Origin of the sequence: Variovorax paradoxus (assembly GCF_030811855.1) — a bacterium.
In the GTDB taxonomy this organism is placed as follows: Bacteria; Pseudomonadota; Gammaproteobacteria; order Burkholderiales; family Burkholderiaceae_C; genus Variovorax; species Variovorax paradoxus_L.
This window is the reverse complement of sequence record NZ_JAUSRN010000002.1, coordinates 54,571-110,303: the sequence shown is the minus strand read 5'-3', so window position 1 is coordinate 110,303 and position 55,733 is coordinate 54,571. Positions and strand designations below refer to the sequence as shown.

General features: G+C 66.0%; 52 protein-coding genes, 2 tRNA genes and 1 other RNA gene (2 of these 55 only partly in view). 34 read left to right on the top strand and 21 right to left on the bottom strand.

Going from position 1 to position 55,733, the window contains the following annotated elements; translation table 11 throughout:
• Window positions 1-466: the 5' portion of a CoA transferase gene (locus tag J2X92_RS05380; protein WP_307574032.1), read on the bottom strand. It extends 413 nt beyond the left edge of the window; 466 of the gene's 879 nt are visible here — the first part of the coding sequence; its start codon is at window positions 464-466; the stop codon falls past the left edge of the window.
• Between the two features lie 147 nt (window positions 467-613).
• On the opposite strand from J2X92_RS05380, the gene J2X92_RS05375 reads away from it, so the two are divergent.
• Together J2X92_RS05375 and J2X92_RS05370 are read left to right on the top strand one after the other, a co-directional pair.
• Window positions 614-1,516 (top strand): SDR family oxidoreductase, encoded by a 903-nt coding sequence (locus tag J2X92_RS05375; RefSeq protein ID WP_307574031.1) that lies wholly within the window; start codon window positions 614-616, stop codon window positions 1,514-1,516.
• 60 nt (window positions 1,517-1,576) lie between these two features.
• The gene (locus tag J2X92_RS05370; RefSeq protein ID WP_307574029.1) at window positions 1,577-2,185 is read left to right on the top strand and encodes a glutathione S-transferase family protein; all 609 of its coding nucleotides are present in this window, start codon (window positions 1,577-1,579) and stop codon (window positions 2,183-2,185) included.
• Between the two features lies 1 nt (window position 2,186).
• On the opposite strand, the gene J2X92_RS05365 is transcribed toward J2X92_RS05370, so the two are convergent.
• Window positions 2,187-2,576: a DUF488 domain-containing protein gene (locus J2X92_RS05365; RefSeq protein WP_307574028.1), complete on the bottom strand. Its 390-nt coding sequence runs from the start codon at window positions 2,574-2,576 to the stop codon at window positions 2,187-2,189.
• Window positions 2,577-2,607: 31 nt separating this feature from the next.
• Complete coding sequence (locus tag J2X92_RS05360; protein ID WP_307574026.1) at window positions 2,608-4,461, bottom strand: PhoX family protein; 1,854 nt, start codon at window positions 4,459-4,461, stop codon at window positions 2,608-2,610.
• A 91-nt stretch (window positions 4,462-4,552) separates the two neighbouring features.
• On the opposite strand from J2X92_RS05360, the gene J2X92_RS05355 reads away from it, so the two are divergent.
• Both J2X92_RS05355 and J2X92_RS05350 read left to right on the top strand, forming a co-directional pair.
• The gene (locus J2X92_RS05355) at window positions 4,553-5,380 is read left to right on the top strand and encodes a crotonase/enoyl-CoA hydratase family protein (RefSeq protein ID WP_307574025.1); all 828 of its coding nucleotides are present in this window, start codon (window positions 4,553-4,555) and stop codon (window positions 5,378-5,380) included.
• Between the two features lie 173 nt (window positions 5,381-5,553).
• Window positions 5,554-5,865 carry a hypothetical protein gene (locus tag J2X92_RS05350; protein WP_307574024.1) on the top strand — a complete coding sequence of 104 codons (312 nt, stop codon included), beginning with the start codon at window positions 5,554-5,556 and terminating at the stop codon, window positions 5,863-5,865.
• A 29-nt stretch (window positions 5,866-5,894) separates the two neighbouring features.
• Here the strand turns inward: J2X92_RS05350 and J2X92_RS05345 are convergent, their stop codons facing one another.
• Window positions 5,895-7,037, bottom strand: coding sequence for a DSD1 family PLP-dependent enzyme (locus J2X92_RS05345; protein ID WP_307574022.1), 1,143 nt, complete (start codon window positions 7,035-7,037; stop codon window positions 5,895-5,897).
• Between the two features lie 130 nt (window positions 7,038-7,167).
• On the bottom strand, window positions 7,168-7,548 hold the full coding sequence (locus tag J2X92_RS05340) for a hypothetical protein (protein ID WP_307574020.1): 381 nt from the start codon (window positions 7,546-7,548) through the stop codon (window positions 7,168-7,170).
• Between the two features lie 70 nt (window positions 7,549-7,618).
• Between J2X92_RS05340 and J2X92_RS05335 the strand changes: the two genes are divergently transcribed.
• A tRNA-Arg gene (locus J2X92_RS05335) sits at window positions 7,619-7,695 on the top strand.
• Between the two features lie 58 nt (window positions 7,696-7,753).
• Here the strand turns inward: J2X92_RS05335 and J2X92_RS05330 are convergent.
• The 4 genes from J2X92_RS05330 to J2X92_RS05315 form a co-directional block, all read right to left on the bottom strand.
• A complete protein-coding gene (locus tag J2X92_RS05330) occupies window positions 7,754-8,284 on the bottom strand; it encodes a cytochrome c precursor (RefSeq protein WP_307574019.1) in 531 nt (176 codons plus the stop codon).
• 173 nt (window positions 8,285-8,457) lie between these two features.
• A tRNA-Pro gene (locus tag J2X92_RS05325) sits at window positions 8,458-8,534 on the bottom strand.
• 35 nt (window positions 8,535-8,569) lie between these two features.
• Entirely contained in the window at window positions 8,570-9,274 is a 705-nt protein-coding gene (locus J2X92_RS05320; RefSeq protein ID WP_307574017.1) for a glutathione binding-like protein, read from the bottom strand.
• Window positions 9,275-9,387: 113 nt separating this feature from the next.
• Window positions 9,388-11,067, bottom strand: coding sequence for an FAD-dependent oxidoreductase (locus tag J2X92_RS05315; protein WP_307574015.1), 1,680 nt, complete (start codon window positions 11,065-11,067; stop codon window positions 9,388-9,390).
• A 164-nt stretch (window positions 11,068-11,231) separates the two neighbouring features.
• On the opposite strand from J2X92_RS05315, the gene J2X92_RS05310 reads away from it, so the two are divergent.
• The 5 genes from J2X92_RS05310 (at window position 11,232) to J2X92_RS05290 (ending at window position 16,985) form a co-directional block, all read left to right on the top strand.
• Window positions 11,232-12,101 carry a GNAT family N-acetyltransferase gene (locus tag J2X92_RS05310; RefSeq protein WP_307574013.1) on the top strand — a complete coding sequence of 290 codons (870 nt, stop codon included), beginning with the start codon at window positions 11,232-11,234 and terminating at the stop codon, window positions 12,099-12,101.
• Between the two features lie 176 nt (window positions 12,102-12,277).
• Window positions 12,278-14,416, top strand: a complete 2,139-nt coding sequence (ppk1, locus tag J2X92_RS05305) for a polyphosphate kinase 1 (protein ID WP_307574012.1) — start codon at window positions 12,278-12,280, stop codon at window positions 14,414-14,416.
• Window positions 14,417-14,435: 19 nt separating this feature from the next.
• Window positions 14,436-14,897 (top strand): SixA phosphatase family protein, encoded by a 462-nt coding sequence (locus J2X92_RS05300; RefSeq protein WP_093019016.1) that lies wholly within the window; start codon window positions 14,436-14,438, stop codon window positions 14,895-14,897.
• A gap of 224 nt (window positions 14,898-15,121) precedes the next feature.
• Complete coding sequence (locus J2X92_RS05295) at window positions 15,122-15,988, top strand: hypothetical protein (RefSeq protein ID WP_307574011.1); 867 nt, start codon at window positions 15,122-15,124, stop codon at window positions 15,986-15,988.
• Between the two features lie 193 nt (window positions 15,989-16,181).
• On the top strand, window positions 16,182-16,985 hold the full coding sequence (locus J2X92_RS05290; protein WP_307574010.1) for a hypothetical protein: 804 nt from the start codon (window positions 16,182-16,184) through the stop codon (window positions 16,983-16,985).
• 6 nt (window positions 16,986-16,991) lie between these two features.
• On the opposite strand, the gene J2X92_RS05285 is transcribed toward J2X92_RS05290, so the two are convergent.
• On the bottom strand, window positions 16,992-18,512 hold the full coding sequence (locus tag J2X92_RS05285) for a Ppx/GppA phosphatase family protein (RefSeq protein ID WP_307574009.1): 1,521 nt from the start codon (window positions 18,510-18,512) through the stop codon (window positions 16,992-16,994).
• Between the two features lie 252 nt (window positions 18,513-18,764).
• On the opposite strand from J2X92_RS05285, the gene pstS reads away from it, so the two are divergent.
• The 7 genes from pstS to phoR are packed head-to-tail and all read left to right on the top strand — an operon-like array spanning window position 18,765 to window position 25,416.
• The gene (gene pstS / locus J2X92_RS05280) at window positions 18,765-19,802 is read left to right on the top strand and encodes a phosphate ABC transporter substrate-binding protein PstS (RefSeq protein ID WP_307574006.1); all 1,038 of its coding nucleotides are present in this window, start codon (window positions 18,765-18,767) and stop codon (window positions 19,800-19,802) included.
• Between the two features lie 33 nt (window positions 19,803-19,835).
• Window positions 19,836-20,915, top strand: coding sequence for a phosphate ABC transporter permease subunit PstC (pstC, locus tag J2X92_RS05275; RefSeq protein WP_307574004.1), 1,080 nt, complete (start codon window positions 19,836-19,838; stop codon window positions 20,913-20,915).
• Entirely contained in the window at window positions 20,912-21,796 is an 885-nt protein-coding gene (gene pstA, locus J2X92_RS05270; RefSeq protein ID WP_307574003.1) for a phosphate ABC transporter permease PstA, read from the top strand. Before pstC ends, pstA begins: the two co-directional genes overlap by 4 nt.
• A 20-nt stretch (window positions 21,797-21,816) precedes the next feature.
• Complete coding sequence (gene pstB / locus J2X92_RS05265; protein WP_307574002.1) at window positions 21,817-22,596, top strand: phosphate ABC transporter ATP-binding protein PstB; 780 nt, start codon at window positions 21,817-21,819, stop codon at window positions 22,594-22,596.
• 16 nt (window positions 22,597-22,612) lie between these two features.
• A complete protein-coding gene (gene phoU, locus J2X92_RS05260; RefSeq protein WP_307574001.1) occupies window positions 22,613-23,314 on the top strand; it encodes a phosphate signaling complex protein PhoU in 702 nt (233 codons plus the stop codon).
• Window positions 23,315-23,341: 27 nt separating this feature from the next.
• Window positions 23,342-24,034: a phosphate regulon transcriptional regulator PhoB gene (phoB, locus tag J2X92_RS05255; RefSeq protein ID WP_055800201.1), complete on the top strand. Its 693-nt coding sequence runs from the start codon at window positions 23,342-23,344 to the stop codon at window positions 24,032-24,034.
• A 44-nt stretch (window positions 24,035-24,078) separates the two neighbouring features.
• The gene (phoR, locus tag J2X92_RS05250; RefSeq protein WP_307573997.1) at window positions 24,079-25,416 is read left to right on the top strand and encodes a phosphate regulon sensor histidine kinase PhoR; all 1,338 of its coding nucleotides are present in this window, start codon (window positions 24,079-24,081) and stop codon (window positions 25,414-25,416) included.
• Here the strand turns inward: phoR and J2X92_RS05245 are convergent.
• The 3 genes from J2X92_RS05245 to J2X92_RS05235 form a co-directional block, all read right to left on the bottom strand.
• Window positions 25,405-26,748: an MATE family efflux transporter gene (locus J2X92_RS05245; protein ID WP_307573995.1), complete on the bottom strand. Its 1,344-nt coding sequence runs from the start codon at window positions 26,746-26,748 to the stop codon at window positions 25,405-25,407. The genes phoR and J2X92_RS05245 overlap by 12 nt on opposite strands.
• A 3-nt stretch (window positions 26,749-26,751) precedes the next feature.
• A complete protein-coding gene (locus J2X92_RS05240) occupies window positions 26,752-28,491 on the bottom strand; it encodes a hypothetical protein (RefSeq protein ID WP_307573994.1) in 1,740 nt (579 codons plus the stop codon).
• An 81-nt stretch (window positions 28,492-28,572) separates the two neighbouring features.
• On the bottom strand, window positions 28,573-28,842 hold the full coding sequence (locus J2X92_RS05235; protein WP_019653042.1) for a type B 50S ribosomal protein L31: 270 nt from the start codon (window positions 28,840-28,842) through the stop codon (window positions 28,573-28,575).
• Window positions 28,843-29,001: 159 nt separating this feature from the next.
• Between J2X92_RS05235 and J2X92_RS05230 the strand changes: the two genes are divergently transcribed.
• A complete protein-coding gene (locus J2X92_RS05230; RefSeq protein ID WP_307573990.1) occupies window positions 29,002-30,060 on the top strand; it encodes an oxidoreductase in 1,059 nt (352 codons plus the stop codon).
• 58 nt (window positions 30,061-30,118) lie between these two features.
• Here the strand turns inward: J2X92_RS05230 and rho are convergent, their stop codons facing one another.
• Entirely contained in the window at window positions 30,119-31,384 is a 1,266-nt protein-coding gene (rho, locus tag J2X92_RS05225) for a transcription termination factor Rho (protein ID WP_021007063.1), read from the bottom strand.
• 182 nt (window positions 31,385-31,566) lie between these two features.
• Window positions 31,567-31,899, bottom strand: a complete 333-nt coding sequence (gene trxA / locus J2X92_RS05220; RefSeq protein WP_012747433.1) for a thioredoxin TrxA — start codon at window positions 31,897-31,899, stop codon at window positions 31,567-31,569.
• A gap of 157 nt (window positions 31,900-32,056) precedes the next feature.
• Here trxA and J2X92_RS05215 point away from each other — a divergent pair, with 157 nt between their 5' ends.
• The 6 genes from J2X92_RS05215 (at window position 32,057) to J2X92_RS05190 (ending at window position 42,223) form a co-directional block, all read left to right on the top strand.
• Window positions 32,057-34,648, top strand: a complete 2,592-nt coding sequence (locus tag J2X92_RS05215) for a PD-(D/E)XK nuclease family protein (protein ID WP_307573989.1) — start codon at window positions 32,057-32,059, stop codon at window positions 34,646-34,648.
• The gene (locus tag J2X92_RS05210) at window positions 34,645-37,908 is read left to right on the top strand and encodes a UvrD-helicase domain-containing protein (RefSeq protein WP_307573987.1); all 3,264 of its coding nucleotides are present in this window, start codon (window positions 34,645-34,647) and stop codon (window positions 37,906-37,908) included. The genes J2X92_RS05215 and J2X92_RS05210 overlap by 4 nt, the downstream gene beginning before the upstream one ends.
• Entirely contained in the window at window positions 37,905-39,143 is a 1,239-nt protein-coding gene (locus J2X92_RS05205) for a TIGR03862 family flavoprotein (protein WP_307573984.1), read from the top strand. Before J2X92_RS05210 ends, J2X92_RS05205 begins: the two co-directional genes overlap by 4 nt.
• 80 nt (window positions 39,144-39,223) lie before the next feature.
• Complete coding sequence (locus tag J2X92_RS05200) at window positions 39,224-41,137, top strand: galactose oxidase-like domain-containing protein (RefSeq protein ID WP_307573983.1); 1,914 nt, start codon at window positions 39,224-39,226, stop codon at window positions 41,135-41,137.
• 34 nt (window positions 41,138-41,171) lie between these two features.
• Window positions 41,172-41,618 (top strand): hypothetical protein, encoded by a 447-nt coding sequence (locus tag J2X92_RS05195; RefSeq protein WP_307573982.1) that lies wholly within the window; start codon window positions 41,172-41,174, stop codon window positions 41,616-41,618.
• Window positions 41,615-42,223: an SCO family protein gene (locus J2X92_RS05190; RefSeq protein ID WP_307573981.1), complete on the top strand. Its 609-nt coding sequence runs from the start codon at window positions 41,615-41,617 to the stop codon at window positions 42,221-42,223. Before J2X92_RS05195 ends, J2X92_RS05190 begins: the two co-directional genes overlap by 4 nt.
• 51 nt (window positions 42,224-42,274) lie before the next feature.
• Here the strand turns inward: J2X92_RS05190 and J2X92_RS05185 are convergent, their stop codons facing one another.
• Window positions 42,275-43,003 carry a winged helix-turn-helix transcriptional regulator gene (locus J2X92_RS05185; protein ID WP_307573979.1) on the bottom strand — a complete coding sequence of 243 codons (729 nt, stop codon included), beginning with the start codon at window positions 43,001-43,003 and terminating at the stop codon, window positions 42,275-42,277.
• Window positions 43,004-43,112: 109 nt separating this feature from the next.
• Between J2X92_RS05185 and J2X92_RS05180 the strand changes: the two genes are divergently transcribed.
• A complete protein-coding gene (locus J2X92_RS05180) occupies window positions 43,113-43,985 on the top strand; it encodes a class I SAM-dependent methyltransferase (RefSeq protein ID WP_307573977.1) in 873 nt (290 codons plus the stop codon).
• Window positions 43,986-44,050: 65 nt separating this feature from the next.
• On the opposite strand, the gene ffs is transcribed toward J2X92_RS05180, so the two are convergent.
• Window positions 44,051-44,147, bottom strand: an RNA gene (gene ffs / locus J2X92_RS05175) — signal recognition particle sRNA small type.
• 179 nt (window positions 44,148-44,326) lie between these two features.
• On the opposite strand from ffs, the gene dnaX reads away from it, so the two are divergent.
• The 7 genes from dnaX to J2X92_RS05140 all read left to right on the top strand — a co-directional run bounded on the left by dnaX (window position 44,327) and on the right by J2X92_RS05140 (window position 50,538).
• Window positions 44,327-46,177, top strand: a complete 1,851-nt coding sequence (gene dnaX / locus J2X92_RS05170) for a DNA polymerase III subunit gamma/tau (protein ID WP_307573975.1) — start codon at window positions 44,327-44,329, stop codon at window positions 46,175-46,177.
• Between the two features lie 97 nt (window positions 46,178-46,274).
• The gene (locus tag J2X92_RS05165) at window positions 46,275-46,607 is read left to right on the top strand and encodes a YbaB/EbfC family nucleoid-associated protein (RefSeq protein ID WP_012747441.1); all 333 of its coding nucleotides are present in this window, start codon (window positions 46,275-46,277) and stop codon (window positions 46,605-46,607) included.
• A gap of 7 nt (window positions 46,608-46,614) precedes the next feature.
• Window positions 46,615-47,205 carry a recombination mediator RecR gene (recR, locus tag J2X92_RS05160; RefSeq protein WP_307573971.1) on the top strand — a complete coding sequence of 197 codons (591 nt, stop codon included), beginning with the start codon at window positions 46,615-46,617 and terminating at the stop codon, window positions 47,203-47,205.
• A gap of 51 nt (window positions 47,206-47,256) precedes the next feature.
• Window positions 47,257-47,649 carry an MAPEG family protein gene (locus tag J2X92_RS05155; RefSeq protein ID WP_307573969.1) on the top strand — a complete coding sequence of 131 codons (393 nt, stop codon included), beginning with the start codon at window positions 47,257-47,259 and terminating at the stop codon, window positions 47,647-47,649.
• A gap of 134 nt (window positions 47,650-47,783) precedes the next feature.
• On the top strand, window positions 47,784-48,818 hold the full coding sequence (locus J2X92_RS05150) for an ABC transporter substrate-binding protein (protein ID WP_307573967.1): 1,035 nt from the start codon (window positions 47,784-47,786) through the stop codon (window positions 48,816-48,818).
• Window positions 48,819-48,892: 74 nt separating this feature from the next.
• The gene (locus tag J2X92_RS05145) at window positions 48,893-49,708 is read left to right on the top strand and encodes an ABC transporter ATP-binding protein (protein WP_307573965.1); all 816 of its coding nucleotides are present in this window, start codon (window positions 48,893-48,895) and stop codon (window positions 49,706-49,708) included.
• Complete coding sequence (locus J2X92_RS05140) at window positions 49,705-50,538, top strand: ABC transporter permease (RefSeq protein WP_307573964.1); 834 nt, start codon at window positions 49,705-49,707, stop codon at window positions 50,536-50,538. Before J2X92_RS05145 ends, J2X92_RS05140 begins: the two co-directional genes overlap by 4 nt.
• Window positions 50,539-50,560: 22 nt before the next feature.
• Here J2X92_RS05140 and J2X92_RS05135 read toward each other — a convergent pair whose 3' ends face one another.
• Window positions 50,561-52,189, bottom strand: a complete 1,629-nt coding sequence (locus J2X92_RS05135; protein WP_307573962.1) for a transglycosylase SLT domain-containing protein — start codon at window positions 52,187-52,189, stop codon at window positions 50,561-50,563.
• Window positions 52,186-52,749 carry a hydroxyacylglutathione hydrolase C-terminal domain-containing protein gene (locus J2X92_RS05130; RefSeq protein ID WP_307573961.1) on the bottom strand — a complete coding sequence of 188 codons (564 nt, stop codon included), beginning with the start codon at window positions 52,747-52,749 and terminating at the stop codon, window positions 52,186-52,188. Before J2X92_RS05130 ends, J2X92_RS05135 begins: the two co-directional genes overlap by 4 nt.
• On the opposite strand from J2X92_RS05130, the gene J2X92_RS05125 reads away from it, so the two are divergent.
• Window positions 52,748-53,515 carry a class I SAM-dependent methyltransferase gene (locus tag J2X92_RS05125; RefSeq protein WP_307573960.1) on the top strand — a complete coding sequence of 256 codons (768 nt, stop codon included), beginning with the start codon at window positions 52,748-52,750 and terminating at the stop codon, window positions 53,513-53,515. The two genes, J2X92_RS05130 and J2X92_RS05125, sit on opposite strands and share 2 nt — an antisense overlap.
• Window positions 53,516-53,571: 56 nt before the next feature.
• The gene (rnhA, locus tag J2X92_RS05120; protein ID WP_307573959.1) at window positions 53,572-54,021 is read left to right on the top strand and encodes a ribonuclease HI; all 450 of its coding nucleotides are present in this window, start codon (window positions 53,572-53,574) and stop codon (window positions 54,019-54,021) included.
• A gap of 22 nt (window positions 54,022-54,043) precedes the next feature.
• On the opposite strand, the gene moeA is transcribed toward rnhA, so the two are convergent.
• Window positions 54,044-55,366 (bottom strand): molybdopterin molybdotransferase MoeA, encoded by a 1,323-nt coding sequence (gene moeA / locus J2X92_RS05115; protein WP_307573957.1) that lies wholly within the window; start codon window positions 55,364-55,366, stop codon window positions 54,044-54,046.
• Window positions 55,363-55,733 carry the 3' portion of a molybdenum cofactor guanylyltransferase MobA gene (gene mobA, locus J2X92_RS05110; protein WP_055799991.1) on the bottom strand. Its footprint extends 277 nt past the window's final position, so the window shows 371 of its 648 coding nt (coding positions 278-648); its start codon lies beyond the right edge, outside the window; the stop codon is at window positions 55,363-55,365. Before mobA ends, moeA begins: the two co-directional genes overlap by 4 nt.

Sequence of the window (55,733 nt, the reverse complement as noted above, 5' to 3'; positions counted from 1 at the left end):
GCGTTGGAGGCAGCTCGGTGCCGGTGACGAGTCCGCTTTCGGCGACATAGGTCAGGTCGTGCCCTGGTTCTTCGGCGCGCGCACCGGGTGCGCCGACGATCGCGACTTGGCACAGCGACGGATGACGCGACTGGAGCGAGGCCCAGTCCAGCTTCAGCTTGCCGAGGGCGGAGGGCCGGAAGGAAGTCAAAAGCACGTCGGTCCGGGCGAGTTCGGCGTGCAGTTGTGCCTGCCCGGCGTCGGTCTTGAGGTCGGCAGCCTGAACGGCAATGCCTTCGTGCATGGCGGCATACGCGGCCTTGTTGTACAGCGCCATCGGGTCGCCGGCGGGCGGCTCGAGCTTCACGCAGGTGGCGCCCATTCCGCGGCAGCGCAACAGGGCGGCGGGGCCGGGAAGGTTGAGCGCCAGGCTCAAGACGCGGACGCCCGCGAGCGGCTGGAAAGAGGAGGCAGCGGGACTTGGCATGGGCATAGTTCCAGAGTACAGGGCTACAGCCATTTTCACCTTGGCGGGGGAGCCAGATTTCGCAAGCCATGGCAGCCGCTGCGGCGTAGCATGTGCCACGGCAGACCGCCTCCTGCCGCTGTTGCAACGACGACCAAGGAGACCACCATGTTTGAAGCGTCCCTCATGAGCGGCCAGCGCATTCTCGTGACCGGCGGCGGCACTGGCCTCGGCCGGGCCATGGCCGAGCGCTTTCTGGGCCTGGGTGCCGACGTGGCCATCTGCGGCCGGCGCCAATCGGTCTGCGACGAAACCGCGGCCGAGTGGCGGCAGCAGTTTCCAGAGCGCCGCATCGACACATTCGGCGTCGACATCCGCAATGCGCAGAACGTCGACGAAATGGTGGAAAGCCTGTTCCAGAGTGGCGGGCTCACGGGGCTCGTCAACAATGCGGCGGGCAACTTCGTGGCGCCGACCGAGAGCCTGTCTCCGCGCGCTTTCGATGCCATTGCGAACATCGTCTTTCACGGCAGCTTCTACGTCACGCAGGCTGTCGGCAAGCGCTGGGTGGCCGAGGCCAAGGCCGGCAAATGGAAGGAGGGCGATGCCTTGCGCAGCGTGATGAGCATCATCGTCACATGGGTCGACAACGGTAGCCCCTACGTGGTCCCTTCGGCCATGAGCAAGGCCGGCATCGAGGTCATGACAAAGTCGCTGGCGGTGGAATGGGCGCGCCACGGCATTCGCCTGAATGCCGTCGGGCCAGGCGAGATTCCGACCGAGGGCATGAGCAAGCGGCTGAATCCCGGCGAGGAGCCCGGCGCGCGCAGCAAGAAGACCAACCCGATGGCACGCACCGGCCGCATGAGTGAACTGCAGAACCTGGCAGCCTTTCTCATGGCGCCTGGGCAGTGCGACTGGCTCACAGGCCAGAGCATCATGATGGATGGCGGCAATGCGCTGGCCACGGGCGGCAACTTCTACGAGCTGCGCCAGTGGAGTGACGACGACTGGCACGCCGCGCGCGAGCGCATCGAGGCGCAGAACCAGAAGGACAAGGCGCAGCGCTGACGAGCGCAGTGGGACCACAGGGTATCGTTGCGCCTCGACAAAAATTCAGGAGAAAAGAAGATGCAACTCGTCGGCATGCTCGACTCGCCCTATGTGCGCCGCGTGGCCATTTCGCTGCGCCTCTTGGGCCTTCCGTTCGAACACCGCTCGGTCTCGGTCTTCAGCACCTTCGAACAGTTCCAGGCCATCAATCCTGTCGTCAAGGCGCCGACGCTGGTGTGCGACGACGGCACGCTGCTGATGGATTCCACGCTCATCATCGATTACGCGGAAACAATCGCCGGCCGCAGCCTCATGCCCTCGGACGCCAATGAGCGGCAGCATGCGCTCCGGGTGCTGGGGCTCGCGCTCGCAGCGTGCGAGAAGACGGTCCAGATCGTCTACGAGCGCAAGCTGCGCCCACTCGAAAAGCAGCATGCCCCGTGGGTCGACAGGGTGCGCAACCAACTGGCCGCCGCGTATGCGGGGCTTGAGGCCGAAATACGGAAACTGCCCGCGGTGGCTGGTGAAGCCTCCATGGGGCAGGCCGCGCTGACGGGCGCCGTGGCTTGGAGCTTCACACAACTGGTGATTCCCGACGTCATCGCGCCGGCCGATTACCCGTCGCTCGCCGCCTTTGCCGCCGATGCGGAAAAGCTGCCGGCCTTCATGGCGCTTCCGCAGGTGTGATTCAGGTGGCGATGTCCGCTCCGCGCTCGGCCAGCAGGCCGCGCAGCAGCGAGCGATGGCAGCGCGATTCTTCTTCGCAGTAGCAGCCCACCGAGAAGGCCGTGCTGTGCGAGAGGGCGGCCAGAAGGTCGAGGCTTCGGCTCGCGTCGGCTTCGGCCATCTCGGCCTTGTACTTGCGCATGAAGGCGTTCCATTGCGCGGGCGTTTCGGCTTCCTGGCCCAGCTTCATGGTCTCAGCGGAAGGTGCGAGATTGGGGTACCACACGTCATACCAGTTCTGCGAGGCGAACTCGGTTTTGGGAACTCCGCGCGGCGGGCGGCGTACGGTGCCGATGCGAAGGCCCTCGCCGCTGGCGCGCGGCGTGCCCAGGCGAACGATGCGGATGCTCATGTGCGGTCTCCTTCTCTTGTTGTGATGAATTTCAGGTGCCGACGATCCCGCCGTCTCGCCGGCGTATGGCCAGCGTGGCCGAGCGCGGGCGGGCGCTTCCAAGGGCCGTGCCGTCGGGCCATGCGCTGTTCGGTGTGGCGTTGCCATCGTCGCGCGACTCGCCCGGATGCTGGATGTTGACGAACAGCGTGCGTCGGTCCGGCGTCACCACGCAACCCGTGACCTCGCTACCGTTCGGCGCCGTCAGGAAGCGCTTGATGCGGCCTGACGCGGGGTCCGCGCAGAGCATCTGGTTGTTGCCGAGCGATGCATAGGGCGGCTTGCCGATCAGCTGGCCGCTCATGTCGGTCTGGATCCAGAGCAGGCCGCCGCTGTCGAAGTGAAGGCCGTCGGGGCTGCCGAAGATGTCGGCATCGCCGGACGGATATCGCGCGCCGCTGTTCTCTTGCGCGGGGTCGCCTGCCAGCGCGAAGTGCTCCCAGGCGAAGCTCGTGCTGCCCGCATCGGCGTCGTCCTCGCGCCACCGCAGGATGCCGCCGAAGAGGTTGTCGGCACGCGGGTTGGCGGCATCGGGCGCGGGCTTGCCGGCGTTGCCGCGCTGGCTGTTGTTGGTGAGGGTGACGTACACCTCGCCAGTTTGCGGATGCACCGCGATCCACTCGGGCCGGTCCATCCGGGTGCCGCCCACGACGTCGCCGGCCAGCCTGGCGTGGATCAGCACCTCGGCCTGGTCGGTGAAGCCGCTGCCCGCATCGATGCCGTTGCGGCCATGCACGAGTTCGAGCCAGCGGCCGCGGCCATCGGCATCGAAGCACGCCACGAAGAGCGTGCCTTCGTCGAGCAGGCGCCCGTTGGCCGCAGCACTGCCTCCAGCCGAAACCTTTCCATGGCTCACGAACTTGTAGATGTATTCGAATCTTGCGTCGTCGCCCATGTAGACCACCACGCGTCCGTCCTTGGCGAGCGTGCAGGTCGCGCTCTCCTGGCGCTTGCGGCCGAGCGCCGTGCGCTTGATCGGCTTGGCCGTGGGATCGAACGGATCGATCTCCACCACCCATCCGAAGCGATGGGCTTCGTTCGGATGACGGCTCAGGTCGAAGCGCTCTTCGAAGCGCCAATACTCCACCCATTGCGAGCCCGGCACCGTGCCGTAGCGGCGCTGCGCGGGCGTCATGTCTTTCGCCGTTTCCTTCGGGCCACCGAAGTAGCCATGAAAGTTTTCTTCGCAGGTCAGGTAGGTGCCCCACGGCGTGACGCCCATGGCGCAGTTGGCGAAGGTGCCGAGCACCTCGTCGCCGGCCGGATTGGCGGCGGTGCGCATCAGCGGAGTGCCGGCCGCAGGACCGGCAATGCGAATGGGCGTGCGGCCGTGCACGCGACGCGCATAAGTTGAAGGCCGCACCTGGCGCCAGCCTTCGCGCGTCCACTGGACCTCGATGACCGAGACGCCCATGGCATGAAGCGACTTGCGCACCTTCTGTGCGTTCCATTCCTTGACGCCGTCGGAATGCAGCAGCTGTTCGTCCGTGTACTCGTGGTTCATCACGAGCAGCGCGCGGCCCGGTGCCGCGAGCGGAAAGAAATGCATTCCATCGTGATGCATGCCAGCCTGCAGCGCCTGCTCGTCCGCGCTGTTGCCGCCGTCGGGTGCAAAGGCCGGCATCGGTTGTCGCGCAATGCCGGTCGGCGTGCCCCAGGGGTAGAGCAGCTGCCACTCGTATTCGGGCGGCACCACGACGGCATCACGCAGCGACGCCGGCACGCCGGTGAAACCGAGCACGGCTTGGCCGTCCGCGGCGGGCGACGCGATCGCGCCACTTCGGTGAAGCAGCGCTACCACGGCGGCGGCGCCTGATTGCAGAAAGATGCGGCGGTCCAGAGGCATGGGTCAGGGTGTTGGGTAGGCGACAGCCGCCATCATCGCCGAGCGCCATGCGGGGCGATACTGGCGCGAAGAAAACCCAAGGAGACACCGAATGGCCGAACGAATCGAATGGATCCGCCACCCCGACGGCGTGGTGGAACTGCAGCTTGCACGGGCCGACAAGATGAACGCGCTCGATCCCGCGATGTTCGATGCGCTGATCGACGCGGGCAAGGCACTGTGCGGCGACGCCACGGTGCGCGCGGTGGTGATGTCGGGCCAGGGCAAGGCCTTTTGCGCAGGCCTGGACATGGCATCGTTCGAGCGCATGGGCAAGGGCGCCGCCAGTGCAGTGCTGGGCGCGGCAGCAAGCGGCGCAGATCTGTCGGCCCGCACGCACGGCATTTCGAACGCGGCCCAGTACGTCGCAATGGCCTGGCGCGAGGTGCCGGTGCCCGTCATTGCCGCGGTGCATGGCGTGGCCTTCGGCGGCGGGCTTCAGGTGGCGCTGGGTGCAGACATCCGCATCGTCGCGCCCGACACCAAGCTGTCGGTGATGGAAATCAAGTGGGGCCTGGTGCCCGACATGGGCGGCATGGTGCTGATGCGCGAGCTCGCCCGCAGCGACGTGGTGCGCGAACTCACCTTCACGGGACGCGTCTTCTCGGGCGAGGAAGCACTGCAGCTTGGCTTTGCCACCCGGCTGGCCGCCGATCCGTTCGCGGAAGCGCTTCGGTTGGCACACGACATCGCCGCCAAGAGTCCCGACGCCATGCGCGCCGGCAAACGCCTTCTCAACGCGGCGCTGTCGCACGGGGCGCGCGATCTGCTGATCGCCGAATCGGTGGAGCAGCAGGCTCTGATCGGGAGCCGCAACCAGGTCGAAGCGGTGCAAGCCAACATCGAGCGGCGCCCGCCACGGTTCGACCCGCCGGCCTGAGCGCGGGCCCCCGTCCGGGGGGCTTTATTTCAAAAACGTGTACTTAACGACAGAAAGAGCCGTCGTTGTGTGATGAAGGTCACGTCTGGCGTCAATTAAAGGGAGGCGGGGGGTGGCGCGACTTGTCACATTCCCTAACAATTATTTCTTTTTGACTGCGACGGCGCTTCTGCATGTCGACCACGTTTTTCTGCAACTTCAGTGTGCCCGTCCCAGTGGCCGAGGATCGGTACAAGTACGTCCCTATCGTCGGGGTCTTTCGCAGCATCCCGGTGGACCAGATCGATGCGTGGGTCATGCACCCTGGCGGAGGCCCGCGCAGCGACCGTGAGCTTGCGAGCGAAGTTCTTGTCGAGGTGCGCAAGCCGCTAGGGACGAGCGGACGCACCGTGCCGCACTCTTTCGATGTGGCCGATGTTCTTCAGCTGGACCGTGCCGCCGCCATCGTCGTGTCCACCTTTCTTGCGGCATTGCCTCGCGGCTGAGGAGCCGCTGCTCCGTCGGCCGCTGCAGCTCAATGCCTGCCGCGGGCGTCCACCGGCCAAATCGCGATCAGCGTGTCGCCGTCCACCACGTGATAGGCGTCATGCAAATTGACGGTCGGGTCGCAGTGCGGCGTGACGAACTCGATGCGTTCGCCGAGGGCAGGACGCTCCCCGGCAAACAGCAGCTTGCCATGTTCATCGCCGAAGAATGCATAACGGCTCGCCAGATCGGCGCCGCGCGCCACCAGCGGAACGCCGCTGTCGGTTGCAAAGCACTTGGTGCCGCCGTCGACCGTGACCCAGTCGGCCGCATGGGTGCTGACCACCGCGGTTTGCACGAACAGTGACACCTCGAAGGGCGAAGACTGCCCCGGGCCGGCGAGCACTTGGGAATATTCGGCGTCCATGAAGACATAGGAGCCGGCCTGCAGTTCGGTGAATGCGTCGCGTCCTGCATCGAGGTCATGGGTGCCGGTGCCCGCGCCCGTGACGATCTCGAAATGAATGCCGCCGCGTTTGGCCTCGGCCACGATGCGCGCAATGGTTTCGCGCAGGCTGGCTGCCGCGGCACTGCGCTGTTGCCGGTCGGGTACGTGCTGCAGATTGCCGGCATAGGCCTGCAGGCCGCGCAGCTTCAGGCGCGGCTCGGCTGCAATGAGCCGTGCGAGTTCGAGCACCTGCGCCTCGCTGGCAGCGCCGGTGCGGTTGTAGCCGGCGCCGTAGTCGACCAGCACCTCGAGCGGGTGCGGCAGGCCGAGCGTGGCTTCTGCAAGGTCAGCCGCGTTGCGCGGATCGTCCACCACCACCATCATTCCGCCGGGGCCCGCGAGCCTGGCCAGCTTGACCACCCGCGCGATCTTGCTCGGAGTGACGGCAGGCGAGGTGATCAGTACCCCCGGAATGCCGGCCTTGACCATCACCTCCGCCTCGCCCAGCGTGACGCAGCTCACGCCGACCGCGCCCGCGGCCACCTGGCGCCGCGCAATCTGCACCGACTTGTGGGTCTTGACGTGCGGCCTGAGGCCGACACCCCGTGCCTTGGCAAAGGCGGCCATGCGCTCGATGTTGCGCGTCAGCGCGCCAAGGTCGAGCAGGAGCGCGGGTGTATCGAGCGACTGCCGACCACCTGCAAGGCCGATCAGCGGTGTGTTGACGTGCGTATCTGGAAGCATGAAGAGGCTTTCGGAGGGGCAGGGTGGGTCGCGTTCGTTGGCGAGGCCAAGAAATCGAACAGGGGAAATGATCGCACCGAAGGCATTCGGATGCCAGTTCGCGGAGGCTCCGTGAGCGCAGGAGAGCCCGTCAGTCGCCCCTCGACGATGACCGGAGCGTGGTGCGCCGGCGCGCCAGCCACCAGAGAAGCGCCGCATTGAAAGCCCAACCTCCCGCAAGCAGGATGAGTGCAGTTTGCGCGACGCCCGGCGTCAGATCGAGCGTCAGCAGCGCCAGCGACCATGGCAAAGCCCCCGCGATGGCCGCCAGCATGGCGGCCTCGCTCTCGGGAAAAGCCGCGGATGACGCGACGCACACCACGCCCATGGCCGTGTAGGCAATCGCGCCAAGGCGCCACCACGAAGGAAAGTGCGGTCGAGGGTTGGGTTCGGCGGTGTGCATGGGCTGACAATTGCGGTTGGCAGCATCATGCCGCGACAGCCGCTCGCGCGTGGCGGTGTAAGTCTTCACGCGGCGTGTTGTGCGGCAGGCTCATTCGCGGATGTTGGGTAGAATCCGGCCTTCCTTTCCGGCCCGGAATCTGCCCGTAGCTCAGTTGGATAGAGCACCTGCCTTCTAAGCAGGTTGTCGGGGGTTCGATCCCCTCCGGGCAGGCCATCTCACACCTTCACGCAAGCATCAGCTCTCCCGCAGGCATCCTGCGGCGAAGGTCATTTCATCCGGGAAACTGCACCACCGGGCCGGCAGGCTTGGTGCCCGGCGGAACAAAAGCGGGCGCCGGGTCGCCGCCGCGACCAAGCGAGCGGGTATAGGTGTAGATGGCCTTCAAGTCTGCGTCGGTCATCGCTCGCACGTTGAACCACGGCATGGGCGGGCGAGGCGTCATGGTCCGCGCATACTTCACCCATTGCTGCTGGCTCATGTCAGCCATGAACAGGCGCAGATTGACCGGGTATGTGGTGCCCCACGGGCCGGACCAGCCCAAGGCGTCACCTGTCAGCCACAGCTTCTCGTCGACCTCGCCGTTCTTGGGGGCGTAGCCGGGCGTGTGGCAATCGTTGCAGCCCGCGATCATCACCAGGTAGCGGCCGCGCTGGATCTCGCTCTTGTTCGCCTTCTGGCCGCTGCCTGTTTGCGCCCCAGCCAAGGCCGAGGACAGGAGGACGGCCAACACGGCGGTGGAGCGTGCAACGCGGCGAATCAGGTGGGCAGTCGGGGCGGCATGTGGATATGTGCAATCCTTCATTGGCTGGCTCCTGGGTATGGTGTTCATGTCGAAGTAGACATGGCACCACGGTAGCCACCGGTGGCGGGCTGCGCATGGGCGCTTCAACCATTTGTACCTGGGTCTTTTGTCATGGGGTAGCCAAAAAGCAAAACGCCTGCAACAACTTACGTCATTGCAGGCGTTCACATTTTTGGTCGGGGCGAAAGGATTCGAACCTTCGACCCTCTGGTCCCAAACCAGATGCGCTACCAGGCTGCGCTACACCCCGACAAGCCTTCTATTCTAGCCCGGATATTGAGCCTCTCAGCGTTTCTCGTATTGAGTCTTTCCGAAAAGGATCTCGCGCTCCTTGTCGCCGGTGATCGGCTGGCGCAAATCGGCCAGCACTTTCACGCCGCGCTGCACGGCCGGACGCGCGGCAATGCCGTCGAACCAGGCCTTCAGGTGCGGGTAGTCGGTGAGGGTGATGCCCTGGTTTTCCCAGCTGCGCAGCCACGGAAAAATGGCGATGTCGGCAATCGAATAGGTCTTGCCGGCGATGAACTTGTTCTTCGACAGTTGCTTGTCGATCACGCCGTAGAGGCGCTTGGCCTCGTTGCTGTAGCGCTCGATGGCATAGCTGATCTTCTCGGGCGCATACATGCGAAAGTGATGCGCTTGCCCGAGCATGGGGCCCACGCCGCCCATCTGGAACATGAGCCACTGCAGCACGTCGTAACGCTCGCGATCGCTTTTGGGCAGCAGCTTGCCGGTCTTGCCCGCCAGGTAGACGAGGATCGCACCCGATTCGAAGAGCGAGATCGGCTTGCCGTCCGGACCGTCGGGGTCGGTGATGGCCGGAATCTTGTTGTTGGGGCTGATCTGCAGGAAGTCAGGAGTGAACTGGTCACCCTTGCCGATGTTGATTGGCCGGGCGTTGTACGGCAGGCCGCACTCCTCCAGCATGATGTGAATCTTGTGGCCATTGGGCGTGGGCCATGAATAGACCTCGATGGGCGATGCGGGCATGTCGCGGGGCTCCAAATGTGGGGTGTTGATTCGAGGGAGGCAGCATATACGCGGCCATTCAAACGCGCGCAGGCGCGGGAATTTCCCAAGCGGCTGACGAACGGTGAAGCCGATCAGGCCACGGCTGAATTGGATGACAGATGCTGGTGGATCAGCGCGACCACGGCAGCGCCTTCGCCAATAGCGCCGCCCACGCGCTTGACCGAGCCGGAGCGCACGTCACCCACGGCAAACACACCGTGCACGCTGGCTTCGAGCGCCGTGGCCGGCCGCGCCGGAAAGCCGCTGCTGGCCGCGCTGCCCGTCAGCACGAAGCCGTGCTTGTCGACCGACACACCGCAGCCGTCGAGCCAACTGGTCTCTGGTTCGGCGCCGACGAAAAGAAAGATGTTGCGCGCCGCGCAGTCGTGCTCGAGGCCGGTGTCCTGGCAGCGCCAGGTCGCACCCGTGAGGCCTTGCTCCGAGCCGCCGTTCAGCTTCACCAGCTGAGTGTGCGGATGCAGTTCGATGTTGGGCGTGGCCTCGATGCGATCGATCAGGTAGCGCGACATGCTGGCCGCGAGCGAAGGGCCGCGCACCAGCACGTTGACCTTGGCGGCATGGCGCGACAGGAACACCGCGGCCTGGCCCGCCGAGTTGCCGCCGCCGACCAGCGCCACCTCCTGCTGCGAACAAAGCTTGGCTTCGATGGCAGACGCCCAGTACCAGATGCCGCGGCCTTCGAATTCGGAAAGACGCGGCACGTCGGGCCGGCGGTAGCGTGCGCCGCTGGCAATCACCACCGTGCGCGCGTTGATGGTTCGGCCGTCGGCAAGGGCGATGCGCAGGCCGCCAATAGGGTTGTCGCGCGTGCAGTCCAACGACGTGACCTTGGCCGGAATCAGCATCTCCACGCCGAACTTCTGCGCCTGCACGAAGGCGCGGCCTGCTAGCGCCTGGCCCGATATGCCGGTCGGAAAGCCCAGGTAGTTCTCGATGCGCGCGCTGGCACCGGCTTGGCCCCCGAAGGCCCGGCAGTCGAGCACGATCACGCGCAGCCCCTCTGAGGCCGCATACACCGCGGTCGCAAGGCCGGCGGGGCCGGCACCGACCACGGCCACGTCGTACAGCTCGTCGCGCTCTTCCGTGTCGACCATGCCCAAGCAGCGCGCCAGCGCATCCTCCGCCGGATTGACCAGTACCGAGCCATCAGGGCACACGGCCAGCAACTTGCAGGTGCCGTACTGTTCCAGCAGCGCCGCGGCATCAGGATCTTCCGCCGCATCGACCAAGTGATAGGGGTGGCCGTTGCGGCGAAGAAAGTTCTCCAGCCGCGCCATGTCCGGCGACTGCGGCTGGCCGATCAGCACCGGCCCGCTGGCGCCGGATTCGATCAGCGCCACGCGTCGCAGGATCAGCGCACGGGTGATGCGCTCGCCAAGATCGGCCTCGGCCACGAGAAGCGCGCGCAGCTGTGCCGGCGGGACGATCAGCGCTTCGACTTCTTCGTCGGCATGGCCGTCGACCAGGGAAGGGCGGCCGCTCAACTGGCCTACTTCGGCAAGAAATTCGCCCGGGCCTTGGCGCACGATCGGCACCACGTGCCCCAGGCCGTCGCGCTGCGTGACGGCCACCACGCCCTTGAGCAGAACGAACATGCCGGGGCTCGTTTCCCCGGCGGTGAACAGCCGCTCCCCGCGTGCAAAGCGCTGCACGGCTCCGAAGTGCGCAATGCGCGCGATCTCGGTGTCGCTCAGAACGGGAAAGGTCTGGTGAAGACGATTGTCGAAATTGCTGCTTGCGGCTGTGGCCATGTACAGAAGCTCCTTGTCGCGGACCCAACGCATTAGACAACCAAGCGGCCCTCTCATGCGCATGCCCGTCGAACACGCTGTAACCCGCGTCATGCAAATGCAATGCCACTGACATGCGGGTTTCACCGCAGGTGCAGAGACTCCATCGGCAGAAAGGGTTCCCCATGAAAGAACTGCCCAACCCGACGTTTCCGCTGTCGCAGATCGGACTGCGCGCCGCCTGGTGGCCGGCTCCGGCCGCCGCGCGCACGGCGGTGCCTGAGGCCCCCGCTGCCGTGCCGGTGCCGCCGGTGGTCGTCGACGCCAAGCAAGGCATCACCGTGAGCTGGGCGCGCCACCTGGACGAAGTGCGTGCGGCGCAGCGACTGCGCCACCAGGTGTTCGTCGGCGAAATGGGCGCACGCGTGAGTACGTCGCTGGCGGGCCACGACATCGACCTGTTCGACGATTTCTGCGAGCACCTGCTGGTGCGCGAAGAACTCACGCAACAAGTGATTGGAACTTACCGCGTACTCACGCCGGCCCAGGCCCGGCGCGTGGGCAGCACCTACAGCGACACCGAGTTCGACCTGACCCGCCTGCGCGACTTGCGCGAGCGCATGGTCGAGCTGGGCCGCAGTTGCGTGCATCCGGACCATCGTCAGGGCGGCGTAATCCTCGCGCTCTGGGGTGCCCTGGCGGGCTTCATGCATCGCAACAAGCTCGACACCATGATCGGCTGCGCGAGCATTCCCATGTCGCACAACGGCGTGACCAGCGGCGACGCGGCGGCCAGCATCTGGCGCCAGCTGTCGGCCAGCCACATGGCGCCGATCCAATACCAGGTGCAGCCGCGGCTGCCGCTGCCAATCGAAAGGCTGGACGGCGCGCTCGACGTCGAGCCGCCAGCGTTGATCAAGGGTTACCTGCGCCTGGGCGCCAAGGTGCTGGGCGCGCCGGCCTGGGACCCCGACTTCAACACCGCGGACCTGCCGATGCTGATGCGCATCGACGACCTGCCGTCGCGCTACCGCAAGCACTTTCTCGGCGCATGAAGCCGGCGGTTGCCCGGCCCGCTGCCAGGCCATCCGCCTCTTCGTCTGGCATGGAGGAGCCGGGCGCCGGCCAGCCGGCGTCACAGGAGCGTCACGGAAACGTCACAAACGAGGGCGACACTGTCATATTTCCGCCTACATGTGCTCCCGTGCCGCTTGCTCCAGAATCAGTGCCCATGCAATCTGCTCCCGCTGACCGGACGCTGTCGTCCGCGGCATCGGCTTTCACGCTGCTCGACCGCGATCACAGCATCCTGTCTTTCAACGAGCGCGTGCTCGACTGGGCCCACCGGCCCGAAGTTCCGCTGATCGAGCGTCTTCGCTACCTGTGCATCGTTTCGTCGAACCTCGACGAGTTCTTTGAAGTGCGTGCCGCGCCGCACCTGATTGCAAGCAGTGCCGGCGACCAGAAGGGCAGCTACACCATCGAATCGTTCGAGCGGCTGGCCGAGGCGGCCCACACGCTGGTGGCGCGCCAGTACACGCTCTACAACGACGAGCTGATGCCGACCTTTGCAAAGCACGGCATCCACATCATTTCGCACGGCGAACGCAATGCGGCGCAGCGCAAGTGGGTCAGCGAATATTTCGAGCGCGAAGTGCGTCCGCTGCTGATTCCGGTCGGATTGGATCCGGCGCACCCGTTTCCGCAGGTGGCCAACAAGTCGCTCAATTTCATCGTGCGGCTCGGCGGCAAGGACGCCTTCGGCCGCGAGAACCCGATCCAGATCGTCAAGGTGCCGCGCGTGCTGCCGCGCGTGATCCGCATGCCGGCCAAGGTGTCTGACGGCAAGACGCTGTTCGTGGCGCTTTCGAGCGTGGTGCGCGCGCATCTCTCCAGCATGTTCCCGGGGCGCGAAGTGGGCGACTTCTCGCAGTTCCGCGTTACCCGGCATTCCGATCTTGCGGTGGACGAGGAAGACGTCAAGAACCTGCGCACCGCATTGCGACAAGGCTTGCAGCACCGGCATTACGGGCAAGCCGTGCGGCTCGAGGTGTCTGCCAGCTGCGCCGAATCGCTCGCTAGCTTTTTGCTGGCGCAGTTCAACCTGCCCGCGCAGGCGCTCTACCGCGTGCACGGGCCGGTCAATCTGGCGCGGCTGACCCAATTGATCGATCTGCTGGAGGAGCCGCAGCTGCTCTTCCCGCCTTACGCCGCCTCGTATCCGGTCACGCTGTCTCCTGCACAGTCCTTCTTCGAGCGGCTGCAGCGCGGCGACGTGCTGATCCACCAGCCCTTCGAGAGCTTCGATGGCGTGCTCGCGTTCTTGCGCGAAGCGGTCCAAGACCCGCAGGTGCTGGCCATCAAGCAGACCATCTACCGCACGGGCGCCGATTCTGAACTGATGGACCTGCTGCGCGAAGCCGTGCGCCGCGGCAAGGAAGTGACCGTGGTGGTGGAGCTCAAGGCGCGCTTCGACGAAGAGGCCAACATCAACTGGGCCGAAATGCTGGAGTCGATTGGCGCGCAGGTGGTGTATGGCGTGGTCGGCTTGAAGACCCACGCCAAGATGCTGCTGGTGACGCGCCGCGAAGGCAAGCAGATGCGCCGCTACGGCCATCTCTCCACCGGCAACTACAACCCGCGCACCGCCAGGCTCTACACCGACATCAGCCACCTGACGGCCGATCCGCTGCTGACGGCCGACATGGAAGCAGTGTTCGTCCATCTTGCCAGCCAGAGCCGGCTGCCCAAGCTCAACCGCATGTGGCTGGCGCCGTTCGACCTGCACAAGAACCTCATCTTGCAGATCGACGCGCTGAGCCTGGCGGCCGCCACGGGCGAGCCCACGCGCATCGTCGCCAAGATGAATGCGCTCACCGACGAGCAACTGGTGGCCGCACTCATGCGGGCGGGCCAGAGCGGGGTGAAGATCGACCTCATCGTGCGCGGCGCTTGCACCTTGCCGGCGCAGGTGCCGGGGCTGACCGACAACGTTCGCGTGCGTTCGGTGATCGGACGTTTTCTCGAACACTCGCGGGTCTTCTACTTTCGCAGCGGCGAGGAAGAATCGCTCTACCTTTCGAGCGCCGACTGGATGAACCGCAACATGATGCGGCGCATCGAGCTGGCTTGGCCCGTGACCGACCCCAGCCTTCGCCAGCGCCTGATCGACGAATGCCTGGTGGCCTATCTGCACGACGGGCGCGATGCCTGGGGCCTGGGAGGCGACGGCATCTATACGCGCGTCGACCACGACACCCATCCGGGCGAGGAGGGCGCGTCGCGCGTCATCGAAGCGCATGGCGCACAGACCGCGCTGATGAACCGATATGCATTGCGAGGCCACCACTCCGATGCATCCAGCAACTGACGACCGAAAGACCACAAGCATGGACTTGATCTTCTGGCGCCATGCCGAGGCCGAGGACTGGACCGAGGGCTGCGACGACCTGCAGCGCTCCCTTACCGCGCGCGGTGAAAAGCAGGCCAAACGCATGGCCAGCTGGCTCGACCGGCAACTGCCCGATGGCACGCGCATCATCTGCAGCCCTGCACGGCGCTGCGAGCAGACCGTGCTCGCCCTCGGCCGCAAATACAAGCTGCGCTCCGAACTCGCGCCGGACACCACGCCCGAGGCCATGCTGGGCGCGGCCGGCTGGCCGAATGGCAAGTCGGTGGTGCTGATGGTCGGCCATCAGCCATCGGTGGGGCAGGCCATTTCTCTGCTTCTCGGCCTGAAGCAGGACAGCTGCCCGGTTCGCAAGGGTTCCCTGTGGTGGATCCGGACCCGCGAACGCGACGGCGACGTGCAGACCGTGGTGGTCACCGTGCAGTCTCCCGAGCTTCTCTAGCACCCATCGCCGTCTTCGCGGCGGCAATCTTTGACCGCCTCTTTCGGGCAGGCGCTTTGTCATGGGGCCAGCCAAAGGCGGCGGGGCGCTTGTCTCCCGGGAGAAGGTGCGCACCGCTCATGTGCGCACGGGGCGCAATTTCTACAGTGACTCCACGGCAAGACGCCTTGCCCCGATGAGGGGAAAGAAGCGGCTCCAGCCGGCCAATTCACTGGGGAACACGCATGAAACTGCTCCACCCGCTGCCAAAAAGCTTCACGAGCATGCTGCGCCGAGACGCATGCATGTCGTTGAATATGCTGACGCTTCTGCTCGTTGCCGCAGCCCTCCTGTCGGGCTGTGCGACGAACACCTCCCAGCCTGCGCTGAAGGCCCGCTACGAAGCTGCCCGCTCGATCGTGAGGGTCGAACTCATCTACAACGAGGAAGACCAGCTCATCGTCACGGACGGCGGCGGCTCCGGGTTGACGGGCTTCGCGGGGCTCCTGGGGCCCATCGGCGCGATATTGGCTCTGACCGTTGACACCAGCAGCCGGATGGGCATGGCCGCCCGCACCGACCAGCGCAGCAAGGAGTTCACAGCGGCTTTGAAGAGCAGCGGCGCGGCCATGACACTCAACAGACAATTCGCGGAGCAACTGGCAACGCGCCTGCGCAGCAGCGGCCGCGAGGTGAAAGTGACGCCTTTCATGCGCGCGACCGGACAGCTCGCCGAGATGCAGGTGCCCGAACTCCGTCCCACGCCCGGCTACAGCACGCTGATCCTGCGAATCACGACGGCGTACAGCGCCGCTGATGCGACGTCGAGCTTCAAGCCGTTCGTGCTGGTCGAGCAGCTGCTGCGCAACGAGCAGCAGGCAGTAATCCATCAGGCGTCCAGCTTCGCTGATGTGACTGAGCCGACCTACTTCATGTACGACGGCTTGCTCAAGGACACCGCAGCTGCCCATCAAGGGCTGAAGCAGGGGCTCGACCGGGTCGTGCAGCCGGCCTATGCGGGCATGTTCGGGGACGACGAGCCGCGCACGGTTCGGGCGGCCTCGACCCAGACAGCTGCCTCGAGCTCAACTGAAGCTGCGCAAGCCCGCTGAGTTCTTGGCGCAATGCATGAGAACTTAGTGCGTTAAATCTGCGCCGGACGAGAACTTTTTAACGAAATCTCAAGGGCCGGAACGGGCCAGGCTGGCATACTGCCCGGGTCAGATGCATTTAGTCACAAATAGCATCGATAACTTACAAAGTGGGCGGCGAACGCTGCCGCAACGGTCCTTCCCCGCAGTCGCCATGAAAACGCTTGTATTCCTGCTTGCAGCCGCGGCCCTCCTGGCCGGATGTGCGACACACCAGCCCGAACTGCAGGCACGCCCCGACGCCACCCGATCGCTGGCAAAGATCGAACTCCTCTACAACGAAGAAGACCAGTTCACCGTGGTGGACGGCGGCGGTTCCGCCATCGTGGGCTTGGCCGGGTTTCTGGGACCCGTCGGCACGCTGGTAGCGCTTGGTTTCGAAGTGGGCAGCCGGGCCAACCTGGGCGAGCGCAACGAGCGGCGCAGCAAGGAATTCATGGCGGCACTGAAGAACGATAGCGCGGCCGCCCCGTCCCTCAGCAGGCAATTCGCGGAAAATTTCGCGGCGCGCCTGCGGGAGAGCGGCCGCGAAGTGAAGCTGACACCCGCCTACCGCGTCAACGGCCCGGTCGCCGAGATGAAGGCGCTCGGACATCGGCCCACCCCTGGCTACGGCACGCTGACGATGCGGATCACGGCAGCGTACGGCGCCCCCGATTCCACGTCCAGCTTCAAGCCCTTCGTCGCCGTCGAGCAGGTGCTGCGCGACGAGCAGCAGTCGGTGGTGTACCAGGCAACCCACACCGCCGACCTGGCGCAACCGGCCTACTTCATGTACGAGGGCCTCCTTCAGGACTCCAAAGGAGCGCGAGAAGGGCTCAGGCAGGGCTTTGCACAGGCTGTGCAGCCGGCTTATTCCGAGATGTTCGGCGCCGACGAGCCGCGTCTTGCTGCCACCGCCGAGCCCACGCGTACGGCCGGCCTCGACGCAGCCTCAACGCAAAGCGAAGTGAAGTGAAGCGCCTCAGCAGCCGCTGAGTTCCACGCGCCAACTGCTGGTCTTCTGCCAGGCCAGCACTTCTTCCCGGAGCAGGTGTGCGGACTGCGGATAGGCCTCGGCCCAGTCTGGCGCGCAGGCGATCGTGAATGCCCTGGCGCCCAGCGTCGCGAGATGCAGTGCCCGCGGATCGGGATCGCGGCGGGCGTGGCATAGGATCACCGCAAGGCGCAGCGACAGCAGCTGCATCACGAAGGTCTCGTCTTCCAATGCGGCATCGAGCTTGCGCAGCTTGCCGCGCTGCCCCAGCACCAGTTGGCCCAGCGCGTGCAGTTCGTTGACGGCAAAGCCGGGCGCATCGGTGTTGTCCAGGATGTAGGCACCGTGCTTGTGATAGTCGCTGTGCGAAACCAGCGTGCCGATTTCGTGCAGCTGCGCTGCCCAGCCGAGCTTGCGCAGCGCACGCCCGGCGCGGCTGCCGGAGCTGCCGCCGCGCGCGGCGGGTGCGAGCTGCACGTACAGTGCCGCGGCTGTTTCGCCGACCCGACGGGCCTGGGCCGTGTCGACAGCGAACCGGTTGGCCAGCCGCGCCACGGTGGCGGTGCGCATGTCGGCCACGCCTTCGTCGCGTTCCAGCAATTCGTAGAGCACGCCGTGGCGCAGCGCGCCCTGGGCCACCTTCATCTCGTCGATGCCGAGCAGGTCGAACACCGCCCGCAGCACGCTCACGCCGCCGCCGATGACGGGCTTGCGGTCTTCGCGCATGCCGTCGATGCGCAGCTTGTCGGTGCTGCCGGCCTTGAGCAGGCGGTCGACCAGCCAGTCGAGGCCGTCGCGGGTGATCAGGCCCGGCTCGCCGCCTGCCGCGGCCAGCACGTCGCCCACCGCGCCGATGGTCCCTGATGCGCCATAGGCCACGTCCCACTGGTCGCGGGTGTAACTCGAGAGCGCGTCGTCCAGGACGGCCTTGGCAGCCACCTCGGCGGCCCGGAATGCCGCCGGGGTGAAGAGGCCTTCCGCGAAGTGCTTCATCGACCACGCGACGCTGCCGACGCGGTAGGACTCCATCAGCTCGGCGTCCATTGCGCGTCCGATGATCATTTCTGTAGAACGCCCGCCGATGTCGACCACCAGCCGGCGTTCCCGGTCGGACGCATCGGTGTGCGGCAGCATGTGCGCCACGCCCTGGTAGATCAGGCGGGCTTCTTCACGGCCTGGAATCACGTCGATGCCAAACCCCAGGATGGTGCGCGCGCGCAGCAGGAATTCTTCTCGGTTGCGGGCCTCGCGCAGCGTTTGGGTGGCCACGGCGCGCACCTGCGAGCGCTTGAACCCGGCCAGCCGCTCGCCAAAACGGGCGAGCGCGTCCCAGCCGCGCTGCATGGCTTCCGGCGTGAGGTTTCGGGCGCTGTCCAGGCCGTTGCCCTGGCGCACCGTTTCCTTGAGGTATTCGGTGCGGTGGATCTGGCCGTGGTCGACCTGGCCGATCTCGAGCCTGAAGCTGTTGGAGCCGAGATCGACTGCGGCGAGGCGGGTGCCGTTTTGCATGTAGTTGTAGTGAAGAGGGCGGTATCTCTGATCGTAGCGCCGTGACAGGTGCGCCGCCCCCGCGATTCGCCGGTGGCGAGGCTCGAAAGGCTAGGCGCGGCGAATGACGTTTGTGTGACAGCGTCACAAACGCCGGGAGGGAGCAGCGCCATTTTCCCTCTACGGCCGGGTGTCACACCGATGTCACACAAGCTTCCTAGAGTCCGTTCCAAGCCCGAAAGGGACTACTTCTTACTTCTAAACGGAAGCCATATGAAAACGACTTTCAAATTTGCAGCCGCCGGCCTCGTGGCCGCGGTCTTCGCCCATGTTCCCGCTTTCGCACAAGACGTGACCGGTGCCGGCGCCAGCTTTCCGGCGCCGCTGTATGCCAAGTGGGCCTCCGATTTCAACAAGGCCACGGGCGTCAAGATCAATTACCAATCGGTTGGTTCGGGCGCGGGCTTGAAGCAGATCGAAGCCAAGACGGTCGATTTCGGCGCTTCCGATGCGCCCCTGAAGGACGAAGAACTCCAGTCCAAGGGCCTGATGCAGTTCCCCACCGTCATCGGCGGCGTGATTCCCGTGGTCAACATCCCAGGCATCAAGCCTGGCGAACTGAAGCTCAACGGCCAGGTCCTGGGCGACATCTACCTGGGCAAGATCACCAAGTGGAACGACCCCGCCATCAAGGCGCTGAATGGCTCGCTGGCCCTGCCGGACGCTGCCATTGCGCCGGTTCGCCGCGCCGATGGCTCGGGCACCAGCTTCCTGTTCACCAACTACCTGAGCAAGGTCAACGCCGAGTGGAAGACGAAGGTCGGCGAGGGCACGGCCGTGAACTGGCCGACCGGCGCGGGTGGCAAGGGCAATGAAGGCGTTGCTGCCTTCGTGAACCGCCTGCCCAACTCGATCGGCTATGTCGAGTACGCGTACGTCAAGCAGAACAAGATGAACTTTGCCCAGCTGCAGAACGCGGCCGGCAACTTCGTCTCGCCTGAAGACACGGCCTTCAAGGCCGCCGCCGCTGGCGCCGACTGGAACAAGAGCTTCTACCAGGTGCTGACCAATCAGGCCGGCAAGGATGCATGGCCCATCACCGGCGCCACCTTCATCCTGATGCACAAGGTGCAGGACAAGCCCGCCAACGCGACCACCGTGCTCAAGTTCTTCGACTGGGCCTACAAGGGCGGCGACAAGACGGCCGACGATCTCGACTACGTGCCGATGCCCGATGCCGTGAAGGCCACGATCGCCAAGGCATGGGGTGAAGTGAAGGATGCATCGGGCAAGCCGGTCGCCTTCAAGTAAGCCATCAACCCTAAAGTCAAGAACGGCGCATCCATGAGCAGCTCTTCGCTCCAGGACGCGCCGCATTCGTCATTGCCGGAGCGACCCGTGTCATCCACTTATCCTGCTTCCGCATCCACGATCGACCTCGCGGCTGAACGCGGCCGCGCCACCGCGCCGCCGCCTGCCAAGGCTCCGCGCTCGGGCCCCATGGCCGACCGTCTGTTCGGCTGGGCCGCCAAGGGCGCCGCGCTGCTCACGCTCGCGATGCTGATCGGCATCCTGCTGTCATTGATCGCCGGCGCCTGGCCCGCCATCTCGAAGTACGGCCTGGGCTTTCTCACCAGCAGCGTGTGGGACCCGGTGCAGAACGAGTACGGCGGCCTGGTCATGATCTACGGCACGCTGGCCACGTCGATCATCGCGCTGGTGATTGCCGTGCCGGTGAGCTTCGGCATTGCGCTGTTCCTCACCGAGCTGTCACCCAACTGGCTCAAGCGCCCGCTGGGCACGGCCATTGAATTGCTCGCCGCCGTGCCGTCGATCGTGTACGGCATGTGGGGCCTCCTGGTGTTCGGCCCGATCTTGTCAACCTGGGTGCAGCAGCCGCTGCAGAAGCTGCTTGCCGGCGTGCCGTACCTCGGCGCGCTGGTGTCGGGTCCTCCCGTGGGCATCGGCATTCTTTCGGCCGGCATCATTCTCGCGATCATGATCATTCCGTTCATCGCCTCGGTGATGCGCGACGTGTTCGAAGTGACGCCGCCGCTGCTCAAGGAGTCGGCCTACGGTCTCGGCTCCACGACATGGGAAGTGGTCTCGAAGGTCGTGCTGCCCTACACCAAGGCCGGCGTGATCGGCGGCATCATGCTCGGCCTTGGCCGGGCGCTGGGCGAAACGATGGCGGTCACCTTCGTGATCGGCAACATGAACCAGCTCAATTCGCTGTCGGTGTTCGAGGCTGCCAACAGCATCACCTCGGCACTTGCCAATGAGTTTGCCGAAGCCGGCGCGGGCCTGCACCAGGCTGCGCTGATGTATCTCGGCCTGGTGCTGTTCTTCATCACCTTCGTTGTGCTGACGCTCTCGAAGGTGCTGCTGGCCCAGATGAAGAAGAGCGAAGGGACCAAGTCGTGAGTACTGCTGAAAGCCTCTTGAGCGCGAAGGCGCTCGCTGAAACCCGCCAGGCCAAGTTTGCCGCGCGCAACCGCGTCAACAAGATCGCGCTCACGCTGTCGCTCGCGGCGATGGTGTTCGGCGTGTTCTGGCTCGTCTGGATCCTGTGGGAGACGCTGCGCCTGGGCCTCGGCGGCCTGGCGCTTGCCACGTTCACCGAGATGACGCCGCCGCCAAACGAGGCGGGCGGCATCGCCAACGCCATCTTCGGCTCGTTCGTGATGGTGGCGCTGGCCACCTTCGTGGGCACCCCGATCGGCATCATGGCTGGCATCTACCTGGCCGAGTACAACCCCAAGGGCTGGCTGTCATCTGTGACGCGCTTCGTCAACGACATCCTGCTGTCGGCGCCGTCGATCGTGATCGGCCTGTTCGTGTATGCCGTGGTGGTGGCCTACTTCAAGACCTTCTCGGGTCTCGCGGGTGCGCTGTCTCTGGCGCTCATCGTGATTCCGGTGGTGATTCGCACCACCGAGAACATGCTGCAACTGGTGCCTCCGGGACTGCGTGAAGCGGCCTATGCGCTCGGCGCGCCGAAGTGGAAAGTGATCTTGAGCATCACGTTGCGCGCCGCGCGTGCCGGTGTGGTCACGGGTGTGCTGCTGGCCGTGGCCCGCATCGCCGGCGAAACCGCTCCGCTTCTCTTTACCGCGCTGAACAACCAGTTCTGGACCGCCGACATCAGCCAACCGATGGCCAGCCTGCCGGTGACGATCTTCAAGTTTGCGATGAGCCCGTACGAAAACTGGCAGCAGCTGGCCTGGGCCGGCGTGTTCCTGATCACGGTGGCCGTGCTCGCACTCAACATCCTGGCGCGCGTCCTCACGCGCAACAAACTCTGATTCAAGAAGAAGTAGCAACCATGCCAAATATCGTCGCAACACCGTCGCGCTCGAAGATCTCGGTCAAGGACCTGAACTTCTACTACGGCAAGTTCCACGCGCTCAAGGGCATCAACCTCGAGATCCCCGAGAACAAGGTCACTGCTTTCATCGGTCCGTCGGGCTGCGGCAAGTCGACCCTGCTGCGCACCTTCAACCGCATGTTCGAGCTCTACCCCGAGCAGCGCGCCGAAGGCACCATTGCACTGGACGGCGAGAACCTGCTCACGTCCAAGCAGGACGTGGCGCTGATTCGCGCAAAGATCGGCATGGTGTTCCAGAAGCCCACGCCGTTTCCGATGTCGATCTACGACAACATCGCCTTCGGCGTGAAGCTGTTCGAGAACCTGAGCGCCAGCGAAATGGACGACCGCGTGGAGTGGGCGCTCAAGAAGGCGGCGCTCTGGACCGAAGTGCGCGACAAGCTCCAGCAAAGCGGCTCGGGGCTTTCCGGCGGCCAGCAGCAGCGCCTGTGCATTGCCCGCGGCATTGCCATCAAGCCCGAAGTGCTGCTGCTCGACGAACCTTGCTCCGCACTCGACCCGATCTCGACTGCGAAGATCGAGGAGTTGATTGCCGAGCTGAAAAACGAGTACACCGTGGTCATCGTGACGCACAACATGCAGCAGGCCGCACGCTGCAGCGACTACACCGCCTACATGTACCTGGGCGACCTGATCGAGTTCGGCGCGACGGAGCAGATGTTCTTCAAGCCGCAGCGCAAGGAGACCGAGGACTACATCACCGGCCGTTTCGGCTGATGCCAAGGAGGCACACATGACTGAAAAACATCTCTCCAGCCAGTTCGACAGCGAACTCAACGGCGTTTCGTCGCGCGTGATGGAGCTTGGCGGCATGGTCGAGGCGCAGATCCACCAGGCGGTGTATGCGCTGCTGCAGTTCGACGCCGACGCGGCCGACCGCGTGATGGAAACCGAGCACCGCGTCAACGCGATGGAGATCGAGATCGACCGCGAGCTGTCGTCGATCATTGCGCGGCGCCAGCCGACGGCGCGCGACCTGCGCCTTTTGATTGCCATCTCCAAGACCACGGCCAACCTTGAGCGCGTGGGCGACGAGGCCAACAAGATCGCGCGCATGGTCAAGTCGATCATCGAGAGCGGCTCGGCCCGCGCGCTGCCCTCGAACGAGCTGCGCATTGCGGCCGACCTGGCCTCGGGCCTGCTGCGCACCGCGCTCGACGCGTTCGCGCGCCTGGACACGGCCGCGGCGCTGTCGATCCTGAAGGACGACGACCTGATCGACAAGGAGTTCGACGGCTTCGTGCGCAAGCTGGTCACCTACATGATGGAAGACCCGCGCACGATCTCCGCCAGTCTCGACCTGCTGTTCCTGGCCAAGGCCATCGAGCGCATTGGAGACCACGCCAAGAACATCGCCGAATTCATCATCTACATCGTCAAGGGTGCCGATGTGCGGCACACTTCGATGCAGGAAATCGAATCGGCGTTGAAGTAACAGCGAGCGAACGACTCCAAGCAAAGCATGAAGAAACCCCGAGTCCTGATCGTAGAAGACGAGTCGTCGATCGCCGAGCTGATCGCCGTCAACCTGCGCCACAACGGCTTCGAGCCGATCTGGTCAGAGGATGGCGCGGCTGCTCAGCGCGAGATCGACGCCTTCTTGCCGGATCTGATCCTGCTCGACTGGATGCTGCCGGGCCAGAGCGGCCTGCAGCTCGCACGCCAGTGGCGCAAGGATGCGCGCACCAAGGCGATCCCCATCCTGATGCTGACGGCGCGAGGCGACGAACCCGACAAGGTGGCCGGTCTCGATGCGGGTGCCGACGACTACATCACCAAGCCGTTTTCCACGCAGGAAATGCTCGCGCGCATCCGCGCCGTGCTGCGCCGCCGCGCGCCCGAGGTGGTCACGGAACGCGTGGAAATCGGCGAGCTTGCGCTCGACACCGCCACGCACCGCGTCACCTGGCAGGGCAATGCGCTCAAGGTGGGTCCGACCGAATTCAAGCTGCTGGCCTATCTGATGCAGCACGCGGAGCGCGTGCACAGCCGGGCGCAGCTGCTCGACAAGGTGTGGGGCGACCATGTCTACATCGAGGAACGCACGGTCGACGTGCACGTGAAGCGCCTGCGCGAATCGCTGGGCGCCGCTTCGCCCATGGTTGAAACGGTGCGCGGCGCCGGCTATCGCCTGACGGCCCAAGTCACGGTTTGATCGCGCCGGCTTTCATGGTCCGCGGGCGCGGATAATCGCCCGCCATGCCTTTCCGTATTGCTACATTTCTCATAGCGTCCATTGCAATAGGAGTGGGCGCTGGCGCTATTTTTGGCTGGAAGTTCGGATGGCTGGGCGCCTGGCTGGGCGCGGCGCTGTGGCTCGCTCTCGATGCATGGCGGGCCGAGCGCCTGCTGCAGGTGCTGCGCAATAACGCGGCAGGCCTGCCGACGCGCGGAGCCGGTGTTTGGGGCGAACTCTCCGAGCGAATCCGCAAGCTGCTGCGCGAACGCGAGCAGCAGACGCGACAGGCCGAAGACCGGTTGCAGGAGTTCCTGGCGGCCATCCAAGCCTCGCCCAACGGCGTGATCCTGCTGGACGAGCAGGGTCGCATCGAATGGTGCAACCAGACGGCGGCAAGCCAGTTCGGCATCGATGCCGAACGCGATCTCCTGCAGCATCTTGCGAATCTTGTACGCGACCCCGCTTTCGTGGCCTACCTTGCGTCGTGGAACTACAGCCGCGACGTCGTCATCGATGCTTCCGGCCCGGGCCAGGCGCAGCAGCGCAGCCATCCGGTGCGCCTGTCGGTGCAGGTGCATCCGTATGCGGGCAACCGCCGCATGCTATTGACGCGGGACATCACGGCGCTTGAGCAGGCCGAAGCCATGCGGCGCGACTTCGTCGCCAATGTTTCGCACGAGATCCGCACGCCGCTCACCGTGCTGGCGGGCTTTGTCGAAACGCTACAGAACCTGCCGCTCGATGCGGACGAGCGTGCACGGTATCTCTCGCTGATGAGCCAGCAGTCGCACCGCATGGAAACGCTGGTGAACGACCTGCTGACGCTCTCGCGCCTGGAGGGCAGTGCGGCGCCGTCCGGCAGCCAGTGGATCCGCATCCGCGCGCTCATGGCGCATTGCGAGGACGAAGCGCGCGGGTTGTCGGGCCGGTTGGCGCCGCAGGGCCATCGCCTTTCGTTCGACATCGAGGCCGAGTCCGAAATCTCCGGTGCGCCGACCGAACTTCAGAGCGCCATGTCGAACCTGCTGAGCAATGCAATCCGCTACACGCCAGGTGGCGGCGAGGTGGCTGTGAGCTGGCGGCTGCTGCCCGACGGACGCGGCGAATACGCGGTGCGCGATACCGGCCCCGGCATTGCCGCCGAGCACATTCCGAGGCTGACCGAGCGCTTCTATCGCATCGACCGCAGTCGTTCGCGCGAGACCGGCGGCACCGGGCTGGGCCTGGCGATCGTGAAGCACATTGCGCAGCGGCATGGCGCCGAGTTGCGCATCCAGAGCACGGTGGGCAAGGGCTCTCGCTTTGCGCTCGTGTTCCCGGCCACCCGGGTGCGCGAAGCGCGGGTGCTAGCGAAGTGAACGCCGCATCGTCCACCGCAGCAGCGCGCCGAACAACACGGCCGTGACAGCGAGCGCGCCCGCGCTCATGAGCCAGAACGCCAAGGGCGACTGCATCGCGGGCCAGGGGCCGAGCCCGCGGTAGGCCAACAGGTAGCTCCCGCCGAGCCCGAACCCCCAGAGCAGCGTGCAATAAATGACCAGCGGCACAAGCGTGACACGGTAGCAGCGCAGCACGAAAACGCAGAGCGTCTGCAGCGCATCGGCAAAGTGGTACACCGCCACCACCAGCAATAGCGCTGCGGCAAGCGCAATCACGGCTGGGTTGTCGGAATACACATGGGCCAGCTGGAAGCGCAGCGCCACCAGTGCGCCTGCGAAGAACAGGGCGCAAAGCGCAGTGAGCTCAAAGCCCATGCGGCAGGCGCGGCGAGCCTTGATCGCTTGCCCGGCGCCGAGCCAGAAGCTCACGCGCGCGCTGGTGGCAATGCCGAGGGAGAGCGGCACCATGTAGGCCACTGCCAGCAGGTTCGAGGCGATCTGGTGCGCGGCGGCTGCGGCCGTGCCGAGGCGCGCGATAAACAGCGCCATCAGCGTGAATGAAGTCACTTCCACCAGCACCGCGAGGCCGCCCGGAATGCCAAGGCTCGCGAACTGGCGAATCTGCCGCCAGTCGGGTGCTTCGATGCGCTGCCAGAGGCGATAGTCCTTGTAGAAGGAGCTGCCGCGCAGGAGCCAGACCGCGCAGCCCAGCATGCTCCAGTTCACGCACAGTGTGGCCCACGCACAGCCCACCAGGCCCATGGCCGGCAGTCCGGCACCGCCGAAGGTGAACCAGATCGACAGCGGCAGCTTCACGAACAGCGAACCCAGCTGAAGCCAGGTCACGACCTGCGGTTTGCCGAGGCTCTGGTTCAGCGTGCTGAAAAGACGGAAGAGCAGGGCGGGCGGAAGCGCGAAGGCGAGCACAGCCAGGTAGGCCTCCACGCCGGCGCGCATCTCGGGAGGCACCTGGGTCCATCGCAACACGGCACCGGGGAAGAGCAGCACGACCATGCCGATGGCGATGGTGATGCCGCTCAGGTAGAGCGACTGTCGCACGGAGCGGCCAACTTCGCTCCTGCGGTCGGCGCCGTGCAGTTCGGCCCACACCGGCAACAGCGCCTGCAGCACGCCCATGAGCGAGACGAAAACGCTGATGAAGATGGCCGCGCCCACCGACAAAGCCGCCAGCGCGCTCTCGGCATAGCGGCCGGCCACGATGGTGTCGGTCACACCAAACGCCATCACGGCCAGTTGGCCGACCAGCACCGTGCCGGCGTGCCGCGCGATCAGGCCTCGTTCGCCAATCACTTGCTACGGTGCGATCTTCTGGTAGAGCAGCAGGTCGTCGGTTGCACTGCTGGGCCGGCGGAGGGTGCCACTGAAGTGCCATTTCTCCAGGGGAATGATGAGGTGCAGCCGCTCGATGGTGTCGGGGCTCACCAGCAGCCAGGGGCAGTTGGTGCCAAGCAGCAGCGGCTGCAGGTTGAAACGGCCGTGGTGCTTCAGGGCCGCAATGTGCGCCCGGCTGAGCGCCAGTTCGGCGATGCAGCTTGGCTGGCCGACACGCTCGGCCACCGCACGAACCTGCGGCACATAGCTGCGTGCGTAGTCGATGGAAGGCAGCCAGAGCGTCATCAGCAGCATCCAGCACAGCGCAGTGCCGCCGGCCGGAAGCACCAGTGTTTTCCAGAGTGCCGCGCGGTGGCGCCCCGTACGCCAGCGCACCAGCCAGCACCAGGCGATGCTTGCGGCCAGGGCCAGCACGAAGGGAATGGTCGAGAACTCGGGCACGAAGCCGGGCACCAGCCGCGCCACGCTGGCCGCCGGCTTGGGCGGGACGCCGGTCTGCATGGCGACCCAGTAGATCCAGCCGAGCACCGCCAGGCCGCTGAAGAACAGCACGTTGAACCAGTCGATCAGCGCCGCCACGCTCCGCCGGAACGTGGGCAGCGCAAAAGCTGCCAGCGTGGCGAGGGCGGGGAGCGCCAGCAGCAGCGACCGGTCGGAATAGTCGGTGGTCCAGGTGGCGGCAAGCGGTACCAGCGCAAACCAGAACGGCAGGGCCACGTGGCGCGCGGTGAGCAGCCGGCGCCAGCGCCAAAGCGTCCAGAGAGCGAGAGGCCAGACCGGCCAGGTGAACCACACCAGCAGCTTGGCCTGGCTGCGCACGTCGCCCAGCACAGAGGTGCTGCTCGGATGCTGGCCGGGTAGCTGGATCTTCCACTGCAGCAGGCCCAGCCCGGCGGCCAGCGCCGCGGCCACCAGCGCGGCTGCAATCATCGTGGCCAGTGCATCCTTGCTGTAGCCGGGACTTTCGTCGGTGGCGGTGTTTGCCTCGGCCTTGGCGGTGCGCCGCTCATAGGCCATGAAGAGGGCACTGCCCACCGCCAGCGCCAGGCCGACTGTCGGCCCGCCGCTCAGCGTCATGCCGATGGTGCCGACCATCAGCGCGATGACCGGGCCCAACCGTCGGTACGGCAACGCGGCCACACCGTAGAAAAGATGCGAGGCAAAGTACAGCTGTGCCAGTGCCGGCGTGGTTTCATGGCCGAGTTGGGCCAGCCCCAGGCAGGCGATCAGGGCCAGCAGCCCACCGTCGGCAATCGCGCGGGCGTAGTCGGTCGGGCGCGCCTCGCCGCCGAATGCGAAAGCCACCGGCTGGGCCCGCGAGGTGCGGGCAAGGTAGTAGACCGCGTACCAGGTGGCGGTGAACGTGCCCCAGAGCAGCAGTGCAAAGACGATGCGCACCGCCAAGTCGGGGTGCAGCCACGAGGGCGCGATCTTGATCGCCCAGGCACCGATCCAGTACGGGATGAGCGCCGGCGTTTCGGGCCGAAGGCCCAGGAGCAGGGGGTCGAACCAGCGAGAGATGCCCTCGGTGTTGCGCGCCAGCTCGGCCATGTAGCCGAACGAGGTAATGTCCGCGCTTTTCCAGGGGCCGCGGCCCAAAAGGCCCGGCAGGAGGTAGGCGGCGCATAACAACAGCAATGCGATGCGCGGCAACCGGCGCACGGCGCTTTGGGCAACGATCGCTGGGGTGGGCTGGTTCACAAGGTGGTTCGGACGGCAGTCTTGGGAAAGAAAAAGGGCAGCGCGGTAAACCGGGCTGCCCTCGATGCGAAAGCGCGTGCTTTACTTGGAAGCAGCGCCGGTGGTCTTGCCGAAGCGGTTGCGGAACTTCTCGACGCGACCGCCCATGTTGTCGACCGACTTCTGGGTGCCGGTGTAGAACGGGTGCGATTCGCTGGTGGTGTCGAGCTTGAACAGCGGCAGTTCGCGGCCGTCGTCGGTCTTGCCCATTTCCTTGGTGTTCGCGCACGAACGGGTCACGAACTTGAAGCCGTTCGACATGTCGACGAACAGAACTTCGCGGTAATTCGGGTGGATGCCTTCTTTTGCCATGGTCTTTCCTTTGGGGTCGATGCGAGAGCCACAAGCTCGCCCTACAGAGGGGCAAGCCATCCCGGGTGGGGAATCGCCGGGCAAAACGCCCAGCCGCACTTTTCGCGGAGCCAGCGATTATCGCATACTGGCCGTTTTGAGCGAAAGGCGGCCTCTCAGATGACCTCCAGAACGTTGCGCGCCGGCCTCGTCGGCTACGGCTTTGCCGGCCAGACCTTCCATGCGCCAGTGCTTTCGGCCGTTTCAGGGCTCGAATTGGCGGCCGTGGCAAGCTCGCAGCCGCACAAAGTCCATGCCGAATGGCCTGGCGTGGCCGTGGTGCCCGACGTCGATGCGCTCGTGGCTCGGGCGGACATCGACCTGGTGGTGGTGGCCACCCCCAATGCGCAGCATTTTCCGGTCGCCAAGGCAGCCCTGGAAGCCGGGAAGCACGTGGTGGTGGACAAGCCTTTCACGCTCGATGCCGCCGAAGCGCGCGAACTCGAGCTGTTGGCCGAGTGCAACAATCGCGTGCTCTCCGTTTACCAGAATCGCCGTTTCGACGCCGACTACCTCACGCTCAAGGACCTGCTGGCCAGCGGCGAAGTGGGCCGGCCGGTGTACCTGGAGTCGCATTTCGACCGCTTCCGCCCCGAGGTGCGCGACCGCTGGCGCGAGCAGAAAGTGCCCGGCTCCGGTCTTTGGGTCGACCTGGGCGCCCATCTGGTCGACCAGACGGTCCAGCTGTTCGGCAAGCCCGACACGCTGCAGCTCGACACCGCGGTGCTTCGAGAGGGCGCGCAGGTCGAGGACTATTTTCACGCCGTGCTGCGCTATGAAAGCGGTCCTCATGCGCCGCTGCGCGTGGTGCTGCACGCCACCACGCTGGCCGCCCATGCCGCGCCGCGCTACATCCTGCACGGCACACGCGGCAGCTATGTGAAGCACGGCGTCGATCCGCAGGAAGACGCGCTGCGCGCCGGAGGCCGCCCGGGCGGCGACGACTGGGGTGTGGACCCGTTGCTGGGTGAACTGAAGACGGTGGCGGTCGAAAACTGGGTGCGCGAGAGCACGGTGCCCAACCGCCGCGGCAACTACGTTGATTACTACGCCGCGGTGCGCGACGCCATCCTCGGCATCGCATTAAACCCAGTGCCGCCTGAGGAGGCGGTGGCACTCATGGAACTGCTCGACCTGGGCACTCGCAGCGCACGCGAGGGCCGGGCTTTGGCACCATGAAAAAAGCGCGTCGCCCCAATGGGGACGACGCGCTTTCGGGCGACGATCGCGAGGGGGCTCAGCCGCCTCGGCGCATCATGTCGAAGAACTCGACATTGGTCTTCGTTGCCTTCATGTTCTTGAGCATGAGCTCCATCGACTCGATCTCGTCCATGTTGTACATGAGCTGGCGCAGGATGCGCGTCTTCTGCAGGATCTCGGGAGCCAGCAGCAGCTCTTCGCGACGGGTGCCGCTGCGGTTGAGCTGGATCGACGGGAACACGCGCTTTTCGTACAGGCGGCGGTCCAGGTGGATTTCGGAGTTGCCGGTGCCCTTGAACTCTTCGAAGATCACTTCGTCCATGCGGCTGCCCGTGTCGATCAGCGCGGTGCCGATGATGGTCAGCGAGCCGCCTTCTTCGACGTTGCGCGCCGCGCCCAGGAAGCGCTTGGGGCGCTGCAGCGCGTTGGAGTCGACACCGCCGGTCAGCACCTTGCCCGACGAAGGCACGACGTTGTTGTAGGCGCGGGCAAGGCGGGTGATCGAGTCGAGCAGGATCACCACGTCCTTCTTGAGCTCGACCAGGCGCTTGGCGCGCTCGATCACCATTTCGGCCACGTGCACGTGGCGCGCGGCGGGCTCGTCGAAGGTCGAGGCAATGACCTCGCCCTTCACGGTGCGCTGCATTTCGGTCACTTCTTCAGGTCGCTCGTCCACCAGCAGCACCATCATGTGCACTTCGGGGTAGTTGGCGCTGATGGCGTGGGCGATGTGCTGCATCATCACCGTCTTGCCGCTCTTGGGCGGCGCCACCAGCAGAGCACGCTGGCCCTTGCCGATGGGGGCGATGATGTCGATGATCCGGCCCGTGATGTTCTCGTCGCTCTTGACGCCGTCGCGTTCCAGCTTCATCTGTTCCTTGGGGAACAGCGGCGTCAAGTTCTCGAACATCACCTTGTGCTTGTTCTGCTCGGGCGGACCGTCGTTGACCTTGTCGAGCTTGGTCAGCGCGAAGTAGCGCTCGCCGTCCTTGGGCGTGCGCACTTCGCCTTCGATCATGTCGCCGGTGTGCAGGTTGAAGCGGCGCACCTGGCTCGGCGAGATGTAGATGTCGTCGGTGCTGGCGGTGAAGCTGGTGTCGGGGCTGCGCAGGAAGCCGAAGCCGTCGGGCAGGATTTCGAGCACGCCGTCGGCAAAGACCTGCTCGCCGGCCTTGGCGCGCTTCTTGATGATCGCAAACATCAGCTCCTGCTTGCGCATGCGGCCGACGTTTTCGATCTCAAGCGCTTCAGCCTGCTTGAGGACTTCAGACACGTGGAGTGCCTTGAGTTCGTTTAAGTGCATGGAATGACCCCTTGCGGGGCAATCGATCGGAAAAACGGGGGGAGGTTTAGTGTGAAGCGAGAGCTGCTTCACAAACCGGGGAACTCGAACCGGTTACCTCGAAGGGGCCGGTGATCTGTGGGAGATTATGACAGCAAAAAACCGTCCGGCCAACGCATTGCGCGCTGGCCGGTTGAAATGCCTCAGGCGAGCTGCTGGTCGATGAAGGCGGTGAGTTGCGCCTTGCTCATGGCGCCAACCTTGGTGGCGGCCAGCTGGCCGTCCTTGAAGAGCATGAGCGTGGGGATGCCGCGGATGCCGAACTTGGCCGGGATGTCACGGTTCTCGTCCACATTGAGCTTGGCGATCTGCAGCTTGCCTTCGTAGGCGGTCGACACTTCGTCCAGGATGGGCGCAATCATCTTGCAGGGACCGCACCATTCGGCCCAGTAGTCGACCAGCACGGGCTGGCTGGACTTGAGCACGTCGGCTTCGAAGGAAGAATCGGAGATGTGTTTGATCAGGTCGCTGGCCATGAGATGTGTCCTTGTGCGCGGAGAGTTTCGGTGCAGCTAAAGTGCTGGTCATTGTGACAGAAACCAAGGGGTGGGGTGCCAGCGGGAACGCTATGACACCGATAGCAAAAGCCCTTTGCGCGTCGCGCCTCCACGCTCCCAAACCCCTCGACAGAACATGAACGAAGGCCACCCCGTCCAGGCCCTGTGGTGCGACCCCGCCGATGGCGTCGTCGCGCGCATTGCCGGCGCCATTGCACAGCGCCAGCTGCACGCGGCGCGCACCGTGGTGCTGGTGCCGTATGCGCAATTGATGGGCGTGGGGCGCAGCATGTGGGCGCGATGCGGGACCCCGGGCTTCGTGCCGCGTTTCGAAACCACGCGCAACTGGGCGCGCAGCGCGGGTGGGTTCTTGCCCTCGGGCTACGACATCGCCTTCGACATGGCGCACGACCTGGTCACGGCCCAGGCACTGCTGTCGCAGGCCGGCTTTACCGCTGAGCGCTTTGCGCTGGCCGGGCGCGTGGTCGAGCTGGCATACCAACTTGCGCCCCTGGCGGCTGCCGCGCTCCCCGAAGAGCGGGGCAGCGAATGGGCGCAGCGGGCGGCTCACGTGGCCGAGGCGGGCAGCGAGTCGGAATGGTTTCGCATCGAAAGCGCGCTGATCCGCGTGGCGGTGGCCTGGGCCGCCAACTCCGGCTACGCCACCGATGTGCTGCTGCGCGAGAACGTGCGCGCCCAGGTCGATGCGCTCATCGTGCTTGACGGCTTCCAGACCGATCCGCTGACGCAGACGCTTTGCACCTTGTGGGGCGATCGCGCGATTCATCTTTCGCTGGTTCCTACGGCCTCGCCAGCCGCGGCGGCCAGCGCCCATGTGGCTGCCGACCCTGAAGACGAAGCGGAACTGGCGGCTGCCTGCGTGCTGCGGCACCTGGCCGAGGGCCGGGCACCGGTCGCGCTGATCACCACCGACCGCGCGCTTACGCGGCGCATCGGTGCGCAGCTCCAGGCCGAGGGCATCACGGCGCACGACGAAACCGGCTGGAAACTTTCCACCACCCGCGCCGCCGCCACGGTAATGAGCGGTCTGCGCGCCTCTGCGCACGACGCAGGCAGCGACCAGGTGCTCGACTGGCTCAAGAGCGGCGCTGACGGCGATGCCATGGCTGTTCAGGCGCTGGAGGCTCGGCTGCGCCGCGAAGGCGTGCGCGAGTGGTCCGCCTGGTGCGGGCAGGTGGCGCGCAGCGAGAAGCCGCAGGACATCGCGCTGCTCCCGTTCACCGAAGCCATCGAAGGCCGCCGCATGGCCATGGCCAAGTCGAGGCCACTGGCCGATTGGCTCCGCGCGCTACGCGAACTGCTGGAAGCCGGTGCCCAATGGGAGTCGCTCGCAGCCGACATGGCCGGCGCCAAGGTTATCGGCGCGCTGTGGCTCGATGCCAATGCGCACGGCGACGACGACGATTTTCCCGGCGGACGCCACACGTTGGCCGAGTTCACAGCCTGGGTGCGCGACGTGCTTGAGGATGCCAGCTTCGTGCCGCCAGCCGGCAGCGACGCGCCCCAGGTGGTGGTGTTGCCGCTGCACCAGTTGCTGGGCCGCGCGTTCGGCGCTGTGGTCATTCCCGGCTGCGACGACCGGCGCTTGCCGGCGTCGCCCGAGCCGCCAGGCAACTGGAGTGCTGCCCAGCGCGCCGAACTGGGCCTGCCCGCACGCGAAACCCTCGAGGCCGCGCAACGCGCAGCCTGGGCCGCGGCCCTGTGCAACCCGTGCTGCGAAATTCTGTGGCGGCAGTCCGATGCCAGCGGCGAGCCCGTCCGCCCGAGCCCGCTGGTGCAGGCGCTGCAGCTCGACCATGCCCTGCAGCTTGCGACAGACCCGCGCACGCCGCGTGAGGTGGCTCTGCAGCCGACGATGTATCCAACGCCTTCCGGCGCGTTGCTGCCGCTGCGGAACATCTCGACTACCGTCTATGAGGACCTGCGCCGCTGTCCTTACCGCTTCTTTGCCTTGCGGCAACTGGGCTTGCGCAGCGCGGACGAGCTCGATGCCGAGGTCGACAAGCGCGACTTCGGCAACTGGCTGCACGCCGTGCTGGGTTATTTTCATGAAGCGCTCAAAGAGAAGCCGACCCACGACGCCGCCGAGCGCATGGCCCTCATGAGCGCGGCGGCAGAGGATGCCACCCGCGAGTTCGCGTTGTCTGATGCCGAGTTTCTGCCCTTCGCCGCGGCTTGGCCGGCCGTGCGCGACGGCTACCTGCAATGGCTTGGGGAGCACGAGGCAAGCGGCGCCGTCTTCGTCGAGTCGGAGCCGTGGAAGGAACAACCGCTGGGCAACCTGCAACTGGTCGGCCGGCTGGACCGCATCGACCGCATGCCCGACGGCCAGGCCTTCGTGATCGACTACAAGACCGAATCCGCCGCGGTGACCAAGGAGCGCGTGAAGGACCCGACCGAGGACACGCAGCTGGCCTTCTATGCCGCGCTGGTTGCCGACGACACGCTGCGCGCCGCCTACGTCAACGTCGGCGAGAAGTCGTCGGGCACGCAGACCGTCGAACAGCCCGTGGTGGTGGAGGCGCGCGATGCGCTGGTGGCGGGCATCCTCGATGACTTCGTCCGCATTGCGCAAGGCGCGGCGCTGCCGCCGTTGGGCGAAGGCGCAATCTGCGACTACTGCGCGGCGCGCGGCCTCTGCCGTAAAGACTTCTGGGAGGTCGAGAGGCCCCCGGTTTCGATGGTGGCTGGAGCATTGGCGAAATGAACGGCGCCGCCTACGAACACAACGGCCGGCATGTCACGCGCGAGGCCTTCTACACCGTCGCCTGCGATCCGCGGCGATCGGTTGCCGTCGAGGCCTGCGCCGGCGCGGGCAAGACCTGGATGCTGGTGTCGCGCATCTTGCGCGCGTTGCTCGAAGAGGGCGACTCCGCCTGCGAGCCGCACGAGATCCTGGCGATCACTTTCACCAAGAAGGCCGCCGGCGAGATGCGCGAGCGCCTGGACCAATGGCTCGAACAATTCGCCGAGCGCAGCCCCGAGGATCTGGTGCGCGAACTCGTGGTTCGGGGCGTGGAACCTGCGGCCGCGCTAGGCGCCGTGCCGCGCCTGCAGGGCCTCTACAGGCGCTTGCTCGAAGGCGGACGGCCGGTGCAGTTCCGCACCTTCCACGCCTGGTTTGCGGGCCTGCTGCGCAACGCGCCGCTGGCAGTGCTGCGCGAACTCGGCCTGCCCGCGAACTACGAACTGCTCGAGGACGATGCCGAGGCGCGCGCACGCACCTGGCGGCCCTTCTTCGAAGCCGTGACCTCCGACAAGGAGGCTCTGGCCGACTACTACGCCGTCGTCGCCACCTATGGCCGATCGCAGACCGCCAAGGCGCTGGGCGAAGCGCTCACGCGCCGCGTCGAGTTCGTGCTGTCCGATCCTGCCTCCGCCGTGCAGCACTTCAGTGCCATGCATCCCGCGCTTCAAGGCATGGACGATCCGACCGATGCCTTGAGCGGAGAAGCGGTCAGGCGCCGCTGGCTCGACCGTGCCGCCGCGCTCGGCCGCGAGGCCAACAAGACGCCGCAGAAGGCCGCCGAGGCGATCATCGACGTGTTCGGCACCGGTGAGCCGCCGCGCGAGTCGCGCGCCGCCGCACTGGCGCACCTGCGCAAGAACTTCTTCGTCGCCGCCGAAGACCGGCTTACGAAGAATCTGCAGAAATACCCCGCCGCGCAAGAGGCGGAGGCCGAGCTCCAGACCCTGTGTGCAGCACAGGCGCAGCACGCGGCCTGGCTCTACCAGCAACGCATGACGCGGCTCACGCGCATCCTCATCTCCGCCTTTGCCGAGGTGAAGCGCGCGCATGGCTGGGTCGACATGAACGATGTCGAGCAGGCTGCACAGCTGCTGCTCGGCCAGTCGGCATTGTCGGGATGGGTGCAGGAGCGGCTCGACGCGCGCATCGCGCACCTGCTGATCGATGAGTTCCAGGACACCAATCCGCTGCAGTGGCAGGCGCTCTACGGCTGGCTCAGCGCCTACACCGGTGCGGGCGGCAGCGCGCCGCGCGTCTTCATCGTGGGCGACCCGAAGCAGAGCATTTACCGTTTCCGCCGTGCCGAGCCGCAGGTGTTCATTGCGGCGAAGAAGTTCGTGCGCGAAGGTCTCGGTGGCGAGCTGCTCAACTGCGACCACACCCACCGCAACGCGCGCGCCGTCGTCGGGTTGGTGAACCAGGCCATGCTGGCTGCGCAAGAGGCCGGAGAGTTCGACGGCTACCGCGCCCACACAACGGAGCGCAACGACGAAGGCGAACTGCTCAAGCTGCCCGCCATCGACCGCGATGCCCTCAACACCGTCGCCCAGGCCGCGCCAGCCGACGACGGCATGCTGCATTGGCGCGACAGCCTCGTGACCCCGCGCGTGTTGCCCGAAGAGCAATTGCTGCAAAAGGAATGCGAGCAGGCTGCGCGCTGGGTGGCGCAGCGCATTGCCGACGGCACGCCGCCGCGGCAGATCATGGTGCTGGCGCGCCGGCGCAACCGGCTGGCCGCCATGCAGGACGCGCTGCGCCAGCGCCATATTCCCGTGCAGCAGCCCGAGAAGAACGAACTGCACGACGCACCCGAGGTGCAGGACGTGGTGGCGCTGATCGATGCACTGGTGTCACCCGCGCACGATCTTTCGCTGGCACGTGCACTCAAGTCGCCGCTGTTCGGCATTGGCGACGATGCGCTGGTGCAACTGGCGCTGCGCCAGCGCGAGCAACCTTCCCTGAGCTGGTTCGGATTGCTTCAGAAAGGCGAGGGCTTGCCCGCGGCGTTGGTCGAAGCCGGCACCTCGCTCAAGCGATGGCAGCGCTGGCTCGCGGCATTGCCGCCGCACGATGCGATCGATGCAATTTTTCATGACGGCGACGTGCTGGCCAAGTTCGGCGCCGCCGTGCCTGCCCCGATGCGGCAGAGCGCGCTGGCCAATCTGCGCGGGCTGGTCGCGGCATCGCTCGACATCGAGGGCGCGCGCTTTGCCACGCCCTACGCGCTGGTGCGTGCATTGCGAGCAGGCGGCGTACGCGCGCCGTCCGTCGCCGTACCCGATGCGGTGCAGCTCCTGACCGTCCATGGCGCCAAGGGCCTCGAGGCTGACACTGTGCTCATGCTCGATTGCGATGCTCCGTCACCGCGCGCGCAGACCATGGGCGTACTGGTCGAATGGAAGGGCAGCGACAGCGCACCGACGCGTTTCGTGTTCATGGCGAGCGAAAAAACGCCGCCGAGCTGCGCCACCACATTGCTCGAAGAAGAGCAGCGGGCGCGCCATCGTGAAGAGCTCAACGGGCTCTATGTCGCGACCACGCGGGCGCGCGAGCGGCTGGTGCTGTCGTCGGTGCAGCCTGCCCGTGCCAACGAGAGCAGCTGGTGGTCGCGGCTCGAGTCGATGTGCGAACCGGCGGAAGCCGACGAGCCGCTGGTCCTGATGCCGGTGGAGTCCGTAGTTGGCAGTTTCTCGATGAACAGGATGCCTGTGCTCGCGCCCGCGGCCAAAGAACCAGTGGCCGTCAAGAAGGCCGTTACCGCAACGGTCGACGCACGGGCTGCCGCGTTCGGCCAGGCGATGCACCGGCTGCTTGAGTGGGCAGTGCCGGGCGAGGCGCTGCCACCCGCGCACGTGCGCGCTGCGGCCCGCGAGTTCATGCTCGATGCGCAACAGGCGCGCGGCGCCGCCGTGCTGGCCGAGCGCATTCGCGCGGGAGCCGGTGCATGGGCGTGGGATGAGCGCATGATCGACTGGCATGGCAACGAAGTGACCCTGGTCCACGAAGGCGAAACGCTGCGCATCGACCGGCTGGTGCGCGAGCGCGCCAGCGGTGCCTGGTGGATCCTCGACTACAAATCTGCCGCGCGCCCTGAACGGGACGCGGAGTTGATCGCACAGATGCAGCGCTACCGCGCGGCAGTGCAACATGCCTATCCCGGTGCCTCGGTACGCGTCGCGTTCCTGACCGGGCAGGGCGAACTGGTAAATCTCGAATGACTCTTTCCCATACCGTCGCCGTGATCGGCGGCGGACCCGCCGGCCTGATGGCGGCTGAAGTCCTGAGCGCGTCCGGCGCACAGGTACACGTTTATGACGCCATGCCCTCGGTGGGCCGCAAGTTCCTGCTGGCCGGCCGTGGCGGGCTGAACCTCACGCATTCCGAGCCCTTCGATGTGTTCATGAGACGCTTCGGCGAGCGCCGCGCGCAGCTCGAACCCATGCTCACGCAGTTCGCGCCGCAGCAGGTGCGCGAATGGGCCGCCGGCCTCGGCATCGAGACCTTCGTGGGCACGTCGGGCCGCGTGTTTCCGACCGACATGAAGGCCGCGCCGTTGCTGCGCGCCTGGTTGCACCGGCTGCGCGCGGCGGGCGTGCAGTTTCACATGCGCCATCGCTGGCTTGGGGATGTGCCATTCAACGCCGCATCGTTGCGGTTCGCCACGCCAACCGGCAATGCCACGGTCAAGGCCGATGCGGTGGTGCTTGCGCTCGGCGGTGCGAGCTGGGCGCGGCTGGGCTCCGACGGTGCATGGGCCCCATGGCTGCAAGAACGCGGCGTCGATATTGCGCCGCTGCTGCCTGCCAATTGCGGATTCGACGGGGCAGGGTGGAGCGAGCATTTCTCCAGCCGTTTTGCGGGCCAGCCCTTCAAGTCGGTCGCGATCTCTTTCACCGACAGCCAGGGGCGCCGCTTTGCGCGCAAGGGCGAGTTCGTTGCAACGGCAACAGGCATCGAGGGCAGTCTCATCTACGCGGCTTCGGCGTTGCTGCGCGACGAAATCGCCGCGCACGGCAGCGCGACGCTGCTGCTCGATCTGTTGCCCGACCGCAGCGCCGAGCAGGTGCTGGCCGCCGTCAAGCATCCGCGCGGCGCACGGTCGCTCAGCAGTCACCTCAAGAGCCGGCTGGGCCTGGAAGGCATCAAGGCCGGCGTGCTGCACGAGGCATTGAGCCGGGAAGCCATGCAAGACGCCGAGCAACTGGCGACGACGATCAAGGCCGTCCCACTGCGGCTGGTCGCAACCCGGCCCATCGACGAAGCCATCAGCACTGCGGGTGGCGTGCGCTTCGACACGCTCAACGAAGGGCTCATGGCCAGCGCGTTGCCGGGCGTGTTCGTGGCGGGAGAAATGCTCGATTGGGAAGCGCCGACCGGTGGCTACCTGCTGACGGCGTCGATGGCCAGCGGGGCGGCCGCGGCGCGCGGAGCGATCAAGCACCTGGGCCTTTGAAGGCATAACTGAATACTTTTGTATTGTTTATTGCGCACACAAGGAATAAGCTACCGCTCAGACAAAAAAAAGGAGCAGCGATGACCAGCGTTACATCGCCGCGCGCCGCGCGCGGGCTTGCTTATGCATCCCTGGTGTTCCTGGTTTGGTCCGGCGGTGACGCAGGAGGCGGCGCCCGCGCGCAGGGCACAAATCCGACGCTGGCGGGCACGTCCGCATCGGCAAGCAAGCCGGCTCCACCAGACGGACAGCCGGCATCCCTCATCAGTCCGTCCCCCGGCACCAAGTTCGCAAGTCGCAGCGCGACCTTCGTCTGGAATAACACGGGTGCCAACCAGTACGGCCTGACGATCCTGTCGGCCTCTTCGGCGACACCCGTGGTGGACACATCGACAAGTGCGACAACGCTGACGGTGACAAACCTTCCCATAGACGGCGCGGGGCTCGTGGTCCGGCTGCGCTCCCGATTCAAGGGGAAGTGGCTGCCGGCCAACGAGTACCTGTTCACGGCAGCCGGATACACCGCGGCGCAATCGACCGCCGCGGTGAAGCCCTGGTCCGATCTGATCGCGCTGCCACTCGTGCCCGCATCGGCCGCCAACCTCCCCGACGGCAAGCTGCTGCTGTGGGCAGCCCGCTCGCCCACCAGCTTCAGCACGAGCAGCAGCGAGGCGTACACCTACACCTCGGTGTTCGACCCCGTCACGCGAAGCGCCAGCCCGCTGGTGGTCACGGCCACCGGCCACCAGATGTTCTGCCCTGGCCTGAGCATGCTGGCCGATGGCAGCGTGCTGGTCAGCGGCGGCAGCGATGCGACGAAGACCTCGATCTACGACCCGGCGCTGGGCGGCTGGGTGACGGGTGCGCAACTCGGCATTGCACGTGCCTACCAGGCGAGCACGACGATGTCCGACGGCTCCGTGTTCACAGTCGGCGGGTCGTGGAACGGCGGGCAGGGCGGCAAGTACGGCGAGGTGTGGTCGGCCGCCACCAAGACCTGGCGCACGCTGTCCGGCGTACCGGCCAACATGCCCGATGCGAGCAATGTCTCGAACCCGCCGCTGGCCGGCCCGGACGCGGCCGGGGTCTACCGGGGCGACAACCACATGTGGCTGTTCGGCGCCGCCAACGGCTGGGTATTCCACGCCGGGCCTGCTGCCGCAATGCATTGGATCGACACGCGCGGCAGCGGCGCCATCCTGCAGGCCGGGCTACGCAGCGACGACCCCTACGCCATGACCGCCAGCGCCGTGATGTACGACATCGGCAAGATCCTCAAGCTCGGCGGCGCGCCCAACCACGACAGCGGCAACGCCTTCAAGACCGCCTACATCATCGACATCAGCGCGGGCGCGCCGACGGCGCCCACGGTGCGCAAGCTTTCGCCGATGGCCTATGGCCGAACCTTTGTCAACAGCGTGGTGCTGCCTAACGGCGAGGTGTTCGTGATAGGCGGACAGACGCAGCCCGTTCCGTTTTCGGACTCCTACAGTGTGCTGGCGGCCGAGCTGTGGAGCCCGGAGCTGGAGAGCTTCATCACGGTGCCGCCGATGCAGAAACCGCGCAACTATCACAGCGTGGCCCTGCTGCTGCCGGACGGACGCGTGCTGGCGGGCGGCGGCGGGCTGTGCGACTGTGCGGGCGACCACCCGGATGCCGAGATCTACACGCCACCGTACCTGCTGGCAAGCGACGGTTCGCCGGCGTCCCGCCCGGCCATCACGGCCGCGCCGGCCAGCGCCACATGGGGGAGCCAGATCGCCGTGGCGACCGACCGCGCAGCGGCCCGCTTTGCGCTGGTGCGCATGGCGTCGGCCACTCACTCGGTCAACACCGATCAGCGCCGCATCCCGCTGTCATTCACGGGCACGGCAGGCAACTACCAGTTGGGCATTCCGACCGATCGCGGGACGGTGCTGCCGGGCAACTACATGCTGTTTGCACTCGACAGCAGCGGCGTGCCGAGCGTGGCGCGCACCATCAACATCCGGTAGCGGCCCGGCCCGCTTCGCGAAGCCAAGGCTTTCGATGATTAAGCTGGCGCTGGCGCTCGGAACCGCACTGGCCTTTGGCCCGGCGTGGTCCGGAAAGCCTGAAGCCGCCGTGCCTTCCTCGGTGGCGCGCGGCGCGCGCCTGTTCGATGGCACCGAGCCACTCGCCGGCACGCTGTCCGGCCACAGCGCGCCTCTCCCGGGCGCAGCGACGCGCTGCATCCAGTGCCACGCGGGCCCCGGCAAGTCCACTGCCGCTGTCTCCGGTTTCGCGCCGCCGCTCGACCGGCGCCAATTGCGCGAAGTCCTCCCGCGCCGCGGCGGCCCGCCCGTCGCGTACGAGCGCGCATCCTTCTGCCGCACGCTGCGCACCGGTATCGACCCGGCCCATGTCGCGCTGCCCCGAGCCATGCCGCGCTTCGATGCCGACGAAGGCCAGTGCGCGGCGTTGTGGGACTACCTGACGCAAGCCCTTTCTCAATGAACCCAATGAACGCGCAGGGCCCCTTCATACCCTCGCTGGTTGCATCCCGCGGGCGCCGGCGCCTGCTTGCCGCCGGTGCACTGGCGTGGCTGGGTGTGCCTCCGGCACGCGCAAACTCCAGCATCGGCCCGGTGCTGCCGGCGGTGTCGGCTCCGGCCCTGCCGCTGCGGCGCCACGACGGCGCCACACCGATGCTCGCGGCGCAGTTGCGAGGCGCCCCAACTGCCGTTCAATTGATGTTTACCGGATGCAGCACGGTCTGCCCGATCCAGGGGGCCTTGTTCTCGACGCTGCAGGCGGCATTGCTGTCGGAGCGCTACACGGCGGTGCGTCTGCTGTCGCTGAGCATCGACCCGCTGGCCGACGACCCTGTTGCACTGAGCGCCTGGTTGCGGCGCTTCGGCGCAAGGCCAACGTGGAGCGCGGCGGCGCCAGCCCCCGAGGCACTTGAGTCGATGCTCTCGCTGTTCACGGGAGGCGCGGCAGCGGGCGACCGCCATACCGGCCAGGTTTATCTGTTCGATCGTCACGCCCGGCTGGTCTGGCGAACCAGCGAGTTGCCGCCGACCGAAGAGGTCATGGCCGGACTACGGCAGATTGGTTAGCTGGATGCAGCGGCGGCGGATTCAGCGCCGGTGAGGGGCCGCCTGCCTGCCCTATCCTTTCGATGCTAGGTTGAGGAGCCTTGCCCCTGGCACTGACCGCGCTGCGACCCGGGTGTCGGCGAAAACGCTGCGCCCGAGCCAGCGCCAGAGGTCGCGGGTATCGGATTCCGTGCCGATGACGCGCAGGCGCCGCTCGCGCAACGCAGCCTCGGCGTCGAGGTCGCCGGTCCAGATCTCGGTCAGGGTTCGCACGGTCGATTCGACAATCAGCGTCGGTTCGTCGCCGGGGTTGTCGCGGCAGAGGTCGGCGCTGCCCTGGTCGACGACCAGCCACCAGCGCCGCTCGCCCTCGGCTGCGTCGGTGAAGCGGAAGTGGATCACGATGCAGCGCGCGCGCGGGCACTCGTCGATCCGCACGAAGCGGCGGACGTCCCACATCAGGAAGCCGGCGTCCAGCTGGTCGCGCTTGAGCCGGCTGCCGATCCAGCGCGCACCCCAATGGCCCAGGGCCATCACGATTGGGCGCAACTCCTCGCCCGCCGCAGTCAGGTGATATTCGGCCGTGCTGCCGTTGCCCTGGAGCCGCTTGACGACACCCACTTCCTCCAGCTTGCGCAGGCGCTGTGCCAGCAGCGAGCCCGACATGCGCGGCACGCCGCGCCGGATGTCGTTGAAGCGCGTGCTGCCGCACAGCAGCTCGCGCACGACCAAGGGCGTCCAGCGCTCGCACAGCACCTCGGCGCCGCGCGCCACGGTACAAAACTGGCCGTAGTCGATCATGGTGCCAATTTAGTCCTTGAGGGGAGCCGAGGCCAGTACAAATTCTGGACTGGCGAACCTCGGGCCGCGCTGCCATTCTTGAGGCTCCCTCACTCGATGGAGACACATCATGGACACCGTCACAGCCGCGCCGGCATTCAACGCCGCCGCCTTCAAGACCACCACCCGCGCCCAATGGCAGGCTGCCGCCGAGGCCTGGCATCGCTGGGGGCCGTTTCTCGGCCGCTGGCTGGGCGACGCGACGGAAACGATGTTCGATCTGGCCCGCATCGAGCCCGGCAGCCGGGTACTCGACATCGCGGCCGGCGCGGGCGAGCAGTCGATCGGCGCCGCGCGGCGAGCAGGCCCCAGTGGCCGCGTGCTCGCTACCGACATCGCGCCGGCCTTGCTCGAGCGCGCGGCCGCGGATGCCAAGGCCGCGGGACTGTCGAACCTCGAGACCCTTGAACTCGACGGCGAGGCGCTCGACACGCTGCCCGCCGGCAGCTTCGACGCGGCAATCAGCCGCGTGGGCCTGATCTACTTCCCCGACCAGCAGCGCGCGCTCGCCGGCATGCGGCGGGCCTTGCGTCCGGGCGGGCGGGTGTCGGCTGTCGTCTACTCGACCCCCGAGCGCAATGCATTTTTCTCGATCCCCGTGAAGATCATTCGCGAACGCGCGCGGCTTCCCGCGCCGCTGCCGGGTCAGCCCGGACCGTTTTCGCTCGGTGCCGAAGGCTCGCTCGAGGCCGCGTTTGCCAAAGCCGGCTTGCACGACATCGAAGTACGCCGGGTGCCGTCGCCGGTGCGGCTGGCGAGCGCAGCCGAATGCGTGCGCTTCGAACGAGAGTCTTTTGGAGCGCTGCACCAGATGATGGTCGGGCTCGACGAGGCCGAGCGCGCGAGCACCTGGGATGCCATTGAAGAGGCGCTGCGACAGTTCGAAAGCAGCGAAGGCTTCGTCGGGCCATGCGAGATGCTCGTTGGCGCCGGAAGCACGTGAGGTTGGGAGCGAGGGCCCCCTGTTCAGCGCGTAAGTCCTTGGAACTCACGGCTTTTTGATGTTAGGTTGACGAGCCTTACCCCTGGCACTGACTACGCAGTTAGGGCTGCTTGGTTCCCCACCTGACCCGGTTGGCCACTTCACCATGCAGGGAGGCCCGTCAAAGGCTATTGTAACCCCCCAGGCTGCGCGCACTTCGTGTCGCTTCGCCCACCCCCCTGCTGGGGGCGATACCAGCGGCCCGGCAAAGCCGGTTCCGCGGTATCCCACGAAAAAACGGCTCTTTTTTTGATTCCGGGATCGGACTGGGAAGGGGCGCCGCCCCTTTTAGAATGCCCGCAATGTCTTATCTCGTGCTCGCTCGCAAGTTCCGTCCTAAAACCTTTGGTGAGATGGTTGGCCAGGGGCACGTGGTGCAGGCGCTCGAGAACGCGTTGACCACGCAGCGGCTGCATCACGCCTATCTTTTCACCGGCACGCGGGGCGTGGGCAAGACCACGGTTTCGCGCATTCTGGCCAAGTCGCTGAATTGCCAGGGCCCGGACGGGCAGGGCGGCATCACGGCCACGCCTTGCGGGGTCTGCCAGGCCTGCAAGGACATCGATTCGGGCCGCTTCGTCGACTACACCGAGCTGGACGCGGCATCGAACCGCGGCGTGGACGAGGTGCAATCGCTGCTCGAACAGGCGGTGTACAAGCCGGTGCAGGGGCGCTTCAAGGTCTTCATGATCGACGAAGTGCACATGCTCACCAACACCGCGTTCAACGCGATGCTGAAGACGCTCGAGGAGCCGCCGGAATACCTCAAGTTCGTGCTCGCCACCACCGATCCGCAGAAGGTGCCGGTCACGGTGCTGTCGCGCTGCCTGCAGTTCAACCTGCGGCCGATGGCGCCCGAAACGGTGCTGGAGCACCTGACGAGCGTGTTGCAGACCGAGCAGGTGCCGGCCGAACCGCAGGCGTTGCGTCTGCTCGCCCGTGCCGCACGTGGCTCGATGCGCGATGCGCTGTCGCTCACAGACCAGGCTATCGCATTCGGCAACGGCGAACTGCTGGAAACCGGCGTGCGCCAGATGCTCGGCAGCGTGGACCGCGGCCATGTGTTCAAGCTGATCGAGGCGCTGGCAGAGGGCGATGGCAAGACGGTGGTCGACACCTCCGAGGCGCTGCGGCGCGATGGCATGTCCGCCGCCTCCACGCTGGAAGAAATGACGGCGGTGCTGCAGGCCATGGCCGTGCTGCAGGCGGTGCCTTCGCGGGCCGAGTCGGCCGATTCGGCCACCGACCCCGATGCGGCCGACACGGCACGCCTCGCGGCCCTCATGCCGGCCGACGAAACGCAATTGCTCTACAGCCTGTGCCTGCACGGCCGCGGAGAGCTGGGCCTGGCGCCCGACGAATACGCGGCGCTCACGATGGTGCTGTTGCGGCTTTTGGCCTTCAAGCCTTCCAACGCGGCTTCTTCCTCGGCCTCCACGGAAAAAAAAACTCTGAATGAAGCCCGGAAGACGGTTTCGGCCCCTGCGGCCGTAGCACCGGCTCGGGCGGCAGAGGTTGTCGAATCGCCTGTTCCAGCCGCCGCGCCTGCGGCGCGGCAGGCCCCTTCGGCGCCGGCGGGACAGCGCCTTGCCGTTGTCAGCGAGCCCATCAGGCAAAGCGAGGCGAGGCCGCCCGCCATGGCTGAACCTCCGCCGTGGGAAACGGGCGCTAAGGTGCTTGCCGTTCCGATGCGCGTCCAGCCGCCGCCGAGCCAGCGCGACGTGCCGCGCCCCGACGAGCAGCGCAGCCCGGCACCGCCCATTCCACCCAGCGAAGACGGCGATTTCTGGCACGCCATGGTCACGCAGATGATCGCGGCCGAGAGCATCAATGCCCTGGCGCGCGAACTCGCGCTGCAGTCGCAGCTGGTGGCGCGCGACGTCGACCAGTGGATACTTCGGGTGGAGCGCGAGTTGCTCAACCAGCCTTCGGCCCGTGAGAAGCTCAGCGACGCACTGGCTGCGCTCGGCCACAGCGTGAAACTCGCCATTGAAATCGGCGGCGTGGTCGACAGCCCCGCGCGCCGCAACAAGCAGGCCGCGGAAGAGCGCCAGCGCGTGGCCGAGGACGCCATCCGCAACGACCCCGAAGTGCAGATGCTGATGCGTGAATTCGATGCGAAGATCGTGCCCGGAACCCTCAAGCCGGCCTGACAGAACGCTACTGAAAACTCGTGCCGGCACTTGCGGCATTCCGGTTCGACCGCCATCTCTCTTATCCTTCCCCCATTCCAACCAATCAGGACCAACGATGTTCAACAAAGGACAACTGGCCGGCCTCATGAAGCAGGCGCAGGCGATGCAGGACAACCTCAAGAAGGCCCAGGAAGAACTGGCCACTATCGAGGTCGAAGGTGAATCGGGCGCCGGCCTCGTCAAGGTCGTGATGACCTGCAAGCACGACGTCAAGCGCATCACCATCGACCCGAGCCTCCTGGCCGACGACAAGGACATGCTCGAAGACCTCGTGGCTGCCGCCTTCAATGCAGCGGTGCGCAAAGCCGAGGAAACCAGCGAGCAGAAGATGGGCAAGCTCACGGCCGGCATGCCGGGCCTTCCGCCCGGCATGAAGCTGCCGTTCTGAGCCATTGATGGCCGACGCCAGTTCGCTCGACGCGTTGGTCGATGCACTGCGCCGCCTGCCCGGTGTCGGCGTCAAGTCGGCCTCGCGCATGGCGTTTCATTTGCTGCAGCACGACCGTGAAGGCGCGCAGCTGCTTGCGCGCGCGTTGCAGCAGGCGGCGGGCAACGTGCGGCATTGCGAGCGCTGCAACACCTTCACGGAGGCGCCCGTGTGCAACGTCTGCCTCGATGCGCGCCGCGACGCGACCAAGCTCTGTGTGGTCGAAACGCCCGCCGACCAGGCCGCGCTCGAACGCACGGGGGCCTTTCGCGGCTATTACTTCGTGTTGATGGGCAAGCTCAGCCCGCTCGATGGCATCGGACCCAAGGACATCGGCTTGCAGAAGCTCTTCGACCGTGCGCTCGACGGCACGGTAAGCGAGGTGATCCTGGCCACCAACTTCACGGCCGAGGGCGAGGCCACCGCACACGTGATCGGCGAAGCGCTCAGGCAGCGCGGCCTCAATGTGACGCGCCTTGCGCGCGGTGTGCCGGCCGGCAGCGAACTCGAATACGTGGACCTCGGCACCATCGCGCATGCCCTAGTCGACCGTCGCTAGCGCACAGCGGCCGGCGCGGCCGCTGCCCAACGCAGACAACAATAAAACCGAATGACTTTCTCATTGCTCACCGTTGCCTACTGGTGCGTGTTCATCGCATGCGGGCTGCCGTATCTCGCAGCGTGGATCGCCAAAACCGGCAGTTTCGGTCCGCGCGACAACACGCATCCGCGCGACTGGGCCGCCAGGCAGAGCGGCTGGCGCGCGCGCGCCAACAGTGCGCAAGCCAACAGCTTCGAGGGGCTGCCGTTCTTCATTGGCGCGGTGATCATCGCGCACCAGCTGGGCGCCAACCAGGCGCGGCTCGACATGCTGGCGGCGACCTATGTCGTATTGCGAGTGCTTTATCTCGCGGCCTACATCAAGGGCATTGGCAGCGTACGCAGTGCGCTCTGGGCCCTCGGATTCCTGGTCAACATCGCGATTCTTTTCGTCGCGCGATAAGCCGTTTGGCAGAGGCCGAAGAGGTCTTCATGCTTACGTGAAAACCCGCACGGGATGACCCCGATGCACCCGACAGGGGCGCACCCCTAAGCTCGATTCGGTCTAAAGAATCAATGAGCCCGCAGGTCCGTTCCATGCTTCCTCGCAGAACCCTTCTCACCGCCTCCGCAGTCGCTGCCGCATCGATCGCGCTGCCGCGGGTTTTTGCGCAAGCCAAGCTCGAGAAGACAAAAATTTCCATTGCCGTTGGCGGCAAGGCGGCCTTCTACTACCTGCCGCTCACCATCTCCGAGCAGCTCGGCTACTTCAAGGCCGAGGGCCTCGATGTCGAGATTTCCGACTTTGCTGGCGGAGCGCGCGCACTGCAGGCGGTGGTCGGTGGTTCGGCGGACGTTTGCTCCGGCGCCTACGAACACACCATCAACCTGCAGGCCAAGAACCAGTTCTTCCAGGCCTTCGTGTTGCAGGGCCGCGCACCGCAGATCGCGGTGGGCGTGTCGACCAAGAACATGGCGGGCTACACCGGCATCCAGGATTTGAAGGGCAAGAAGATCGGCGTGTCGGCGCCGGGTTCGTCGACCAACATGGTGGCCAACCTCGTGCTGTCGCGCGGGGGCCTCAAGGCCAGCGATGTGAGCTACATCGGCGTGGGAGTGGCGGCTGGCGCGCTCACGGCGCTGCGTTCGGGCCAGATCGACGCTATCAGCAACACCGACCCGGTAATGACCATGCTCGAGCAGAAGGGCGACGTGAAGATCATCAGCGACACGCGCACGCTCAAGGGCACGCAGCAGGTGTTCGGCGGGCCGATGCCCGCAGCCTGCCTCTATGCGCCGACGGACTTCATCCAGAAGAATCCCAACACCTGCCAGGCACTTGCCAATGCCATCGTCCGCGGCCTCAAGTGGCTGCAGACGGCAGGCCCCGGCGACATCATCAAGACGGTGCCGGAGACCTATCTGCTCGGTGACCGCGCGCTGTACCTTGCGTCTTTCGACAAGGTGCGCGAATCGATCGCCACCGACGGCCTCGTACCGGCCGAGGGCCCCAAGACCGCGCTTGCCGCCATCGCCAGCTTCGATACCTCCGTGAAGCCCGAGAAGATCGACCTCACCAAAACCTACACCAACGATTTTGCTAGGCGCGCGAAAGACAGGTTCAAAGCCTGACTCCGAACGTCCCCGCGACCCGGCTTAGGCCGGGTTTTTTCTTGTGGCGGCCGACGCCAGAATTCCTGCCAGACATGTCCGACTACGCACTCGAACTTCTCTCCATCATCTGTACTTTTCACTCGAAGGACGATCCGGGCCAGCGCTACACCGCGGTGGCAGACACCACGCTGCGCGTGCGGGCCGGGGAGTTCGTCTCTGTGGTGGGCCCCACCGGGTGCGGCAAGTCCACGTTGCTGAATGTCGGCGCCGGTTTGCTGGAGCCGTCGTCAGGCACCATCAAGGTCTTCGGCCAGGCGCTGCAAGGGGTCAATGCGCGAGCTGGCTACATGTTCCAGACTGAGGCGCTGATGCCGTGGCGCAGCGCTGTTGCCAACGTGATGGTTGGACTTCAATACCGCGGCGTGCCCGATGCCGAGGCGCGTGAGCAGGCCGAGGCCTGGCTCTCGCGCGTGGGCCTCTCCGGCTTCGGTGACCGCTATCCGCACCAGCTCTCGGGTGGCATGCGCAAGCGCGTGGCATTGGCGCAGACGCTGGTGCTCGATCCCGACATCATCCTCATGGACGAACCCTTCAGTGCGCTAGACGTCCAGACGCGGCAGTTGATGGAAAACGAAGTGCTCGAACTGTGGAGCGCGAAGAAGAAGGCGGTGCTCTTTATCACACACGACCTCGACGAAGCCATTGCAATGAGCGACCGTGTGGTGGTGCTCTCGGCTGGGCCGGCCACGCATCCGATAGGCGAATTTGTCATCGACCTCGCGCGCCCGCGCGACGTGGCAGAAGTTCGCACGCAGCCGCGCTTCGTCGAGCTGCATACGCAAATCTGGGAAGTGCTGCGAGACGAGGTGCTCAAGGGCTACGCGCAGCAACTGAAGAAAGCCGCATGATGCCAAGCCTCAACGAACGCAATGCGCGCTTCTGGCAGCTGGTGTTGCTGGCGATGATCCTGGTGGGCTGGCATGCGGCGTCGCGCAACCAGCAGATCGCGTTTTTTCTTGGTGAGCCGATCCAGGTGGCAGGACGCGTCTGGAGCTGGTTCCTGCCGTTCGAGGTGCCGCCGAACCTGCTGTTCCCCGAGGGGCTGAAGGGCAATGCGGACATCTACCGGCACCTGGGCACCACGCTGCTTGAAACGGTGCTGGCCTTCGGCATTGGCACCGTGCTCGGCCTCGCGTGCGGGCTCTGGCTGGCGCTGGCGCCCACAGCCAGCCTGATTCTCGATCCCTACATCAAGGCCGCCAATTCGATGCCGCGCGTGATCCTCGCGCCGATCTTCGCGCTCTGGTTTGGCCTGGGCATCTGGAGCAAGGTGGCGCTGGCCGTCACGCTGGTGTTCTTCATCGTGTTCTTCAACGTCTATCAGGGCGTGCGAGAAGTGAGTCCTGTGGTGCTGGCCAATGCCAGGGTGCTGGGCGCCAACCAGCGGCAGTTGCTGCGCACCGTGTATCTGCCAAGCGCCACCAGTTGGGTGTTCTCGAGCCTGCACACCTCGGTGGGGCTGGCCTTCGTTGGCGCGGTGGTCGGCGAATACCTGGGCTCGGCGCGCGGCGTAGGCTACCTGATTCTCCAGGCCGAAGGCACGTTCGACGTGAACACCGTGTTCGCCGGCATCGTGGTGCTGACGGCCTTCGCACTGCTGCTCGACGGGCTCGTCGGCCTGATCGAAAAACGCCTGATGAAGTGGCAGCCGCGCAGCGGAGAAACCGAAAAGCTCTAGCGCTTCTCGGCTTCCGCGCTTCTTAGCGCTTCTTCTTTACCGGCGTGCCGCCGCGCTTTTCGCGCACGATCTGCTGTTGCTTGCCGGCCGGTGACTTCACGATGTTGGTGCCGCGCGCGGCCACGGCCTTTGCCGTGCCGCCACCGCGCTTGTCGGCAACGGCCGCGTGTCCGCGCGTCGGTGCGGCGCCCGACCCCACGCGGGCCTCGGCTGCCGCGCGAACCGGCAGGTACACCACCACGCTGTAGCCGCGCTTGAACGAATGGTTGAGCTTGACGTCGTTCCACTCGGCCACGCTGTCGGGCTTGAGCTTGTAGCGGCGCGCGATGCTGGCCACGCTGTCGTTGCGCCCCGCCTTGACGGTGGTGCGGCGATTGACGATCTCGGGCTGGAAGCTCAGGTGGCCGCTGTCGGCCACCAGGGCCGTTACGTCTTCCTTGACGCGGGCGCCGCGCGGCACGATGAGCGTGGAGCCGGCCTTGATGAGCATGCGCGGCGGAATGCTGTTGAGCGCGCGCAGGTCGGTTTCGCTCATGCCCGAGCGTTGGGCCGCATCGGCCACCGTCATGGTGTTGGGAACGACCCATGCCGTCCAGCTTGCGTATTGGCCTTGCGAGTAGGCGTCGAAGTTGCGCTGGAACACGGCTGCGTTGTCCCACGGCAGCAGGATTTGCGGCGTGCCGGCGGCCAGCAGCACCGGCTTGTGCGCGGCAGGGTTCAGGGCGCGGAAGTCTTCAAGCCGGATGTCGGCCAGCTTGGCCGCCAGTTCAACGTCGAGGTCGCGCGTCAGCGTGACGGTCTGGAAGTACGGGTGGTTGGCGATCAGCGGCAGCTCGGTGTTGAACGCCTGCGGATTCGCGACGATATTCTTCACGGCCTGCAGCTTGGGCACGTACAGCCGCGTTTCCGCCGGCATCGAAAGATCGCTGTAGGTGGTGGGCAGGCCGAGGCGCTGGTTCTTGGCGATGGCGCGGCTCACGCTGCCTTCACCCCAGTTGTAGGCCGCCAGGGCAAGCTGCCAGTCGCCGAACATGCCGTAGAGCTTTTGCAGGTAGTCGAGCGCGGCGCGGGTCGAGGCCACCACGTCGCGCCTGTCGTCGCGGAAGATGTTCTGCTTCAGGTCGAAGTCGGTGCCGGTGGCCGGCATGAACTGCCACATGCCCGCGGCACGCGCGCTGGAGATGGCCTGCGGGTTGAACGCGCTCTCGATGTACGGCAGCAGCGCGAGTTCGGTCGGCATGTTGCGCCGCTCGAGCTCTTCGACGATGTGGAAGATGTATTTGTTCGAGCGCTCGGTCATGCGCTGGATGTAGTCGGGCCGACTGGCATACCACTGCTCGCGGTCGCGCACCAGGTCGCTTTGGAGGTTCGGCATCTTGAAGCCGCGGCGGATGCGGTCCCACATGTCGGCGGGCGGCGCCAGCGTGACGACGCTTTGCGAGTGGGCCTCGCTGCTGGTGATGGGGGTGAGGGGGCCGCCCGGATAGACGGGCGCGGCGCTGCTCGAAGTCTTGGAGCCGGTGCCTCCCGCGGTAGGCTGCTGCGAGGCGGGAGTCGAAGAAGAGGAGGACGAAGAGGGGCCGCTCGTGGTGCTCGCGCAGCCCGCGAGCAAAAGTGAGCCAGCAAGGCAGACAGCAGCGATAAGTTTCATCGGAAGTCGTTTTTCCATTGGCGCAGAGCAGCAAACACGTCGGCTTCGGCCGCATTGGCGGAAAGCTCGGCGTGCTCGCGCACCGCTCTAAGGACAGTGGCTTCGCGGCTGCGAAGAAAGGGGTTGATTCGGCGTTCGGTTGCCAGTTGCGAGGGCAGCGTGGGCTGCCCCTGTGTGCGCAGGCTTTCGCAGCGCGCGGTGTAGTGAGTCAGATCGGTATTGCCGGGTTCCACCGCGTAGGCGAAACCCAGGTTAGCAAGTGTGTATTCGTGGGCACAGCATACGCGGGTGTCGCCCGGCAGCGCCGCAAGTGAGTCGGGAATACTCTCGCGCGTCGGGCCGAAGACGCGTGCACCAGAGGCCGCATGGAGCGCCTCCACGCCGCCCGTGTGATCGTGATGGTGGTGCGTGACTAGAATCGCGGCGAGCTGCAGGTTGTCGCGCGTCAACGCGTCGAATACCGGTTGAGCGTCGCCCGGGTCCACCACGATCGCGTTGGAGCCGTCCTGCAGCATCCAGATGTAGTTGTCAGCGAAGGCGGGCAGCGGAACGAGGGTCATGAGCGGTCAAATTATAGGTTTGCAGGATTGGTTCGCGACCCCCCCTGGACGGTACCTCCTGGCGTGGGAGCAGGCCCAGTTCGACCAGGCGGTCGCGGACATCTTCGGCTATCACGCCTTGCAGCTCGGAGCGGCAGGTGTCGACGGGCTGCGCACCAACCGCATGCCGCACCGCTGGCTGGCGCTGCCTGAGCTCGTGCAGGGCAGCAAGGCTGCGCTCTTTACCGATTTTGCGGCGCTGCCGTTTGCAGCCAACAGCCTGGATCTGGTGGTGCTGCCGCACGCGCTGGAACTGAGCCAGGATCCTCACGCCACCTTGCGCGAAGTGGAGCGCGTGCTGGTGCCCGAAGGCCGAGTGGTGATCTGCGGGCTCAACCCAGCCAGCCTATGGGGTATGCGGCAGCGCCGCGCGCACCTGTACCGCAAGCTCGGGTTTGGCGACCTCTTTCTGCCCGAAGGCGGCGAGTTCATCGGCTATTGGCGCATGCGGGACTGGCTGCGGCTCCTGAGCTTCGAGGTGGAGTCGGGGCGCTTTGGCGTCTACCGGCCTGCGGTGCGCAGCGAAGCCTGGCTGGAGCGCTGCCGCTGGATGGACACCGCCGGCGAGCGCTGGTGGCCGATTTTCGGTGCCGTGTATTTCGTGGTGGCGGTCAAGCGGGTGCGCGGCATGCGCCTGTTGAGTGCGGACTGGCGTCGCGCCGCGGCGCGCGCGACGGCGCCGGTGTCGATTGCGGGCAAGGTGCACAAGGCTGACCACCGCGACTGAAATGATTGATGAATGAATAGCGATCGATGGATCGAAAGAAGAAGGAAAAGTAAGTTTTGAACGAAGTCGTGATCTACACCGATGGCGCCTGCAAAGGCAATCCCGGCCCGGGCGGCTGGGGCGCCTGGCTCAAGTCGGGCGCCACCGAAAAGGAACTGTTCGGTGGCGAGCTCGATACCACCAACAACCGCATGGAACTCACGGCCGTGATCGAGGGCCTGGCTGCTCTCAAGCGGCCCTGCAAGGTCATTCTTTACCTGGACAGCCAATACGTGCGTATGGGCATCACCGAGTGGATCCGCGGCTGGAAAGCCAAGGGTTGGCGCACGTCGACCAAGCAGCCGGTGAAGAACGTCGAACTCTGGCAGAAACTCGACAAGCTGGTGGCCGAGGGCGGCCACGTGATCGAGTGGCGCTGGGTCAAGGGCCATTCCGGCGACCCCGGCAACGAACGCGCGGACATGCTCGCGAACAAGGGCGTGGACAAGGCCTTGGGCCGAATCTGAGGCGCGAAAGACTGGGGGCGAGCTAAATAACCCCGTCGAACATCATCACGTCGACTTCATCGCCTGCAGCCACGCTGGCTTGATCGTGGTGCAGCACGACGAGCCCGTTGGCTTCGACCATCGAACTCAGCACGCCCGAACCCTGGTTTCCGGCAATGCGGACTTCGGGCAGCGCACCGGACACGGCCTGCACGAAGCCGCGCTGATATTCGGTACGGCCGGCTTTCTTGCGGATGGCGCTCACGCTGCGCGCGCGCAGCAGGGGCGGCGGTGCCGCGGCGATTTCGTGGCAGCCCATCATGCGTAGCAGTGCGGGTCGAACGAAGGCTAGAAAAGTCACCATCACGGCCACTGGATTGCCCGGCAGACCGAAGAGCACCGCAGCGCCCGCTTGAGGTGAGGAGGCCTGGTTGCGTTGAATCAGCCCGACTGCCATCGGCCGTCCTGGTCGCATGGCAATGCGCCAGAACGCCATGTCGCCCAACTGCTGCATCACGGCGCGCGTATGGTCGGCCGCGCCGACGCTCACGCCGCCGCTGGTGATGATGGCGTCGGCCTCGCTGGCCGCGCGCTGGAGCGTGGCGGCGAGCGTGGCGGGATCATCGCGAACCAGGCCCAGGTCGATGACCTCGCAGCCCAGCCGCGTGAGCAGGCCGAAAACCGTGTAGCGGTTGCTGTCGTACACGGCGCCCTCGCGCGGCGGCTCGCCAAGGCTCAGGATTTCGTCGCCGGTCGAAAAGTAGGCCACGCGCAGGCGTCGCAGCGCAGGCACCGAGGGCAGACCTAGGCTCGCGACCATGCCGAGCGCGGCGGGCGACAGGCGTTCGCCGCGCTTCAGAGCCGGTTGCCCCTGCATCAGGTCTTCGCCGGCAAAGCGGCGGTTGTCGCCACGCCGCAGCACCTTGGCCGGAAAGCTCACCCGGTCGCCGTCGATCTTGCAGAACTCTTGCGCAACCACGGTGTCGAGTCCCTCGGGCATGACGGCGCCTGTCATGATGCGAACCGCGTCGCCAACCGCCAGGGTTCCACGCCAGGCCGTGCCGGCCAGGGCCGTGCCCACCACGCGCAGCACGATGGACTCGTCCGTGGGTGCATCGTCGCGCAGGATGGTGCCATCGAAGGCAAAGCCGTCCATCGCCGAGTTGTCGTGCGGCGGTACGCTGACGGGCGAGATGATGTCTTCGGCCAGCACGCGGCCCAGTGCTTCGCGTACGCCGACCATTTCGCTTTCCGCAACCACGGCCGGGCCCACGAGCTGCGCCAGAAAAGCCTGCACGCCGCCGACACTCAGGGCCTGGGGGTCGTAGCCTTCAAGGGCGGCGGCAATGTCGGCGATGCGGCTCATCGGTTTTCAAGGGCGTGCAGTTCAGCCAGCGTGTTGGCGTTGAAAAAGGCGTCGGGTGCATCGCCGGGCCGGTCGAAGGGGACGAGCACCGTGCGGTGCTGCGCGGTCCAGGCGTCGATCTTGCGGCCGCCGGACTGGGTGAAGTTCACCAGGCTTTCGAGCAGGGTGGTGCGCAGCAGGCAGAACACCGGCTGCGGCCGCAGCACCGGCGCCTCGCCGGGTTCGGCGGCAGCCTCGGGAGCGCTGACCATGGCGATCTCCGCGTTGTCGGCCACCATCGCTTCGGCCAGACGGCTGGCCAGATCGAGCGGAAACAGGGGCGTGTCGCACGGCACGGTGAGGAGATAGGGCGTTTCGCAGCGTTCCA

Coding starts and splice junctions, on each gene's coding strand:
- J2X92_RS05180 (WP_307573977.1), top strand. CDS start 43,113: ATGGACACCGTCACAGCCGCGCCGGCATTCAACGCCGCCGCCTTCAAG.
- J2X92_RS05360 (WP_307574026.1), bottom strand. CDS start 4,461: ATGCCTCTGGACCGCCGCATCTTTCTGCAATCAGGCGCCGCCGCCGTG.
- J2X92_RS05210 (WP_307573987.1), top strand. CDS start 34,645: ATGAACGGCGCCGCCTACGAACACAACGGCCGGCATGTCACGCGCGAG.
- J2X92_RS05300 (WP_093019016.1), top strand. CDS start 14,436: ATGGACTTGATCTTCTGGCGCCATGCCGAGGCCGAGGACTGGACCGAG.
- J2X92_RS05375 (WP_307574031.1), top strand. CDS start 614: ATGTTTGAAGCGTCCCTCATGAGCGGCCAGCGCATTCTCGTGACCGGC.
- J2X92_RS05355 (WP_307574025.1), top strand. CDS start 4,553: ATGGCCGAACGAATCGAATGGATCCGCCACCCCGACGGCGTGGTGGAA.
- J2X92_RS05350 (WP_307574024.1), top strand. CDS start 5,554: ATGTCGACCACGTTTTTCTGCAACTTCAGTGTGCCCGTCCCAGTGGCC.
- pstS (WP_307574006.1), top strand. CDS start 18,765: ATGAAAACGACTTTCAAATTTGCAGCCGCCGGCCTCGTGGCCGCGGTC.
- J2X92_RS05285 (WP_307574009.1), bottom strand. CDS start 18,512: ATGCAAAACGGCACCCGCCTCGCCGCAGTCGATCTCGGCTCCAACAGC.
- J2X92_RS05310 (WP_307574013.1), top strand. CDS start 11,232: ATGAAAGAACTGCCCAACCCGACGTTTCCGCTGTCGCAGATCGGACTG.
- J2X92_RS05365 (WP_307574028.1), bottom strand. CDS start 2,576: ATGAGCATCCGCATCGTTCGCCTGGGCACGCCGCGCGCCAGCGGCGAG.
- phoU (WP_307574001.1), top strand. CDS start 22,613: ATGACTGAAAAACATCTCTCCAGCCAGTTCGACAGCGAACTCAACGGC.
- trxA (WP_012747433.1), bottom strand. CDS start 31,899: ATGGCCAGCGACCTGATCAAACACATCTCCGATTCTTCCTTCGAAGCC.
- J2X92_RS05135 (WP_307573962.1), bottom strand. CDS start 52,189: ATGAAACTTATCGCTGCTGTCTGCCTTGCTGGCTCACTTTTGCTCGCG.
- J2X92_RS05345 (WP_307574022.1), bottom strand. CDS start 7,037: ATGCTTCCAGATACGCACGTCAACACACCGCTGATCGGCCTTGCAGGT.
- J2X92_RS05155 (WP_307573969.1), top strand. CDS start 47,257: ATGACTTTCTCATTGCTCACCGTTGCCTACTGGTGCGTGTTCATCGCA.
- J2X92_RS05200 (WP_307573983.1), top strand. CDS start 39,224: ATGACCAGCGTTACATCGCCGCGCGCCGCGCGCGGGCTTGCTTATGCA.
- J2X92_RS05295 (WP_307574011.1), top strand. CDS start 15,122: ATGAAACTGCTCCACCCGCTGCCAAAAAGCTTCACGAGCATGCTGCGC.
- J2X92_RS05165 (WP_012747441.1), top strand. CDS start 46,275: ATGTTCAACAAAGGACAACTGGCCGGCCTCATGAAGCAGGCGCAGGCG.
- J2X92_RS05230 (WP_307573990.1), top strand. CDS start 29,002: ATGACCTCCAGAACGTTGCGCGCCGGCCTCGTCGGCTACGGCTTTGCC.
- moeA (WP_307573957.1), bottom strand. CDS start 55,366: ATGAGCCGCATCGCCGACATTGCCGCCGCCCTTGAAGGCTACGACCCC.
- ppk1 (WP_307574012.1), top strand. CDS start 12,278: ATGCAATCTGCTCCCGCTGACCGGACGCTGTCGTCCGCGGCATCGGCT.
- J2X92_RS05145 (WP_307573965.1), top strand. CDS start 48,893: ATGTCCGACTACGCACTCGAACTTCTCTCCATCATCTGTACTTTTCAC.
- J2X92_RS05125 (WP_307573960.1), top strand. CDS start 52,748: ATGAGCGGTCAAATTATAGGTTTGCAGGATTGGTTCGCGACCCCCCCT.
- rho (WP_021007063.1), bottom strand. CDS start 31,384: ATGCACTTAAACGAACTCAAGGCACTCCACGTGTCTGAAGTCCTCAAG.
- J2X92_RS05315 (WP_307574015.1), bottom strand. CDS start 11,067: ATGGCCACAGCCGCAAGCAGCAATTTCGACAATCGTCTTCACCAGACC.
- pstC (WP_307574004.1), top strand. CDS start 19,836: ATGAGCAGCTCTTCGCTCCAGGACGCGCCGCATTCGTCATTGCCGGAG.
- pstB (WP_307574002.1), top strand. CDS start 21,817: ATGCCAAATATCGTCGCAACACCGTCGCGCTCGAAGATCTCGGTCAAG.
- phoR (WP_307573997.1), top strand. CDS start 24,079: ATGCCTTTCCGTATTGCTACATTTCTCATAGCGTCCATTGCAATAGGA.
- J2X92_RS05195 (WP_307573982.1), top strand. CDS start 41,172: ATGATTAAGCTGGCGCTGGCGCTCGGAACCGCACTGGCCTTTGGCCCG.
- phoB (WP_055800201.1), top strand. CDS start 23,342: ATGAAGAAACCCCGAGTCCTGATCGTAGAAGACGAGTCGTCGATCGCC.
- J2X92_RS05205 (WP_307573984.1), top strand. CDS start 37,905: ATGACTCTTTCCCATACCGTCGCCGTGATCGGCGGCGGACCCGCCGGC.
- J2X92_RS05190 (WP_307573981.1), top strand. CDS start 41,615: ATGAACCCAATGAACGCGCAGGGCCCCTTCATACCCTCGCTGGTTGCA.
- J2X92_RS05140 (WP_307573964.1), top strand. CDS start 49,705: ATGATGCCAAGCCTCAACGAACGCAATGCGCGCTTCTGGCAGCTGGTG.
- J2X92_RS05185 (WP_307573979.1), bottom strand. CDS start 43,003: ATGATCGACTACGGCCAGTTTTGTACCGTGGCGCGCGGCGCCGAGGTG.
- J2X92_RS05150 (WP_307573967.1), top strand. CDS start 47,784: ATGCTTCCTCGCAGAACCCTTCTCACCGCCTCCGCAGTCGCTGCCGCA.
- J2X92_RS05215 (WP_307573989.1), top strand. CDS start 32,057: ATGAACGAAGGCCACCCCGTCCAGGCCCTGTGGTGCGACCCCGCCGAT.
- dnaX (WP_307573975.1), top strand. CDS start 44,327: ATGTCTTATCTCGTGCTCGCTCGCAAGTTCCGTCCTAAAACCTTTGGT.
- J2X92_RS05235 (WP_019653042.1), bottom strand. CDS start 28,842: ATGGCAAAAGAAGGCATCCACCCGAATTACCGCGAAGTTCTGTTCGTC.
- J2X92_RS05370 (WP_307574029.1), top strand. CDS start 1,577: ATGCAACTCGTCGGCATGCTCGACTCGCCCTATGTGCGCCGCGTGGCC.
- J2X92_RS05130 (WP_307573961.1), bottom strand. CDS start 52,749: ATGACCCTCGTTCCGCTGCCCGCCTTCGCTGACAACTACATCTGGATG.
- J2X92_RS05330 (WP_307574019.1), bottom strand. CDS start 8,284: ATGAAGGATTGCACATATCCACATGCCGCCCCGACTGCCCACCTGATT.
- J2X92_RS05290 (WP_307574010.1), top strand. CDS start 16,182: ATGAAAACGCTTGTATTCCTGCTTGCAGCCGCGGCCCTCCTGGCCGGA.
- recR (WP_307573971.1), top strand. CDS start 46,615: ATGGCCGACGCCAGTTCGCTCGACGCGTTGGTCGATGCACTGCGCCGC.
- J2X92_RS05320 (WP_307574017.1), bottom strand. CDS start 9,274: ATGCCCGCATCGCCCATCGAGGTCTATTCATGGCCCACGCCCAATGGC.